Annotated in this window: 56 protein-coding genes, 1 tRNA gene and 2 pseudogenes (2 of these 59 cut by a window edge); 22 read left to right on the forward strand and 37 right to left on the reverse strand. The window is 58.8% G+C overall.

The features are described from left to right. From CARG_RS08370 to CARG_RS08380, 3 genes are all read right to left on the reverse strand, one after another. On the reverse strand, window positions 1–573 hold the 5' end (the start) of the coding sequence (locus tag CARG_RS08370) for a pyruvate dehydrogenase (protein WP_021012206.1). The gene continues 1164 nt to the left of window position 1, outside the view; 573 of the gene's 1737 nt are visible here — the first part of the coding sequence; it begins with the start codon at window positions 571–573; its stop codon lies off the left edge, out of view. Between the two features lie 77 nt (window positions 574–650). Next, window positions 651–1226, reverse strand: coding sequence for a nicotinamidase (locus CARG_RS08375; RefSeq protein ID WP_021012207.1), 576 nt, complete (start codon window positions 1224–1226; stop codon window positions 651–653). A 170-nt stretch (window positions 1227–1396) separates the two neighbouring features. Beyond that, window positions 1397–1469: transfer RNA gene (locus tag CARG_RS08380), tRNA-Thr, on the reverse strand. A gap of 171 nt (window positions 1470–1640) precedes the next feature. Here CARG_RS08380 and thrE point away from each other — a divergent pair. From thrE to CARG_RS10310, 6 genes are read left to right on the forward strand one after another with little or no spacing between them, the layout of a single operon-like run. Further along, the gene (thrE, locus tag CARG_RS08385; RefSeq protein WP_236620188.1) at window positions 1641–3071 is read left to right on the forward strand and encodes a threonine/serine exporter ThrE; all 1431 of its coding nucleotides are present in this window, start codon (window positions 1641–1643) and stop codon (window positions 3069–3071) included. Between the two features lie 42 nt (window positions 3072–3113). Next, window positions 3114–3488 carry a hypothetical protein gene (locus CARG_RS08390; RefSeq protein ID WP_021012209.1) on the forward strand — a complete coding sequence of 125 codons (375 nt, stop codon included), beginning with the start codon at window positions 3114–3116 and terminating at the stop codon, window positions 3486–3488. Between the two features lie 18 nt (window positions 3489–3506). After that, complete coding sequence (locus tag CARG_RS08395; protein WP_021012210.1) at window positions 3507–4904, forward strand: alpha,alpha-trehalose-phosphate synthase (UDP-forming); 1398 nt, start codon at window positions 3507–3509, stop codon at window positions 4902–4904. Further along, the gene (locus CARG_RS08400) at window positions 4901–5350 is read left to right on the forward strand and encodes an META domain-containing protein (protein WP_021012211.1); all 450 of its coding nucleotides are present in this window, start codon (window positions 4901–4903) and stop codon (window positions 5348–5350) included. Before CARG_RS08395 ends, CARG_RS08400 begins: the two co-directional genes overlap by 4 nt. Beyond that, window positions 5350–6156 carry a trehalose-phosphatase gene (gene otsB / locus CARG_RS08405; protein WP_021012212.1) on the forward strand — a complete coding sequence of 269 codons (807 nt, stop codon included), beginning with the start codon at window positions 5350–5352 and terminating at the stop codon, window positions 6154–6156. Before CARG_RS08400 ends, otsB begins: the two co-directional genes overlap by 1 nt. 44 nt (window positions 6157–6200) lie before the next feature. After that, window positions 6201–6344, forward strand: a complete 144-nt coding sequence (locus CARG_RS10310) for a lipoprotein (RefSeq protein WP_021012213.1) — start codon at window positions 6201–6203, stop codon at window positions 6342–6344. Here CARG_RS10310 and CARG_RS10615 read toward each other — a convergent pair. Continuing rightward, window positions 6341–6472, reverse strand: coding sequence for a hypothetical protein (locus CARG_RS10615; protein ID WP_268869934.1), 132 nt, complete (start codon window positions 6470–6472; stop codon window positions 6341–6343). The genes CARG_RS10310 and CARG_RS10615 overlap by 4 nt on opposite strands. Window positions 6473–6523: 51 nt before the next feature. Here CARG_RS10615 and CARG_RS10560 point away from each other — a divergent pair. Further along, a pseudogene (locus CARG_RS10560) lies at window positions 6524–6754 on the forward strand (metal ABC transporter permease); the annotation flags it as partial. On the opposite strand, the gene rlmB reads toward CARG_RS10560, so the two are convergent. The 5 genes from rlmB to CARG_RS08430 form a co-directional block, all read right to left on the reverse strand. After that, window positions 6684–7631 (reverse strand): 23S rRNA (guanosine(2251)-2'-O)-methyltransferase RlmB, encoded by a 948-nt coding sequence (gene rlmB, locus CARG_RS08410; protein WP_021012215.1) that lies wholly within the window; start codon window positions 7629–7631, stop codon window positions 6684–6686. The pseudogene CARG_RS10560 and the gene rlmB overlap by 71 nt on opposite strands. Then, window positions 7632–9011: a cysteine--tRNA ligase gene (gene cysS, locus CARG_RS08415; protein ID WP_041747787.1), complete on the reverse strand. Its 1380-nt coding sequence runs from the start codon at window positions 9009–9011 to the stop codon at window positions 7632–7634. A gap of 10 nt (window positions 9012–9021) precedes the next feature. Beyond that, complete coding sequence (gene ispF / locus CARG_RS08420) at window positions 9022–9522, reverse strand: 2-C-methyl-D-erythritol 2,4-cyclodiphosphate synthase (RefSeq protein WP_021012217.1); 501 nt, start codon at window positions 9520–9522, stop codon at window positions 9022–9024. A 28-nt stretch (window positions 9523–9550) separates the two neighbouring features. Continuing rightward, window positions 9551–10273, reverse strand: coding sequence for a 2-C-methyl-D-erythritol 4-phosphate cytidylyltransferase (gene ispD / locus CARG_RS08425; protein WP_021012218.1), 723 nt, complete (start codon window positions 10271–10273; stop codon window positions 9551–9553). Window positions 10274–10340: 67 nt separating this feature from the next. Then, window positions 10341–10913 carry a CarD family transcriptional regulator gene (locus CARG_RS08430; protein ID WP_021012219.1) on the reverse strand — a complete coding sequence of 191 codons (573 nt, stop codon included), beginning with the start codon at window positions 10911–10913 and terminating at the stop codon, window positions 10341–10343. A gap of 99 nt (window positions 10914–11012) precedes the next feature. Between CARG_RS08430 and CARG_RS08435 the strand changes: the two genes are divergently transcribed. Continuing rightward, on the forward strand, window positions 11013–11636 hold the full coding sequence (locus CARG_RS08435) for a hypothetical protein (RefSeq protein WP_021012220.1): 624 nt from the start codon (window positions 11013–11015) through the stop codon (window positions 11634–11636). A gap of 271 nt (window positions 11637–11907) precedes the next feature. Here the strand turns inward: CARG_RS08435 and CARG_RS08440 are convergent, their stop codons facing one another. After that, window positions 11908–20958, reverse strand: a complete 9051-nt coding sequence (locus CARG_RS08440) for a DUF7507 domain-containing protein (protein WP_169733219.1) — start codon at window positions 20956–20958, stop codon at window positions 11908–11910. A gap of 225 nt (window positions 20959–21183) precedes the next feature. Here CARG_RS08440 and radA point away from each other — a divergent pair, with 225 nt between their 5' ends. Next, entirely contained in the window at window positions 21184–22545 is a 1362-nt protein-coding gene (gene radA / locus CARG_RS08445) for a DNA repair protein RadA (RefSeq protein ID WP_041747124.1), read from the forward strand. 51 nt (window positions 22546–22596) lie between these two features. On the opposite strand, the gene CARG_RS08450 is transcribed toward radA, so the two are convergent. Continuing rightward, on the reverse strand, window positions 22597–23367 hold the full coding sequence (locus CARG_RS08450; RefSeq protein WP_021012223.1) for a hypothetical protein: 771 nt from the start codon (window positions 23365–23367) through the stop codon (window positions 22597–22599). Window positions 23368–23399: 32 nt separating this feature from the next. Next, entirely contained in the window at window positions 23400–24020 is a 621-nt protein-coding gene (locus tag CARG_RS08455) for a carbonic anhydrase (RefSeq protein ID WP_041747793.1), read from the reverse strand. A gap of 84 nt (window positions 24021–24104) precedes the next feature. Here CARG_RS08455 and CARG_RS08460 point away from each other — a divergent pair, with 84 nt between their 5' ends. Further along, window positions 24105–25049: an HhH-GPD family protein gene (locus CARG_RS08460; protein ID WP_052331919.1), complete on the forward strand. Its 945-nt coding sequence runs from the start codon at window positions 24105–24107 to the stop codon at window positions 25047–25049. A gap of 76 nt (window positions 25050–25125) precedes the next feature. Here the strand turns inward: CARG_RS08460 and CARG_RS08465 are convergent, their stop codons facing one another. From CARG_RS08465 to CARG_RS10120, 4 genes are all read right to left on the reverse strand, one after another. After that, the gene (locus CARG_RS08465) at window positions 25126–25323 is read right to left on the reverse strand and encodes a DUF4236 domain-containing protein (protein WP_021012226.1); all 198 of its coding nucleotides are present in this window, start codon (window positions 25321–25323) and stop codon (window positions 25126–25128) included. A gap of 51 nt (window positions 25324–25374) precedes the next feature. After that, the gene (locus CARG_RS08470; RefSeq protein WP_021012227.1) at window positions 25375–28068 is read right to left on the reverse strand and encodes an ATP-dependent Clp protease ATP-binding subunit; all 2694 of its coding nucleotides are present in this window, start codon (window positions 28066–28068) and stop codon (window positions 25375–25377) included. Window positions 28069–28343: 275 nt separating this feature from the next. Beyond that, complete coding sequence (locus CARG_RS10395; RefSeq protein ID WP_201769258.1) at window positions 28344–29744, reverse strand: LPXTG cell wall anchor domain-containing protein; 1401 nt, start codon at window positions 29742–29744, stop codon at window positions 28344–28346. Beyond that, window positions 29639–30151 (reverse strand): hypothetical protein, encoded by a 513-nt coding sequence (locus CARG_RS10120; RefSeq protein ID WP_144198623.1) that lies wholly within the window; start codon window positions 30149–30151, stop codon window positions 29639–29641. Before CARG_RS10120 ends, CARG_RS10395 begins: the two co-directional genes overlap by 106 nt. Window positions 30152–30291: 140 nt before the next feature. Here CARG_RS10120 and CARG_RS08480 point away from each other — a divergent pair, with 140 nt between their 5' ends. Then, window positions 30292–31002, forward strand: coding sequence for a Pr6Pr family membrane protein (locus tag CARG_RS08480; protein WP_021012230.1), 711 nt, complete (start codon window positions 30292–30294; stop codon window positions 31000–31002). An 11-nt stretch (window positions 31003–31013) separates the two neighbouring features. Here CARG_RS08480 and lysS read toward each other — a convergent pair whose 3' ends face one another. Continuing rightward, a complete protein-coding gene (lysS, locus tag CARG_RS08485) occupies window positions 31014–32600 on the reverse strand; it encodes a lysine--tRNA ligase (protein ID WP_021012231.1) in 1587 nt (528 codons plus the stop codon). A 236-nt stretch (window positions 32601–32836) separates the two neighbouring features. On the opposite strand from lysS, the gene CARG_RS08490 reads away from it, so the two are divergent. Genes CARG_RS08490 through CARG_RS08500 form a run of 3 tightly spaced genes read left to right on the forward strand, consistent with a single transcriptional unit; the run spans window position 32837 to window position 35133 of the window. Continuing rightward, the gene (locus CARG_RS08490) at window positions 32837–33724 is read left to right on the forward strand and encodes a DUF6779 domain-containing protein (protein WP_021012232.1); all 888 of its coding nucleotides are present in this window, start codon (window positions 32837–32839) and stop codon (window positions 33722–33724) included. A gap of 6 nt (window positions 33725–33730) precedes the next feature. Next, window positions 33731–34243 (forward strand): hypothetical protein, encoded by a 513-nt coding sequence (locus tag CARG_RS08495; RefSeq protein ID WP_021012233.1) that lies wholly within the window; start codon window positions 33731–33733, stop codon window positions 34241–34243. Next, on the forward strand, window positions 34240–35133 hold the full coding sequence (locus CARG_RS08500; protein WP_021012234.1) for a pantoate--beta-alanine ligase: 894 nt from the start codon (window positions 34240–34242) through the stop codon (window positions 35131–35133). Before CARG_RS08495 ends, CARG_RS08500 begins: the two co-directional genes overlap by 4 nt. Before the next feature lie 33 nt (window positions 35134–35166). On the opposite strand, the gene CARG_RS08505 is transcribed toward CARG_RS08500, so the two are convergent. The 9 genes from CARG_RS08505 to dacB all read right to left on the reverse strand — a co-directional run bounded on the left by CARG_RS08505 (window position 35167) and on the right by dacB (window position 44182). Next, window positions 35167–35631 carry a DUF3180 domain-containing protein gene (locus CARG_RS08505; protein ID WP_021012235.1) on the reverse strand — a complete coding sequence of 155 codons (465 nt, stop codon included), beginning with the start codon at window positions 35629–35631 and terminating at the stop codon, window positions 35167–35169. Next, window positions 35628–36149 (reverse strand): 2-amino-4-hydroxy-6-hydroxymethyldihydropteridine diphosphokinase, encoded by a 522-nt coding sequence (gene folK, locus CARG_RS08510; RefSeq protein WP_021012236.1) that lies wholly within the window; start codon window positions 36147–36149, stop codon window positions 35628–35630. The genes CARG_RS08505 and folK overlap by 4 nt, the downstream gene beginning before the upstream one ends. Continuing rightward, the gene (gene folB / locus CARG_RS08515; protein WP_021012237.1) at window positions 36146–36538 is read right to left on the reverse strand and encodes a dihydroneopterin aldolase; all 393 of its coding nucleotides are present in this window, start codon (window positions 36536–36538) and stop codon (window positions 36146–36148) included. Before folB ends, folK begins: the two co-directional genes overlap by 4 nt. After that, window positions 36531–37376, reverse strand: coding sequence for a dihydropteroate synthase (gene folP / locus CARG_RS08520; RefSeq protein WP_052331981.1), 846 nt, complete (start codon window positions 37374–37376; stop codon window positions 36531–36533). The genes folB and folP overlap by 8 nt, the downstream gene beginning before the upstream one ends. A 111-nt stretch (window positions 37377–37487) precedes the next feature. After that, on the reverse strand, window positions 37488–38051 hold the full coding sequence (folE, locus tag CARG_RS08525; RefSeq protein ID WP_021012239.1) for a GTP cyclohydrolase I FolE: 564 nt from the start codon (window positions 38049–38051) through the stop codon (window positions 37488–37490). A 3-nt stretch (window positions 38052–38054) separates the two neighbouring features. Further along, the gene (gene ftsH / locus CARG_RS08530) at window positions 38055–40640 is read right to left on the reverse strand and encodes an ATP-dependent zinc metalloprotease FtsH (protein WP_021012240.1); all 2586 of its coding nucleotides are present in this window, start codon (window positions 40638–40640) and stop codon (window positions 38055–38057) included. Window positions 40641–41084: 444 nt separating this feature from the next. Next, complete coding sequence (gene hpt / locus CARG_RS08535; RefSeq protein ID WP_021012241.1) at window positions 41085–41690, reverse strand: hypoxanthine phosphoribosyltransferase; 606 nt, start codon at window positions 41688–41690, stop codon at window positions 41085–41087. 15 nt (window positions 41691–41705) lie between these two features. Beyond that, a complete protein-coding gene (gene tilS / locus CARG_RS08540) occupies window positions 41706–42773 on the reverse strand; it encodes a tRNA lysidine(34) synthetase TilS (protein WP_041747128.1) in 1068 nt (355 codons plus the stop codon). Window positions 42774–42775: 2 nt separating this feature from the next. Then, on the reverse strand, window positions 42776–44182 hold the full coding sequence (gene dacB, locus CARG_RS08545; RefSeq protein ID WP_021012243.1) for a D-alanyl-D-alanine carboxypeptidase/D-alanyl-D-alanine endopeptidase: 1407 nt from the start codon (window positions 44180–44182) through the stop codon (window positions 42776–42778). A gap of 40 nt (window positions 44183–44222) precedes the next feature. Between dacB and CARG_RS08550 the strand changes: the two genes are divergently transcribed. Next, window positions 44223–44696 (forward strand): inorganic diphosphatase, encoded by a 474-nt coding sequence (locus CARG_RS08550; protein WP_021012244.1) that lies wholly within the window; start codon window positions 44223–44225, stop codon window positions 44694–44696. A gap of 133 nt (window positions 44697–44829) precedes the next feature. Here CARG_RS08550 and CARG_RS08555 read toward each other — a convergent pair whose 3' ends face one another. Beyond that, complete coding sequence (locus tag CARG_RS08555; RefSeq protein WP_021012245.1) at window positions 44830–45264, reverse strand: hypothetical protein; 435 nt, start codon at window positions 45262–45264, stop codon at window positions 44830–44832. Between the two features lie 225 nt (window positions 45265–45489). Here CARG_RS08555 and CARG_RS08560 point away from each other — a divergent pair, with 225 nt between their 5' ends. Together CARG_RS08560 and CARG_RS09925 are read left to right on the forward strand one after the other, a co-directional pair. Beyond that, complete coding sequence (locus tag CARG_RS08560; RefSeq protein ID WP_021012246.1) at window positions 45490–45933, forward strand: MarR family winged helix-turn-helix transcriptional regulator; 444 nt, start codon at window positions 45490–45492, stop codon at window positions 45931–45933. A 121-nt stretch (window positions 45934–46054) separates the two neighbouring features. After that, window positions 46055–46279 (forward strand): annotated as a pseudogene (locus tag CARG_RS09925) (AMP-binding protein); the annotation flags it as partial. Between the two features lie 227 nt (window positions 46280–46506). Here CARG_RS09925 and ppk2 read toward each other — a convergent pair. From ppk2 to CARG_RS10340, 7 genes are all read right to left on the reverse strand, one after another. Beyond that, window positions 46507–47403, reverse strand: coding sequence for a polyphosphate kinase 2 (gene ppk2, locus CARG_RS08565; RefSeq protein ID WP_021012247.1), 897 nt, complete (start codon window positions 47401–47403; stop codon window positions 46507–46509). Between the two features lie 144 nt (window positions 47404–47547). Then, complete coding sequence (locus tag CARG_RS10320) at window positions 47548–47709, reverse strand: hypothetical protein (RefSeq protein ID WP_021012248.1); 162 nt, start codon at window positions 47707–47709, stop codon at window positions 47548–47550. Between the two features lie 103 nt (window positions 47710–47812). After that, entirely contained in the window at window positions 47813–47947 is a 135-nt protein-coding gene (locus CARG_RS10325) for a PorH family porin (protein WP_021012249.1), read from the reverse strand. A 314-nt stretch (window positions 47948–48261) separates the two neighbouring features. Continuing rightward, on the reverse strand, window positions 48262–48423 hold the full coding sequence (locus tag CARG_RS10330) for a hypothetical protein (protein ID WP_021012248.1): 162 nt from the start codon (window positions 48421–48423) through the stop codon (window positions 48262–48264). 103 nt (window positions 48424–48526) lie between these two features. Continuing rightward, window positions 48527–48661 (reverse strand): PorH family porin, encoded by a 135-nt coding sequence (locus CARG_RS10335; RefSeq protein WP_021012250.1) that lies wholly within the window; start codon window positions 48659–48661, stop codon window positions 48527–48529. A gap of 200 nt (window positions 48662–48861) precedes the next feature. Beyond that, window positions 48862–50505 carry a chaperonin GroEL gene (gene groL / locus CARG_RS08570; protein WP_021012251.1) on the reverse strand — a complete coding sequence of 548 codons (1644 nt, stop codon included), beginning with the start codon at window positions 50503–50505 and terminating at the stop codon, window positions 48862–48864. Between the two features lie 295 nt (window positions 50506–50800). Continuing rightward, complete coding sequence (locus CARG_RS10340) at window positions 50801–50944, reverse strand: hypothetical protein (protein ID WP_021012252.1); 144 nt, start codon at window positions 50942–50944, stop codon at window positions 50801–50803. Window positions 50945–51129: 185 nt separating this feature from the next. Between CARG_RS10340 and CARG_RS08575 the strand changes: the two genes are divergently transcribed. The 3 genes from CARG_RS08575 to CARG_RS08580 all read left to right on the forward strand — a co-directional run bounded on the left by CARG_RS08575 (window position 51130) and on the right by CARG_RS08580 (window position 53469). Further along, window positions 51130–52497 carry a dipeptidase gene (locus CARG_RS08575; RefSeq protein WP_021012253.1) on the forward strand — a complete coding sequence of 456 codons (1368 nt, stop codon included), beginning with the start codon at window positions 51130–51132 and terminating at the stop codon, window positions 52495–52497. A 170-nt stretch (window positions 52498–52667) separates the two neighbouring features. Beyond that, window positions 52668–52838, forward strand: a complete 171-nt coding sequence (locus CARG_RS10345) for a hypothetical protein (protein ID WP_021012254.1) — start codon at window positions 52668–52670, stop codon at window positions 52836–52838. A 97-nt stretch (window positions 52839–52935) separates the two neighbouring features. Continuing rightward, a complete protein-coding gene (locus CARG_RS08580; RefSeq protein WP_021012255.1) occupies window positions 52936–53469 on the forward strand; it encodes a hypothetical protein in 534 nt (177 codons plus the stop codon). On the opposite strand, the gene CARG_RS08585 is transcribed toward CARG_RS08580, so the two are convergent. Genes CARG_RS08585 through CARG_RS08595 form a run of 3 tightly spaced genes read right to left on the reverse strand, consistent with a single transcriptional unit; the run spans window position 53466 to window position 55466 of the window. After that, entirely contained in the window at window positions 53466–54608 is a 1143-nt protein-coding gene (locus CARG_RS08585; RefSeq protein ID WP_021012256.1) for a glutamate--cysteine ligase, read from the reverse strand. The genes CARG_RS08580 and CARG_RS08585 overlap by 4 nt on opposite strands. A gap of 2 nt (window positions 54609–54610) precedes the next feature. Continuing rightward, window positions 54611–55231: a LytR C-terminal domain-containing protein gene (locus tag CARG_RS08590; RefSeq protein ID WP_021012257.1), complete on the reverse strand. Its 621-nt coding sequence runs from the start codon at window positions 55229–55231 to the stop codon at window positions 54611–54613. Beyond that, complete coding sequence (locus CARG_RS08595; RefSeq protein ID WP_021012258.1) at window positions 55224–55466, reverse strand: DUF3263 domain-containing protein; 243 nt, start codon at window positions 55464–55466, stop codon at window positions 55224–55226. Before CARG_RS08595 ends, CARG_RS08590 begins: the two co-directional genes overlap by 8 nt. A 29-nt stretch (window positions 55467–55495) precedes the next feature. Here CARG_RS08595 and CARG_RS08600 point away from each other — a divergent pair, with 29 nt between their 5' ends. Next, entirely contained in the window at window positions 55496–56068 is a 573-nt protein-coding gene (locus CARG_RS08600) for a peptide deformylase (protein ID WP_021012259.1), read from the forward strand. 21 nt (window positions 56069–56089) lie between these two features. After that, window positions 56090–56770, forward strand: the 5' portion of a protein-coding gene (locus tag CARG_RS08605; RefSeq protein WP_021012260.1) for an N-acetylglutamate synthase, CG3035 family. The gene runs 315 nt beyond the window's last position; 681 of the gene's 996 nt are visible here — the first part of the coding sequence; the start codon lies at window positions 56090–56092; its stop codon lies off the right edge, out of view.

Raw genomic sequence — 56770 nt, forward strand, 5'->3', positions numbered from 1 at the left:
GGCCTCCTCCGGGTGGGGGAACACAACGGGGCGTTTGGTGGAAATAACGGAGTTGAGGGTGGTGTCCTCGTCGGCTTCCTGGGTGGTGATGTCGCCGGGAATGACCACAACGGAGACACCTTTACCCGCCATGGTGGACTGGATAGCGTGGTGCAGGATCGTGGCGCCCTGCTCGGCGGAGTTCACCATTTCGCAGTAACCAGAGCACTCTTTGAACAGAATCTCCGGGTGAGTTTCCTGGAAGAAGGTCGAACCAATCTGGTTGGAGGGAATGTGGCTGGCGATCGCTAACACCTTGGCGTGATCGCGGTGGGCGTTGAACAAGCCCTGGATTAAGTGAGTATTGCCCGGGCCGCAAGAACCGGCGCACACGGCTAGTTCGTCAGCAGCGAGGGAATCTGCACCTGCTGCGAAGGCTGCCGCTTCCTCATTGCGGACGTGAATCCACTCAATGCTAGAGGTTCGGATCGCATCAACAATCGGGTTAAGACTGTCGCCGACCAGCCCGTAAATACGCTTAACGCCCTGACGCTCGAGGGTTTCGACGATCTGTTTCGCAAAGTTTTTAGCCATGACCCGAGTATAGGCACCTGGAGAGGGGACACGCCGCAAATTATGGAAAAGTATTCACACTTACCCTTGGCGTGCCCTTACTCACTGGTAGAGGCAATGGCGGCACCGCTGCCTTCCAGTGCGCTGAGGGCCTGCTGGCCGGCATCCTCCGCGACGGCTGAACAGAGGTCCTGCAACACGCGGACATCGAAACCTTCCGCCAGCGCATCCGTGGCGGTCGCCCGAACGCAGTAGTCGGTAGCAATTCCACAGACGTCAACGTCGGTGATACCGCGGCCTTGTAGCCACTGCGCCAACGTAGTCTCGCTGCCGGCAAGGTGACCTTCGAAACCAGAGTACGCCGCCGAGTATTCACCTTTAAGAAAGTGCGCCTCAATACTGTCCACCACGGAATCTAAGCTGGGGTGCAGGGCGGCCCCGGATGTATCGGCGACGCAGTGGACCGGCCACGAATCCTTGAAATCGGGTGTCTCGGAGAAGTGGCTGCCTGGGTCAATGTGCCAATCCTGTGTGCTGACGATGGCATCGTAGCGTCCGGCATTGTTGCGGATGTACTGGGCGATGCCCGCGGCAACAGCGTCACCTTGTGATGTGGCCAAGGGGCCACCGGGGCAGAAATCGGGCTGGACGTCAACAACGATGAGTGCGCGCATGCAGCCTAGTGTAATACTTTTCAAACACTACCCAGTCGAGTGACGCACGGAAAACGTGCACAAATGTCGGCAGCGAGCGCGCAGTAGAACTGTTTCCCCCAGGTCGCCTGAAAAACGCGGCCGCCCCACCCGATATTTGTGCACACCCGCGCCCCAAGGGAAGAAAAAAGAGCTGAAGATGGGACTCGAACCCACAACCTACGGTTTACAAGACCGTTGCGCTACCAATTGCGCCACTCCAGCACAGCCAGCGTTTCACACCGGGCACAGCACTCGCAGCGCCACAATGGTGAATCCAAAAGCCAGTGTGGAATACTACCCTAACAACGACCATCGCCACCAAACCCCGTCCGCATCCGAGGGAAACACACTGTGCAGCTAGCCAAATTTCTAGATCCGCGGCGCGTCCGAGACTTGTTGTCGCGACGCGACACCTCTGAGGCCGTGCTTCACCCTGACGCCGCGACGATTGACCTCGTCAAGGCAGCTCCTCCGCCCTCCCCGCTGGCCCCGGTTGACCTCACCGACCCCGGCCAAGTCTCCGGTGTGATGGACATTGCCGCCCGGATCGGGGGCATCCTACTGAGTTCCGGCACGTCCAACAGCGATGCCAAGGAACAAATTCATGCGGTGGCCAGTGCCTACGGCCTGCACTACTGCCACGTGGACATCACCCTGAACACCATCACGGTGTTCACCATCGTCGGCACCTCAAACCGTGCGCCCATCAGTGTGTTTCGGGTGGTTCGAAAACTCACCATTGATTTTTCCAAGTTGAGCGAAGTCGACCGCCTGATTCGTTCCATCCAGGCTGGCGCCACGCCACCCGAAGTTGCGGAAAAAGCCTTGGATGAACTCATCGCAGCCCCACCCCCCTTCGGCCTGAAGATGAGTCTTTTCGGGTGGTCGCTCATGGCTGCGGCCGTCGCCGTGTTGCTCGGCGGTAACGCGCTTGTTGCGGCGATCTCCGCGGCGTCAGCATTGGTGATTATGGGTGGAAGCGCCTGGCTGGACAGCAAACGCCTGCCCGTGTTTTTCCAAAATATCTACGGTGGCTTCGTGGCGACGATGCCGGCCGCCGTGATGTACCACTTTGTGATTTCCCAGGGGTTCCAGCTGGCCCCGGGACAAATTATTGCCTCGGGAATCGTGGTGATGCTGGCGGGTCTGACGCTCGTGCAGGCGCTGCAAGACGGCATCACCGGGGCGCCCGTCACCGCGGGCGCACGATTCTTCGAAACGATGCTGCTCACGGGCGGAATCGTCGCCGGAGTCGGTATCGGCCTGGAGGTCTCGGCATACCTGGGCATCTCACTGCCGCTGTACGAAACCAGCCCCACCACCGGTTTTTCTAGCGCCACCGTCAAGGTCATTTCCGGCGCTATCGCCTCGGCGGGATTTACCATCGCCTGCTACTCGGAATGGTCCTCGGTGTTCATCTCCGGCCTCGCATCGGTCACTGGTTCCGGCATCTACTACCTAGTGTTGCTCCCGCAAGGCCTCGGCCCCGTCGTAGGCATTGGGATCGCGGCCACCATGATCGGCTTGTTCGGTGGCCTGCTGGCCCGCCGCTTCCGAGTACCACCGTTGATCACAGCGGTCGCTGGCATTACCCCACTGCTGCCAGGTTTGGCGATCTATCGAGGCATGTACGCCATCATGCACGACCAAATGGTGGTCGGATATTCTGCAATGACCTTAGCCCTGGCGATCGCAACATCCCTGGCTGCCGGCGTTGTTCTTGGCGAATGGGTTGCCCGAAAACTTCGCCGCCCGCCCATGTTCCGTCCCTACCAGACGATGCAACGCCTACGCAGCTCTCCTTTCAAGCGCCCAGTAGCGTAGAGTAGATGAGCACTAAAAAGATTCTTTTACGGAGGACATCCCTTGCCACCTAAGGTCACTGACACCCGCTCCAACGCCGCGGAATCTCTCCACGCTGTGGAGACAGCCACCGCAGATGCAGCCCGCCGTATCGTCGCAACATACTCGGAGAACTTCCTCGATTTCGCGACCCTAGCGTGCATGCTCGGTGTCGAACCTCAGGGTTTGTCCTACCGCAAGATCGCCGCGGAGTTCGCCGAGCCCGAACCCGCGCCTGCCAAGAAGAAGGCCTCTAAGAAAGCCACCAAGAAGGCTACGAAGAAAGCTACAAAGAAGGCCAGCAAGAATACGACCAATAAGGCGTCCAAGGCTACAAAGAAGACCACCAAGAAAACAACGAAGAAGACCACCAAGAAGACCACCAAAAAAGCCGAATAGCACCCAGGGGTCGTTGTCGTGAGCCGCACCAGTAGTTTCGTCGTAGCGTCCTTACGGCTGCCCATCGACATCTCTGTGGATGAGTGCGGCAATCAAGTGGTTTCATCTAGCCCGGGCGGCTTGGTCAGTGCACTTCGCCCGGTGCTAGCCCAACGCGATGGTGTGTGGGTGGGTTGGCCGGGGGCCATCGACCACGAGCTTGCCCCCATGAAGCTCGAAGGTTTGAGCCTGCACCCGGTGGCCCTGTCGCAAACAGACTTCGAGCAATTCTACGAGGGATTTTCCAACGCCACCCTGTGGCCGCTCTACCACGACCTGATCGTCACCCCCGAGTTCAACGAACAATGGTGGGAAACATACCGCCAGGTCAATGAACGTTTTGCGCAGGCTGTTGTCGAATGCGCCGAGCCCGGCGCGACCGTGTGGGTGCAGGACTACCAACTGCAGTTGCTGCCGCAGTTGCTGAAGCAAGCTCGGCCGGACCTGACCGTTGGCTTCTTTTTACACATCCCTTTCCCTTCGGTCGACTTGTTCCAGCAGTTGCCGTGGCGCCGCGAGTTGCTTGTGGGCATGGACGCAGCCGACGTCATTGGTTTTCAATTGTCCTCCGGGGCTGATAACTACCTACAGCTTCGTCAAAGCTTGCTGGAACCGGAGGAGCTCCAGCGCACGCCGGTGGTTCGGGACTTCCCCATTTCAATCGATTACGGCTCGATGGCTGCCCGCGCGAAGCAGGCCCGCGAGTCCGGGGCAGTGGAGGCGTTGCGTCGGCGCTTGGGTAACCCGCAGGCTGTGTTGTTGGGGGTTGATCGTCTGGATTACACCAAGGGCATCTCGCAGCGGCTGCAGGCGTTCCGGCAGTTGCTTGACCAACTCCCCAATCACGATCCAGGCTCGGTAGTGTTCGTGCAGGTTGCTACGCCTTCGCGGGAGCGCATTGACCATTATCGGGCGACTCGTGATTCGGTGGAGCAGTTGGTTGGCCGCATCAATGGTGAGTGCGCCGCGGTGGGTACCCCGGTGGTGCATTACCTCCACCGCTCTTTGTCTGCCGAAGAGCTGGCCGCCTTGTATGCTGCCGCGGACGTGATGGTGGTGACCCCGCTGAAGGATGGCATGAACTTGGTGTCTAAGGAGTACGTGGCCTGCCATGAGGATGGTTCGGGGGCTTTGGTGCTGTCGGAGTTTGCGGGTGCGGCGGCTCAGCTGAACGAGGCTCATCTGTGCAACCCGCATGATGTTCCTTCGATCACCGAGGCGATGCTGCAGGCGCTGCGTGGTGGCGGGGTTGTGAGAAATAGTGATGACGCCGTGTCGGATGCTCAGGCACGTATGTCGCTGATGGTGGACAATGTGCGCATGTTTGATGTGCACCGCTGGGCACAGGATTTTTTGGACTTGTTGGAGGTCAAATGATGCGCTCGAGGGCTGTTGCTGCGGTTGTGTGCTCGGGTTCGCTGCTGGCGGGCTGCGCTGAGCGCGCTCATGTGGATACCGTGACCTGGCAGATCACGGATGTGTATGTGTCTTCGGACACCCCCAGTGGCGTGCCTGATGATATTGCTGGCAAGGCGGTATTGGTGTTTGGTCGTTCGACGTTGGCGGGCAATACCGGTTGTGCGCCTTTGCATGGAAAGGTCAGTTACGACGGTGCGTCGCCGCAGGACGCGACGTCATTGACTATTAGTTCGCTGCGTGTGGATGATCCTTCCCCGGAGTGCTCTGGCCAGGCGATGTATGTGCATCAGGAGCTTGTGTCGATGCTCGAGGGGGGCTTTTATTTGCGGCATGAGGACCATGAGCTTGTGTTGCAGAAGCAGCCGAGTGGTCTGGATAGCCCGGCGATCCGCCTGGTGTACTGATGTCTGCGCTGATTCCCGCGCTCGAGCGGCTGCCGGCTTGCGAGTTTCTGCTGGTTGTTAGCGATTTCGACGGCACTCTGGCGGGTTTCAGCCCTAACCCTGATGACGTCGCGGTGCATGCACCCAGCATGGATGCCTTGCGCGCGTTGTCTGCTTTGCCAAACACGTCGGTGGCTTTATTGTCGGGGCGTTCGGTGGAGAGTTTGCGTGCGGTATCTGGGGTGGGCAGGGATTCGGCGATTGCGTTGGTGGGGTCTCATGGTGCGCAGCGCGAGGAGGGCGCCTGTGTGTCACCCGAGGTGCAGCGTTGTTTGGATGAGGTAGCGCAGGCCTGGGAGCGCTTGATTGCCAGCTCTGGTTGCTCTGGGGCGTTTGTGGAGCACAAGCCGTATCACCGTGTGTTCCACGTGCGGGGGGTTGCTGACGCCGCGGTGGCTGAGGCGTTGCTGCGTCGTGCTGCTGGGGTGGGGTGCAGCCGGGGTGGTTTTAGTGAGGGCAAGTGCGTGGTGGAGTACTCCCCCATTGCGGTGACGAAGGGCGATTGGCTGCGGGAGCAGGTTGAGGGTTTGCCGGCCGGGGCTGGGGTGGTGTTTATCGGTGATGATGTGACGGATGAGCATGGTTTTTCTGCGCTGCGGGCGTTGGAGTCTGCGGGGCATAATGGGGTGCTGCGGGGCGTGAAGGTTGGGGATGGTGTGACTGAGGCCCATGCCACGATGGCGGGCATCCGCGAGGTTGGGGAAATGCTATCTGAGCTGGCTAAAGCCCGCCAGATTTTCATTAAAGAGCACCCCCGTTTTCAATAATTTTCAGTTAACAACTGTTTTCAAACGTAGTTGGTTGGAAAAACATGAAAAAGCTTCTTCTCGCTATCCCTCTAGCCGCAACCCTAGCTGCCTGCAGCTCCACCGCCACCGACCCGGCGGCTGAGTCTTCCACGATGAAAGACGAGGGCACCACCATGACCACGGTGACCAAGATGGTGATGGGCTAGTCAACGGGCACATTTGGTACGACACCCACGCCGTCCAGCACATTGGCGAAGACCTCGCAGAGGCCGCCAAGAAGCTCGGCGCCGAGGCAAGCACCGAGACCTTGGACGAGCAGATGCACACCCTGCACGAAAAGATCGATCACCTTCCTGCCGTGCGCGTCGCACAAACCGAACCCATCGCGGTCTACATCACCAACAACCCCGTGGCGGCAACCATCTGGTCAGTAATCTTCGCGGAAATAGCAGCAGCCGGGGGCTTCGTGCTTTCACTAGCCCCCGGCCTGCCGGTCAGCGTATTCGTAACCGGAATATCCTTTGGGATCTACCTGATCTGCCGAGCTATCGGGTTTGTGCGCGACGCTGGCGTGCAAACTCCGACAGCACAACTCCAGCAGCAACCGAAGCATTGAGGGATTCCACCCAACCCACCATCGGGATACTCATCACAGAATCACAGGTCTCCCGCACCAAGCGGGACATGCCCTTGCCCTCAGAACCAACAACGATAACCACCGGGCCGGTGCCGTCATAAGTGTCCAAGGTGTGGTCCCCGCCCGCATCCAAACCAACCACCTGGTAGCCGGCTTGCTGGAAACGCTTCAACGTACGCGTCATATTCGTCGCCTTCGCAACAGGCAGACGCGCAGCCGTACCAGCGGACGTACGCCACGCAACAGCAGTCACCGATGCAGAACGACGCTCCGGAACAACCACACCATGGCCACCAAACGCCGCCACAGAACGAATCACCGCACCCAGGTTCCGCGGATCCGTAATGTTGTCGAGGCAGACAATCAAACCGTCTTCGCCACGCGACGCGACGTCATCAATCAAATCTTCAACATCGGCGTACTCAAACGGCGGGATCAACAAACCAATGCCCTGGTGCATGCCATTGCCGGTCATGCGATCCATCTCGTGCTTCGGCACCTCAACCGTCGGGATGGAACGCGCGCGGCACAACTGCACAGCCTCGCTCAAACGATCATCGTTCTGGGTGCCCTCCACCACATACAACGTCTGGGCGGGAACCTTCGCCTTCAAGCACTCCACCACAGGGTTACGGCCGACAACCAACTCGTTGCCATCATCTTTTTGATGACGCCCCTGCGCGCGACGCTCGCGCTCAATCTTGCGCTTATACGCTGCGTGATAGGTGCGATCCTCCGCCTTAGGCGTCGGACCCTTACCCTTCAAACCACGGCGGCGCTGACCACCAGAACCAACAACCTGGCCCTTCTTGTTCGTCTTGCGCATCGCGCCCCGACGCTGAGAGTTGCCTGCCATCTACTTACCTGCCTTCAATTGCCACTGGGCGCCATCCGCCGTGTCAATAACCTCGACACCAGCAGCCGCGAGGGTGTCACGCACCTCATCAGCAACCGCCCAATCCTTGTTTGCTCGTGCCTGCGCCCGGCGAACAAGCTGCGCCTCCACGAGGGCATCCAGTGCGCCCATCGCAGCAGAATTATCCTGCCCACTGTGCCAGGTTTCCGCCAGCGGGTCAACGCCAAGCACAGCAGCCATCGCGCGAACCGACTGAGCCAAGGCACTAGCCTGCTCCCGATCGCCCTCAGCCAGCGCAGTATTACCCTTGCGGACAGCGCCGTGGATCACCGCCAAAGCCTTCGGCACGGCGAAGTCCTCGTCCATCGCCTCGGCGAACTCCGGGGCGACCTCGCCAGGCTCGGCATCGGGGAACTTCGAGACAAAATCCTCAATGCGACGGTAGCCCGCAGCAGCCTCCAACAAAGCGCCCTCGGAGTACTCAATCATCGAGCGATAATGAGCGCTACCCAGGTAGTAGCGCAGCTCCACAGGCCGCACAATCTTGGTGATGTTCTCGACACTCAACACGTTGCCCAAGGACTTACTCATTTTCTCACCGGCCATCGTCACCCAACCGTTGTGCATCCAATAGCGGGCAAAACCGTCACCAGCAGCATGAGCCTGAGCGATCTCATTTTCGTGATGGGGGAACTTCAAATCCAGACCACCACCATGGATGTCGAACTCCGCACCCAAATACTTGGTAGCCATCGCCGTGCACTCAATATGCCAACCAGGGCGGCCGTCACCCCACGGGGTAGGCCACGAAGGCTCACCCGGCTTAGCCGCCTTCCACATAGTGAAATCACGAGGATCACGCTTACCAGTGCCGGCAGACTCCCCCTGATCCATCTCATCAAGCTTCTGGCCAGACAACTGGCCATAGCCCTCGATAGTGGCCGGGCTGCAATACACATTGCCATCCGAGGCATAGCCATGGCCGGCATCAATAATGCGCTGCATGTACTCCACCATCTCAGTAATGTGGCCCGTCGCCCGAGGCTCCAACGACGGCGGACGCACACCCAACTGGCTATAAGCCCAGTTAAAAGCACGCTCATGAGTAGCCGCCCACTCCCACCACGGGCGACCATTGTCCGCGGCCTTCGTCAGGATCTTGTCATCAATGTTGGTGACATTGCGCACGAACGCGACGTCAAAACCCTTGTACTCAAGCCAATTACGCACAATATCGAACGCCACGCCACTACGCAGATGCCCAATATGCGGCACCGACTGCACCGTCGCACCACACAGATACACCGACGCATGGCCGGGGCGCAAAGGTTCGAAATCGCGGAGCTGTCTAGTCGCCGAATCATAAATGCGTAAAGTCACGGTATCAAGTCTATACACCCCGATACACCAAAGCAGTCGCGATGGCAGCCCGCCCACGGCCCTCGCCCGTAAAGCCCATATGATCAGTCGTTGTCGCAGACACCGACACAGGCGCACCCAACAACTCCGACAAACGCTCCTCCGCCTCCACACGGCGCGCAGACATCTTCGGACTATTCGCAATCAACTGCGCCGACACATTGCCCACAACAACCGACTCCCGATCCAACAACTCGCGAAGCTCCCGCAACAACTGCTCCCCCGACACCCCGTCATACTCCGGCCGACCCACCCCAACAAAACTGCCCAAATCCCCCAAACCCGACGCAGCCAGCACAGCATCGATCACAGCATGCGTCACGACGTCTCCATCCGAATGCCCCTCGCAACCATCAACCCCCTCAAACAACAAACCAGCAATCCAACAAGGCTTACCGGCCTCAACCTGATGCGCATCAAACGCAGTACCCACCCGAGGCAACCCAGCAGCAGTATTCATATTCACGCTCATAGGCCCCGATGATACTTGCCCACCCCGCCTAGCCACGCGACAAATAAAACTCCGCGACCACCATATCGATAGGGTTCGTAATCTTCAGGGCCTCAGCAGCCCCCTCAACCACCTGAACCGGCACACCAATCAACTCCAACAAAGAAGCATCATCAGTCACCACAGCAGCATCCCCCGCCCCCTGAGACTGCTGCCACTGCCGATTCGCCCGCACCAAAGTCGCAGCATCAAACCCCTGAGGAGTCTGCGCCGCACGCAACATCGCACGCTGCGGCGCCCCCACAACCTGCTCCGCCCCATCAACAACCTTGATCGTATCCACCACCGGCAACGCAGGAATCACCCCACGCGCCCCCGCAGCCACAGCATCAATCACCCGCTCAATCATCGCGGGCGGAGTCAAACAACGTGCAGCATCATGCACCACAATCGTGGCCTCACCCTCACCCGGACACCCCAACAACTCATACGCGAGCTGCACGCCCCTCCAAGCACTATCCGCACGCTCAGCACCCCCCTCAATCACACACACCCCAGGCTGGCTTCCCAGCGCAACCACCGCGGCGTCATCACGCATATCCGCCGACACGGTGACAACCACATGATCCACCCCAGCAGCACGCACCCCCGCAAGGGCACGATCAAGCAAACACCTGCCCCCGAGCTCCACCAAAGCCTTCGGCTTATTTGCCCCCAAACGAGTACCCGAACCCGCCGCAACAATCACCGCAGCAACACGTCGAATACACACAAGAAAAACCCAACGCCACTAGTATCGCCGAACGCCGGCAGCCACCCCACGCCACCGGCACAAACGACTAGTCGTCAAAATCCAAGTCATCAAGATCAACATCGTCGGCAAGCTCGGGCTTAGGCTCCTCTGCCACACCCTCGCTCTTCTGACGCTCCAACGTCGCCAACATCTGAGCATCAAGCTCATCTGCCTTCTTCTCGTCAACGTTTTCAGCCAACGCCAACTCGCCCACCAACACCTGACGAGCCTTCGCCAACATGCGCTTCTCACCAGCAGACAAACCACGGTCCTGATCACGGCGCCACAAATCGCGCACAACCTCAGCGACCTTGTTAACATCACCAGAAGCCAAACGCTCCTGATTAGCCTTGTAGCGACGAGACCAGTTGCCGGCCTCCTCAACATCAATCTCACGCAGCACAGAGAAAACCTTCAACAGGCCTTCCTCCCCCACCACGTCGCGGACACCCACCAACTCCGCATTCTTCGCAGGCACACGAACCGTCAAATCCGATTGGTGGATCTGAAGGACCAGAAACTCCAGTGTCTCCCCTCCCATCTCGCGCTGCTCAATCGCCTCAACGACTGCGGCACCGTGGTGGGGGTAGACGACAACGTCCCCGACCTTAAAATCCATTGACTACTCCTATGGCCTTGAAGATTTCAGCTAGTCGATGCTACCACGTCCGGGGGCACAGAAATAGGCCAGGCCCCATCTAGCGACTAGACTAATACAGTGGATAACCGCACACTCGAGCCACACAACCCGAGTGCGCACAACAAGCAGCAAAAAGAAAAGGACGAACCTGTGATCTCCAAGAAGTTGACGGTGACCGTACTCGCCGGAGCAACCCTGACCTTGAGCGCTTGCGGTGCTGGCCAGATCTCCCAGACCGCCAACCAGGTAGCAGCAGTCGATGGCGCCTCTGCCACCGACGAGCACATTGCCGTCCGCGACGTCACCGTCCTGGTCGACGACGAAGGCGAAGCAGCCCTGAAGTTCACCGCAATCAACCTCAACCCGGTTGGTTCTGACGCCCACACCCTCAAAAAGGTGACCGTCGGCGACCAGACCGTGAAGTTCGACGACGAAGACCTCACCATCGAGCCGAACTGCAGCCTCGTCGCAGACAGCGAAGCAGGACTCGACAAGCTTGCCCAGGACAAGGAAGCCTGCATCACCTACGTCGCCAACACCGTCGACAACCCCGGCTTCGCACTCGGCGGTAACAAGGAAGTGACCTTCGAGTTCAACGATCTGAGCGTCACCACCGATGCCACCATCGCAGCCCCCGTTCTCGATGCCGGATCCGATCACCCCCGCGAGAACACCCCCGAGCACGCCGGCCACAGCCACTAAAGCTCATCGCTCTAGCCGGCCCCAACCGGGGGGGCTAGTTTCCTTCAAGGCACCGCACAGCCCTGCGGTGCCTTTTTTATATTTTTTACGGGCGGCGTGCCAAAATGTGCGCATTTAGCCCCCTTCCGATCACATTTCCCCACGTCGGCTCTCGCACGGCGGCCTAGATGCGCACATTTTGGCACCCGACAACAGCAAAAGAGCGGGCCGCGCACATCGTGCACGACCCGCCCTTGAACATGGTCTGCTAGCTTGCGCTAGCTATCACCGCTTATTTGCAGTGCTTGCCCTTGCTCTTGCGGCGGGAACCGATCAGGCCAGCGCCTGCGGCTGCCAGGGCAATACCTGCCACACCGAATCCGATGACATCTGCACCGGTCTGAGCCAGCGCGGTCGGGTTCTTAGCGATACCCTTGATGCCTTCATCGTTCTTGGCGATGCCTTTGCCCTCGACGGCAGGAGCCTCGGTAGCTGCGGGAGCTTCCGGTGCCGGCTGCGGATCGGAGGAGCCGATGTGGTGTCCGAGGAACGGAATCAGGCCAAGCAGCGGCCACCAGGGGACGCGGCTGCCCTTGTGCGAGTTGAACTCTGCGGTGTCCTCATCAGAGGTGACCTTTTCACCAGCAGGGGTGTTACCGGTCGCCATCGCGGTGTTGACCACGCGGCCGGCATCGGCGTCCTTGTCGGTGACAATGTAGTCCGCTGCTGCGCACTCGGTGCTCTCGTTCGGGGCGAGAGTCTTGGCCTCACAGCTGACCTCAACGCCAGCATCAACCAGCTTCTCGTCGTACACCGCGACATCACTGAGGGTGATATCACCGGTGTTGGTGACGGTGAAGACGTACTTCACCTTGTCGCCAGGGGTGTAGCTGTCCTGCTTGTCCGCGATCTCCTTGGTGATGTTCAGGCCAGTGACCTTAGAGACCTCAACCGTCTTGGTTGCGGTTGCTTTCAGCGGCGGCTGCTCGTGGTAGCTACCGGTTGCGGTTGCGGTGTTGACGATGCCTTCACCTGCATCTACGTCGGCCTGATCGATCGGCTTAGTGAAGGTACAGGTTACGGTTTCATCAGGCTGCAGGGTTGCGGTGCCTTCTGCCACTGCAGGATCTGCACACTTGAGCTGACCTTTGGCCGCCATCGGATCGTTGATACCAACATTGTTCAGCTCGGTGGAGCCTGTGTTGGCGACAGTGAGGGTGTAGGTGATGGTGTCACCAGCCTTCACTAGAACCTGGCTAGCGTCCTTGGTCAGGGTCAGTGCAGACTTGCCGGTACGGGCGGTTGTGCTGGATTCCTCAGACTCAACCGTGCTGGGCTTTTTGGGCTTCGGCTCGATCGGGTTGAGGGGCACAATGTTGCTGATCGCACGGATCGGCGTGGTGCCTGCAACGGTAGCCACATTGTTGACAGTGCCTGCTGCGACGTCAGCTTCGGTCACCGTGTAGTCAGAATCGGAGTGGCACATGGTTTCTGCACCAGCAGCCAAGTCGGTTGCTTCACAGGTGACGGTGATGCCGTTGTCTTCGAGCATCTTGTCCTTGATGACAAGTTTGCTGATCGAGGTCTCACCGACGTTTTCGACCTTGAAGGTGTAACGAATCTTGTCGCCAGCCACGTAGGGCTCCTGCAGGTTGTCGATCGTCTTGGTGAGCTTCAGCAGCGGGGTCTGCTCCTTGAAGGGCACCTTTGCCTCGGCCTGAACCGGGGTGACCTTCTTGTTGCCGTACTTGCCGGACACGCCAGCGATGTTGACAGACCAGTCGTAGGAGTCCACATCGGACTGCAGCACCTTGAAGGAGGCCTTACAGACGATGCTTCCGCCAGCCGGGAGGCTTGCGCCTGCGCCGCCCCACGCGGCGTCATCATCACAGGTGATGGTGGCTTCGCGCTCGGGGTCTTCCAGCATGCCGGCGATAACGTCGTCGGTGATGATCACGTTGTCGATGCGGGTGTTACCAGCATTCTTCGCGGTGATCGTGTAGTTGACGGTGTCGCCTGCCTCGCGTTCTGCGTCCGGGTTATCCGCGACCTTGTCGATGGTCAGTGCAGGGATGCCGGTGCGGAAGTTAGCGGTCGACGGATTGGACTTGACGTCCTGACCGCCAGGAGTCGATCCACCGGTGGTCTTGCCGCTGGCGGTTGCAGTGTTGGGCACGAGACCCATTTCTGCTTCCTCCGGGGTGACCTTGTGGGTCTTGGCGACGCAGGTGCGCTCGTCACCGGGTGCCAGTTCGCCACCGCCACAGTCGAAGGCTTCGCCGAACATCGGGTCAGAAACCTTGATGTCCTTTAGGGTGACGTCGCCGGCGTTGCGGACAACGAAGCCGTATTCGACGGTGTCACCTTCGACGAATTGTTCGCCTTCGGGCTTGTTGGTGATGGTCTTTTCCAGCTCCAACTTCTTGGCGTTGGCCACGGTGATGGTGGCGGAGTCGCTCTTCTTCGGTGCCTTCGCCTTATTGGTCTTGCCTTCGGCGGTGGCGGTGTTGGTGAGCGGCTTTTCGGCGTTGACGTCGTCTTGGGTGACGGTGATCGTAGCTTCGCAGGTTACGGAATCACCCTTGGCGATCTTGTCTGCACCTTCGGGGCAGTTGAGGTCGACGTCGTGACCGTCCATGTCATCGGTGATTTTCACGTCGGTCAGGTCGGTCGGGCCGTCGTTGGTGACCTTAATGGTGAAGGTTGCCTTCTCGCCAGCCTTGTAGGGGCCGGGGTTTGCGATTGCCTTGTCGATCGCCAAGCTGGGCTTGCCGATGTCGACGGTTGCGTCGTCTTCGTCCTTAACCGGGTCATTGTTGTGAACCTTGTTGTTCGGCTTTAGGCCGACAACGGTTGCCTTGTTGACCAGGGTGGGGCTGTCTGCCTCTTCTGCGGTGACGACGTGCTTGTCGGCGGTGCAGGTGGTCTTGGCGCCGGGCGCGAGCTCGGTTTGTTCACAGGTGACGCCGTTTTCGAACATCGGGTCGGTGACCTTGACGTCATGCAGGGTCACGTCACCGGTGTTTTCAACAACGAAGCTGTATTCGACTTCGTCGCCTTCGACGTAGATCGGCTTGGGGTCAACCACGGTCTTGGTCAGCTTGATGCCGGCCTTTGAGGAGACAGAAACCTTAGCTTCTGCCTGGGGTCCCTCGACCTTGTTTTCACCGAAGTTACCGGCGGTGGAGGCGGTGTTGACGATCTGTTCGCCAGCGTCGACCTCGTCTTGGGTAACGGTCGTGGTGCCGAAGCATTCAGCCTTCTGACCGATAGCAAGGGTGCCAATTTCAAGGCCATCGATGCGTCGGCCGTCGACCATGCAGTAGACGTCTTCCGCGTCGGCGAACATCGGGTCGTTGACGACAACGTTGTCTACCGGGGTGATGGCGTCAGCCGGGTTGGTGACGGTGACCTTCCAGGTGACCTTGTTGCCCTTGACCAGGTCAACCTGCTTTTCAGAGGTGACGGCCTTGGCGATCTCCAGCTTCGGGGTACCGGTATTGAAGGTCGCCTTGGATTCTTCCGACTTCACGCGCTCTGCGAGCGGGGTGTCGGCGTTCTGTCCGGGCTTGGTCGCGTTGGCGGTTGCCACGTTTTCGATCTTGCCGTTGGTTGCAGCGTCTTCTGCGCTGACTTTGTAGTCAACTGTGCATTCAACGCTGGCGTTGGGGGCGATGGGGCCTTCACCACAGGAGATTTCGTCTGCGCCAAGCTTGGAGTCCAGAACCTTCGGGTTGTCGAGGGTTTGGGTACCGGTGTTGGTGATGACGAACTTGTAGGTGACGGGCTCGCCCTGTGCGTACAGCGCCTTGGGTTCGACGATGGACTTCTCGAGCTTGATGGAGGTCTTAACGTTCAGCGGTGCGCTGGCTTCGTTGTTGGCCTTCTTCTGCTCTTCGGTCTCCACGACGTTGTCTGCGGTGCGGTACTTGGCGCTGACGTCGGCACGGTTGTCGATCTTGGTGAGGGTGTCTAGGTCTTCCTGGGTCACCTCGGTGGTGACGGTGCAGGTGACCTTGGTGCCCTGTGCAAGAATGCCAGCTGCCGGGTCGAAGCCGTCGGGGCAGACGATGTCTGCGCCTGGGCGTTCGTGGGTGAACACGTCGGTGATTACGACGTCATTGAGGTCCGTGGTGCCAGTGTTGGTCACGGTGATCTCGTAGACGATCTGATCGCCACGGTTGTAGCTGTCCTTCTTGTCCTTGATGGACTTGGCCAGATCAACCTTGGGGGTACCGACGACGACCTTGGCCTCGGAGGTTGCTTCTGCCTTTTCACCTTGGACGTTCTCGCCAGTCACTGTGGCGGTGTTGTCGTAGGTGTCGGCTTCTGCATCCTGCGGGGTGAGCACGTGGGTTGCGGTACACGTCATGTGCTCATCGGGTGCCAGTTCAGTCTTCGGGCACTTGAGGTCGCTGACCTTCTCGTCTGCCAAGGTGACGTTTCGCAGCGTGACCTTGGAGGTGTTGTGCACATCGAAGCTGTATTCGACGGTTTCGCCTGCCAGCGCCTTGCCTTCGATTGCCTGGTCGTCCTGCTTGACTTCAGCGGTCTTGGTCAGGGCGATGGAGGGCTTGTATACGGGCACCTCAATGGTTGCGGTCTTCTTCTCGGTCACGACGTCGCGGTTCTTCTCTGCGTTGTCGGGTCGAGTCTTGGCCCGCAGCACTGCGGTGTTGTCGATGTCCTTGCGGTTGTCGACGTCCTTCTGGTTGACGGTGTATTCGACGGTGCACTGGAAGCCTGCGCCGGGGGCGAGGGTGAGCTTGCCGTCAGTGACGTTGAGCTTCGGTGCTTCTTCAGCGCCAGCTTCAGCGTCGAGCGCTACACAGTTGTCAAGGGTGACGGGTGCTTCGTTGGAAAGCTTGCTGTCCTCCAGGGTGACATTGTGCAGGGTGACGTTACCGGTGTTACGGCCGGTGATGACGAAGGCTGCTGCCTCTTTGTTGTCGCGAACAACGCGGTCACTGAGTGCGTCTGTGCCCTGGTCGGCCGGGCGTACCTGCTTGGTGAGTTCCAGAGCGGGGCCGGGTTCGACGATGGGGACGATCACCGAGGAGGGATCCGGGGTGACGACCTTGCTCTTGTACTTACCGGTGATGGATGCGGTGTTCTTCAGGATCGCTTCGAGGTCGATGTCTTCCTGAGTGACCTTGCTCCAAGTGACGGTGCAGGAGTACTTGTCGCCGACTGCCAGGTTTGCGCCTTGCTCGGATAGCAGGTCGCCCTTGGCTTTAAGGTCTTCACCTACGTAGGCGGTGCCTTCGGAGTTGGTGATGACGCAGGTCAGTTGATTCTTGAGTTTTTCACTCTCGGTGTCCTTGACCCACTGGTCATCGAGCTTAACTTCGGTCAGCGGAACATCGCCGTCGTTTTCGCCTTCGATGGTGAAGGTTGCTTCGCCGTCAACGGTTCGCTTGTCCTCCGGATCATTGACAGACTTCGCCACAGTGACGCTTGGGCTAGCCACCCAGTAACCGAAGTTGATGTCACGGATTTGCTCTTCCTGACCACCATTTTGGGCGGGGGAAATTCCCTGGATTACTTGGGTACCGGATTCCCAGGTGCCGTTGTTTTCAGGGTTCTTGCCAGCCTCGGTGTTGATCTCTTGATCATCGAGAGGCTTCACGCGAACCTTGTAGGTACCTGCGGGCAGGTTGTCGAATTCGTAGTGACCGTTTTGGTTCAGCTTGCCTTCACCGAGGGTGATGGTCTGGTAAACCTCGTCACAGTTTTCGACCTCGCCAGCTTTGTTGGTGGTGCACTTAAGCAGCTCAACAATGCGACCGTTGGGCGAAGGCTCTTCTTCAGAACCGCGTGATGCATCCTTGTCAACGTCTTGGTAGATGTTGCCACTGATGCGACCTGCGTACACCTCGGTTTGAACGGCTGCCGGCTGAGGACCAGCGTTAGCACGGGAGTACATCTCTGTTTCGGTGACAACGTAGACGCCGATCTGGTTACGGTAACGATCGCCCGCACGGTTGTCCTTTGCATCGAAGTGCAGGTAGTAGGTCCGGTTAGACTCGGGCAGGAAAGTCTTTGAGCGGAATCGCAGTGCGGTGATCTTTTCGCCACCGGCCTTTGCGGATTCCTTGTACTTTTCCAACTCTTCTTGGGTGAGGTCGCGCCAAGCAGTGGTATTCGGCTTGGAGTCAAGATCGCCCACACCTGGGCGCTTGAACATCGCGCGGCACAGCTCGATATCCGAGGCGTTAGCCGTGGACGGACACATCGAGACCTTCTTGGGGTCATCGGTGGTGAACTGGACCGGGAGGTTCTGGTCGTCGCCGACGTATTTGGGCAGTTCGTCCAACCAGTACTGGCCGTGGAAGTCGGTGCCTTCGCCCTCTGCACCGGTGGACTCGGACTGGCCGTCAAGGTTACGCCCATCACCGTTGTAAGGGAGGACGTCGATGAACTCGCTCGCGCCGAATTGTCCGGTGCTGTAGTTGACGATGTTCACCGCATGGGTGAAATCGGTGCGCGTAGGCACCAAGGGGTCAATGACAGACTTGGACAGCTGAGCCACTGTAGCCTGCGGGATGACGATGGTGTCATACTTGGTGGCGCTCCTCAAAGGCGTGTAATTGCCGGGCACCGGCTGCGGCTTCATATCCCACGTGGGATTGTTTGTAGCGTTAGCATCAACCTTCGGCGATCGGCTGTTGACCAGACCTTGGTTGACGGTGAGCGTCTGTCCACCACTGGGATCTGTGATCGCAGGCGTGCCAGTCAGGCGCCATTCAGACAGCACGTTGAAGCGCTGGCCGGGGCCTGCCCACACTGGGGTATAGACGTGGAAGCTACGGCTATCGCCCTTGAAGTCACCATGGGTGATCATGCCAAAGTAGCTGTAGAACCAACTGCTCTTTTCCTGCTGAGCGTCAACTGTTTTCTGCATGAGGAAGGGCTGCATGAAGGGGTCGTCGCTGGGATCTGCGGACAGCGCCCAGGTTTGTTCGATGTAACGACCTGCGTCAAAACCACAGTCTTGGGGATTATTAGACTTGGGTGTGTCCTGAATGAAACGCGCATTCGGGGGCAGTTCGGCAGGAACAACATCGAGACACTTGGAGATGTACACACGGTGGATAACCTGCTCCGGGGGAAGGTTCTGCTCTTCGCGCTTCTTCAGGTAATCCGCGTAGCCTTCTTCACCCAAGCTTTCCTTCATGGTCTTGGAGCTCAGGTAGGCGCTGCCGTTGTTGAAGCCGAGGGACGGGACCCCACGGTATTCGTATTTTTGGCGTCCGAGCGACTTGATCGCGGGATCAGTCCGGCTGAGGTAGGAGTTGTTGACACCCGCAGAAGGGGTGGAGAAGTATATGCGGCTGCTGGCGACAGGTGAGGCCGGGCCACAAGCAGTCTTCACGCTAGCGAAGTTCGGGGTAGTGACGTACTTAGCACCTTCAAGGTTGATGACACCGGCCTCGTTGGGGCCGGGGTTAGTGTGGTCGTCCTTGATGGCGGTTGCGATGACTGCAGGGTCAGCACCTTCGACACGGTAGCGCAGGGTGGTGGGGCTAGTAACTGCCTTCTCACCGGGAAGAACGATGTAGAGGCCGGTGGCCTTCTTGTTCCATTCTTCGCTCATGTCACGGAAGTTGTTCACGCCGTTGGCGTAATCGGCTACGAGTGTCCAGTCTTTGATCTCGCCACAGTTGTTGCCGTCGACGGGCTGGTCAGTGATGTAGACCTTAGCGTTGGCAAAGACCTCGCCGAGGGGGCGGTTGTTTGCACCGATACCATAATAGAGGCTGATGCGCTGCTCGCCGCGCTTCCAGCCAACGCACACCGCAGCGTTGCTGGAGGCGTTAGCTGGCGACAGGCTGAGGTTAACCCAGCTATCGTTGAGCGGGGCCCTGGGGTTATCGGGAAGTTTCAGGCTGGAAGAAGCAACCGTGTCGTTCTTTGTGAAAGGAACACAGCCGGAGCTTCCGGGCTCGGCAGAACAGTCGTAAGTCACCTTTTCAACAACCTGCTTGGCGCAGTTATTGTTAGCCATCCCCTTGCCGGGACCAGTGTTGCTCTTGGGATCTGTGGTGCTATCGGTGCAAGTAAGAGTGTTGCCTGGGTCCTGATCCAACCACTTGGGTGCAACCTCAGGGAATTCAGCAGGGACACCGTTGTAGGATTTAACCGGGCCTAGCTTGCCGGTTTCTTTGTCCACAGTGTCCATGCGGGTAATGAATTCATTCTTACCCTCTTGGAACATGTCTTCGGGGATGAAGAATTTGAAAGGAGCACGCTCGCCGCGCGTACCCGGGCTGGTCGTGTAACGCTCCTGAATGTAGGGGTTTCCCTGGTCATCCAGCTTAACGGTGGTTTTCGTACCGTTGTAGTACCCGATAATTTCTCCCGCACGGCCTTTGAACTTCTCCGGCAACTGCAGGGTATAGCGGGTCAGGCTATCGGAGGATGGCGCATTGTAAAGGCCAAGTTCGGGTTTGTAGCTCTTGCCATTCGCGTTCTTCCGGGGGTAGGCATTGGCATCCATGATGTTCCACGAGTTGGTCAGGTTAGACCATGCGCTGATGCCACGGTAGGGCTTACCGGGGTCAATATCGTTGTTGCCATCTGCTTCACACAGTACGGAAGTATCGGCTCCAGGCCCAAGGTTCGCAGGAGTACCACCGAGGTATGTCGGGCTGGTGTCCTCGTAGGTCTGGTTGATCGTCTGGTCCATGCGGTTGGCTTCGACGATGCGCAGATCGCGGTCGGCCTTCAGCACACCGATGAGCTTGCCGTTAGCGCTTGGGCCTTCGTAGATATCTGCACCGAGGCTGAAATCACCAGCCTGGGTTTCCATCACGCGGTTGGGATTCTCAGTCATGGCGGAGCCGAACCAGCCAAGCACCTGGGTGTTGCCCTGGGTCGGCAGGAATCGGATGGTGTAGGTGCCATCTTTGTTGTCCGTCAGGGCAGCACCGGTGAGGTTTAGCACTTCGGACTTGTACACCGGGGTGCGAGTGGGCTCGGGGAAGCCTTCGCGGGCTTTTTGGCCAACCCAGCGGGGGCGAATAGTGACAACACGGTCTTCGCTACCGGAGTTCACACTCATACTGAACTGGTATTTCGCGCCACTACCTGCGCAGGCGACGTTGTCTTCGACGCTGTCGTCACCGATTGCGTAGCCCATGGACGAGTTGATGACACAGGAGCCATCCTTGTCCTGGCCGACGCCGGCCTCGAGCAGAGCAAGGCTGAATTGGATAACTCCATCGCCTTGCTCGTACTGCACCGAGCCAGAAGGTGCGACCGCAGGGGCCGCTGGTGGCGCAGTGTTTTCGCCGGCAGCTACTTGGGCGTGCGCCGCTGGCAGTGGTGCGTTCAATCCCATGGAACCAACCATGAGAATGGAAGCAGCCAATGCTAGAGCACGCCTAGAGAGCACTCTGATTGACATAGATTCTCCAAACCTGTGTGGGTGCGCTTGTACCAAAACTCAGCAGAAGCACATTAAGTAAAAAACTTTCCATTTTCTAACAGTACCCGTGATTCTCAGGTTCTCCTAATCAATTCTCAGTGGACTCTAAGCTTCGCGGGATGACCTAACCTTAGAAACATGGCTAAGAAAGTTCGTCCCGTCCACGTGTGTACCGATTGCGGTTACCAGGCCCCTAAGTGGCTTGGTCGTTGCCCAGAGTGCGGGGCCTGGGGAACCTTGAATGAACAGCTTCCTTCGCAGCCCTCCACACAGGCAGTTTCTGGGCAGTCGACTACTCCTCAACCGATCACATCGATCCCCGTAGACGCGACCACAGCTACGACGACGGGCATAGCTGAGCTAGATCGTGTTCTTGGTAACGGTTTGGTACCGGGTTCGGTTGTTCTGCTGTCCGGCGAACCCGGTGTGGGCAAGTCCACACTGCTTCTTGACGTCGCGGCGCATGCGGCGCGCGCGAACAATGGACAAAACAAGGTGCTGTACGCCACCGCCGAGGAGTCGACGGGCCAGGTACGTTTGCGCGCTGAACGCACCGGAGCTTTGGACGAGAACTTGCTGCTGGTTGCCGAATCCAACTTGGATACCATCTTCCACCATGTAGATAAGCTAAAACCAACGCTGATCGTGGTCGACTCTGTGCAGACTATGCATGCACCGGGTGTGGAAGGCGTGCCTGGCGGCGTCGCCCAGTCTCGTGCAGTGACCGCAGCGTTAACCACCCTGGCTAAAACCACCGGAGTCTCAGTGATTCTGGTGGGACATGTGACCAAGGATGGAAATGTCGCTGGTCCTCGAGTTCTGGAGCACCTGGTCGATGTGGTTTTGCACTTCGAGGGCGACAAGCACTCCCCACTCCGCATGCTTCGGGGTTTGAAGAATCGCTTCGGCGCTACCGATGAGGTCGGCTGTTTTGAACAAACTGCGAACGGCATCCGGGAAGTCAGCGATCCAAGTGGGTTGTTCCTTTCCTCTCGTGACGCCACCCCGGATGGGACAGCCATTACCGTAGCGATGGACGGGGTGCGGCCGATCCTGGCAGAGATTCAGGCACTCCTGATGGAGACACCGGCGAAGAACCCTCGGCGCGCAGTGACGGGTCTGGATTCCACCCGTGCGCCGATGGTGCTGGCGGTTCTAGCGGCGCGCGCCGGCCTGCAAACCGCCGACAAGGAGGTCTACATCGCTACCGTTGGCGGCATGAAGATCGGTGAGCCCGCGGCCGACTTGGCGGTAGCGATGGCCACCGCGTCAGCACTAACCCGCACTCCCCTGCCGCAGCGCACAATCGTGATCGGGGAAATTGGCCTCGCCGGCGAGCTCCGTCGGGTGCCCAGTTGTGACAAGAGGCTCACTGAGGCCGCCCGTCTGGGCTTTGAACGCGCAATCGTTCCGCGTGGAAGCGTGCAAGCAAAAGACACCCCGCTGGTTGTCAGCGAGGTGTCGACTGTGGCGCAGGCACTGGAGTTTCTTAAGAAATAATCTCTAGTGCCCGGGGCTGAAACTAAAAATTCTCAGCTTCTTTTCAGGCGGTTACAGCAGGTTGAATGGATGCGCCTCGGAAGGGTTGTTGCCAATGACGGTGTGCAGGAAGTAAGACCCTGCCGGCACCGGGTTGCGCTGGCCGCATTGTCCGGGCTCGGAATCGGTGCGCGACCACACTGCGCGGTAGTAGCGTTCGGAACCTGCGGGGAAGATCCTGGAGGTTCCGTCTACCGGCTGGTTGCAGTCTAGGTCGGACCAGACGCGACGGTTGGTGGACAGGTTATAGACTTCAAAACGCAGGGGGTTGTCGCGAAGGTCGATGGTGCAGTCCGCGGCGGTTGGGTTCTTCACCGTCATGTAGAACTCTGGCAACTGTCCTTCCTCGTAGGAGGGCTTATCACTCGTGGCGCTAATCTGCAGGTCGGACAGCTCACAGCTCTGCTTTTTGGGCTTTTCCGCTGAATCCTTGCCGTCCTTGCTGTCCTTGTCGTCTTTCGAGTCCTTGCCAGCCTTGTCAGCCTTGTCAGCTTTGTCGCCTGCGTCTTTGCTGTCCTTGTCAGCTTTGTCGGCATCTTTTTTATCCGATGACGCCGCCTTGTCGTCACTGTCTTTGCCTGCCGACGCCCCATCGGTCCCCTTTGCCGGGTATGGTGCATCGGATGTCACTGCTGCGGCCGATTGATCTGGCTGGTCGGCTGAACGGTTGGAAAACAGCTGCATCACCCCGAGCAGCAGCGCGACAACAGCAAGGAGTACGACGACCGCCGCGACGCGACGTCGTACGTAAATAACCTTGGGCAGACGATTGTGTTCAGTCACACTGCACACACTAGCCGGCGGATGCGCGAAGCTTAGGCTTCCACGCCGATTTCAACGACAGGCTCTGCCAGGCCATCGGACAGGCGGTAACGCACGCCGACGATACCCATGCGGCCTTTGGCAACTGCGGCTTTGATCTCTGGCGATCGGCTCATGATCTGGTCGACGGTCTCCGCCACGTGGTGGGCCTCAAATTCTTCTGTGGTGGTCTTGCCCATGGCGCGCGCTTCTAAAATGGAGGGGCTGACTTTTTCAATCAGCACGCGCTGGAAACCACCCGGGATTTCGTGGCCGTCCAAGGCAGCTTGCGTCGCAGCGACTGCGCCACAGGATTCGTGGCCGAGAACCACGATCAGGGGCACATGCAAACCTTGCACCGCGTATTCAAGCGAGCCAAGCACCGCCAAGTCGATGATTTCCCCGGCCGTGCGGATGACGAAGATGTCGCCCAAACCCTGGTCGAAGATCATCTCCACCGGCACCCGGGAATCTGAGCAGGCCAGAACAACTGCGTGGGGTTCCTGGCCTGCGGTCAGCTCCACGCGGCGACGGTGATCTTGGTTTGGCCGCGTTTCCTCGAAGTTCATAAAACGGCGGTTGCCCGCCTGCAAGGCTTCCCAAATCGCGTGGGGTGTCCGCTCAGCATCTCTCATGAGAAACATTGTGCCCCACGACACCCTCGCTAACTACTTAGCTTGGCTTCCGCTGCCCATTTCTGGAACACTGACACACTTAGAATGAACGCTCGAAACCACGCCCCCAGCCGACCAACACAGTTCGATTACCGCGCACTGTGCGATTGGTATGCAGCCAACGCTCGCCCCCTGCTATGGCGACGACCAGGCACAACAGCCTGGGGTGTTCTTGTTTCAGAGGTGATGAGCCAACAAACCCCCGTCGCCAGGGTGCAACCGATTTGGCAACAGTGGATGGATCGATGGCCCACCCCGCAAGACTTTGCAGCGGCATCGCGGGCTGACATTCTCCGCGCGTGGGGTTCTTTAGGTTACCCCCGCCGCGCCCTCCGGCTTCACGAATGCGCCCAGGAAATCACCGCCCGATACGGCGCCGAATCGAACGCAAGGGAAGGTTCCGAGCCCGTTCCAGAAGACTTGGCGGAGCTGCTGGCACTGCCAGGTATCGGGGACTACACGGCGCGAGCAGTGCTGTGCTTCCACTACGACCACAACGTCGCCGTCGTCGACACCAATGTGCGCAGAGTCTACGCCCGCGCCGTGTCCGGAAATTATCTTCAAAGCCCGGCAAGAGCCTCTGACTTAAGGAAGCAACAAGCACTTGTTGACGCCGCGCCCGACGACGTTCACGGGCCGACTTTCTCTGTCGCAATGATGGAGCTTGGGGCGTTGGTATGCACGGCGTCATCACCTGATTGCGGACACTGCCCCATTCAGGCGTCTTGTGCCTGGCAGCTGGCAGGAGCGCCCGCCCCCTCAGAGCAGGAGCTGGCACAGGCGAAAAAACGAGTGCAGAAATTTGCGGGAACTGACAGGCAGGTGCGCGGCATCATCATGAAGGCTCTGCGCGAATCCGACTCCCCCGTTACAAAAGGCACCATCGATCTGCTGTGGCCCGATGCTGCACAACGAGACCGCGCTCTGCTTGGTCTTCTAGAAGACGGCCTAGTTGAACAACTAGACATTGGTTTCGCTCTGCCAGCCTAAAACCTTCAGCAAGACACAAAGAAGCCGTGATTAGAGGTTCTAACCACGGCTTGTCTTTTGGCGCTACGTCAGCGGTTTACTTCTTCCAGCGTCCCCGGAAGGTGAAGCCACCAGGAAGTCGCACCCACAGGCCACCGCGACTGTTGACGGTAACCGGACCCAGCTTTGTGGAGCCGGACACACCAGAGCCGGATACGTTGATCCAGGAGTTCTTACCGACTTTTTTACGTTTGCGGAAGTTCAGTCCCGTTGGGGTGATGCTCTTGCGTGCCATGTTGTCCTCCTCGTGCTGGTTGTCTAGCCCACTGTATAAGGATTGTAGAGGCTAGTTGCTATCACCGTCGGATTCCTCATCAGCCAGCGCAATGGCATTGTCGATTTCCAACTGTTCAGCGGTGGAATCCTCCGGCACGGGCTGCTCCGACGCGTCCGACACCTGGCGGATCGCGTCAGCTACCTCGTGGCTAACATCCGACAGCTCTGGCAGGGGCTTCGGCTTCGCGGAGAACGTCAAGGTGGCCTTGGCAGAGGTTGGGTCTTCGCCCTCCACATCGACTACTACGATCTCGCCTGCACCGATCTCACCGAACAGGATCTTTTCGCTCAATGCGTCTTCGATCTCTCGTTGGATGGTGCGGCGCAGCGGGCGTGCACCAAGGACCGGGTCGAAGCCACGCTTTGCAAGCAGCTGCTTTGCCTGATCGCTAACCTCCAGGCCCATATCCTTTTCACCCAGAGCCTTAGACACGCGGCCCAGAAGCAGATCAACCATGTCGACAATCTGATCCTGCGTGAGCTGATGGAACACCACGACGTCATCAATGCGGTTCAAGAACTCGGGGCGGAAGTGCTTCTTCAGCTCGTCGTGCACCTTGTTCTTCATGCGTTCGTAGCGGCCGGTTTCGTCCTGCTCGCCGGTACCGGAGAAGCCCATGCCCACAGCCTTGGAAATGTCCTGCGTTCCAAGGTTGGAGGTAAAGATCATGACGGTATTTTTGAAGTCCACCACGCGACCCTGGCCGTCAGTGAGGCGGCCTTCCTCAAGCACCTGCAGGAGGGTGTTGTAGATCTCCTTGTGTGCCTTTTCGATCTCGTCGAAGAGAATGACAGAGAAGGGCTTGCGGCGCACCTTTTCGGTCAGCTGGCCGCCTTCGTCGTAGCCTACGTACCCGGGGGGTGCACCGAACAGGCGGGAGGCGGTGAACTTGTCGTGGAACTCACCCATGTCGATCTGGATGAGCGCTTCTTCGTCGCCGAAGAGGAACTCCGCTAGGGCCTTGGACAGCTCGGTTTTACCCACACCGGAGGGGCCGGCGAAGATAAAGGAACCGCTGGGACGCTTGGGGTCCTTCAGACCCGCGCGGGTGCGGCGGATGGCGCGGGAGACAGTCTTGACTGCGTCGTCCTGGCCAATGATGCGCTTGTGGAGTTCTTCTTCCATCTTGAGCAGACGTGAAGATTCTTCCTCCGTCAGCTGGACCACGGGGATGCCGGTCCAGTTGCCGAGGACTTCGGCGATCTGCTCTTCGCCCACCTCAAGGATTTCCTCAAGTTCGCCGTTGCGCCACGCCTTTTCCTTTTCAGCGCGCTCCTCATGCAGCTGGCGTTCGGTATCGCGCAGGCCGGCAGCCTTTTCGAAGTCTTGGGCGTCGATAGCTGCTTCTTTTTGGCGGCGCACGTCGGCGATCTTTTCGTCGACGTCGCGCAACGACTGCGGTGCGGTCAGGCGCTTAATGCGCATGCGTGCGCCGGCTTCGTCGATGAGATCGACGGCCTTGTCAGGCAAGAAGCGGTCATTGATGTAGCGGTGCGAAAGGTTCGCAGCAGCCGCCAGCGCAGAGTCGGTGATGGACACACGGTGATGCGCTTCGTAGCGGTCGCGCAGACCCTTGAGGATCTCAATGGTCAGGTCAACACTGGGCTCCGGGACGTTGACGGGCTGGAAGCGACGTTCCAACGCGGCGTCCTTTTCGATGTGCTTGCGGTATTCATCGAGGGTGGTTGCACCGATGGTCTGCAGTTCACCACGAGCCAGTTTGGGTTTCAGCAATGACGCCGCGTCGATTGCGCCTTCTGCGGCACCTGCGCCAACCAGGGTGTGAATCTCGTCGATAAACAGGATGATGTCACCGCGCTGGTTGATTTCCTTCAGAACTTTCTTGAGGCGTTCCTCGAAGTCACCGCGGTAACGGGACCCTGCAACAAGGGAGCCCAGGTCGAGGCTGTAAAGCTGCTTGTCGCGCAGGGTTTCGGGCACGCGGCCGTTAACGATGTCGAGTGCGAGGCCTTCGACTACGGCGGTCTTACCGACACCGGGTTCACCGATCAATACGGGGTTGTTCTTGGTTCGGCGAGACAGCACCTGCATGATGCGCTCAATTTCCTTTTCGCGACCCACCACTGGGTCGAGCTTGCCGTCCTTGGCTGCTTGGGTGAGGTTGCGGCCAAACTGGTCTAGAACCAAGGAGTTGGAGCGTTCGCCCACTCCACCGGAGGACGCGGGACCGCCCATGGTTCGGGAGCCGGAGCCTGCACCGACGGTATCGCCGGAGTCTTCTACCTCTGGGGAGCCGCCGTTCCCCTCGTAGCCCGACAGCAGTTGGATAACCTGCTGACGAACCCTGGGCAGGTCGGCGCCGAGCTTGACTAATACCTGGGCCGCTACGCCTTCGCCTTCGCGGATGAGGCCAAGGAGGAGGAATTCAGTACCGATGTACTTGTGCCCCATTTGCAGACCCTCGCGCAGCGAGAGCTCAAGGACCTTTTTAGCGCGGGGAGTAAACGGGATATGCCCCTTGGGAGGGGTGGTGCCGTGGCCGATAATTTCTTCAACCTCTTGGCGCACAGCAGCCAGGGAAATGCCGAGGGACTCTAGCGCCTTCGCGGCTACACCTTCACCCTCGTGGATCAAACCGAGGAGGATGTGCTCAGTACCGATGTAACTGTGGTTAAGCATCCGTGCTTCATTTTGAGCAAGGACGATTACTCGCCGCGCCCTGTCGGTGAACCGCTCAAACATACCAAAACCCCTTTAACCTAAACGTGTCGATATATGCACTCACTGTAACGCGGGATTCGGCCCGACATTGCAACAAAAAGGGCCTCCACAGCCAATCAGAGACAAACGATGCGTAAAATCGCTGTTCAATAGGCATTTTTCTACCTGTACGCCGGTAGCGAACACCATGAAAAATCGGTGGAAAATCGCAGGAAATAGCAAAACGGCACTCGGGATGGATAACCATCACCAGAGTGCCGTTGTTATTCAACGCGAAGGGCGAAAACCTTTAAGTTTTAAGCCTTCTTGCGTCGGATTAGAGCAACGCCAGCCAAGCCAAGCAACGCTGCTACAAACATCAAGCCTGCGGTGTTAGCACCGGTAGCGGCCAGCTGCTTGCGGGGAGCCTGAGCAGGCGCCTGAGTAGCAGCCGGAGCCGGATTGGACTTTTCGATGCCCTTCACCGGAGCGGCCGGAGCCTCGGTGGTGGTCTTAGGCAGACCCTTCACTGGGGTGGGCTGTGTCGGCTGAGCGGGCGTGCTGGGGCCAGCCTGCGGGGTGGAAGAACCGCCACCCATGATCAGCGGGATCAGCGGAACGAAGGGGATCAGGATGAGCCACCAAGGAATCTCGCTGCTGCTCGGGGGAGTGGGAGGCGGGGTCGGCTCAGACGGCTTCGTAGGAGGCGTGGACGGCTCAGACGGCTTAGACGGCTTCGTAGGAGGCGTGGACGGCTCAGACGGCTTAGACGGCTTCGTAGGAGGCGTGGACGGCTCAGACGGCTTCGTAGGAGGCGTGGACGGCTCAGACGGCTTCGTAGGAGGCGTGGACGGCTCAGACGGCTTCGTAGGAGGCGTGGACGGCTCAGACGGCTTAGACGGCTTCGTAGGAGGCGTGGACGGCTCAGACGGCTTCGTAGGAGGCGTGGACGGCTCAGACGGCTTCGTAGGAGGCGTGGACGGCTCAGACGGCTTCGTAGGAGGCGTGGACGGCTCAGACGGCTTCGTAGGAGGCGTGGACGGCTCAGACGGCTTCGTAGGAGGCGTGGACGGCTCAGACGGCTTCGTAGGAGGCGTGGTGGGGGTATCCGCATCGGCGGCACCTGCCGCGCGAACGTCCACGGAATCTTGGTTGGTGCTGATCGTCTTGATCTCGTCAGCGTCGCCGGTAGCGGTGTTGGTGTAAGTACCGTTTACCAGCTTGTCAGCTGCACCGATCATGTTGCCGAAAACGATGTTGCGATTTGCGGGAACGGTGGGCACCTTGATGGTGACCTTTTCCTTCTCGCATTCAAGGGTCCACGGGATGTCTTTAATCTCGGGACCACCAAGACCTTCGGTCATCTTCAGGTTTGCCTTGGTGGCATCACAGTTGAAGTACCACTTGGGATCGGCGGAATCGTCGGTGATGACCAGGTTGTGCAGCTCTTTGTCGTAGGCAGGCACGTTCAAGCGCCAAGACAACATCTTCTGCAAGCTGAAGAACTCGTGGTCCGTGGGCAAGGTCAACCAGCCATCCTTACGGAAGACCCAGTTTGCGGCACCGACGCTCGGCTTAATGTTGATATCAATGGACTTGACGTCCTTGAAGTTCACCTTGGAAGTCTTGCCAGTCTCGTTTTCCTTACCGCTGACGATTGCGCCAACGCTGACCCAACCGCGCGGGTTTTGTAAGCCTTCAACCTTTTCATTGAACACCACGGTGAGGGTGCCGTCGGATCCGTAGCTACCGCAGCCGATAACCTCGGAGCTGCCTTCCGCGTGAATGGGGAAGTTCGGGACGGCTTTTGTCCGGAGCCGAAGTATTCCTGAGGAACCTGGATGGTGAAGAAGCTTCCGGCCTTCAAAGTAGTTCCGGGGGAGTTCCAGTCGAACTTAATGTCGACGAACTGCCCCTTGGTGAAGGTGTCTGTTTCTTTGCCGTCGGCTAGGATATGAACGTTGGTGATTGCGCGCGGGATCTCGGTGGTCGTTGCAGCGCAGGTTTCCACCGCTACTGCGGACTGCGGTGCGATGACGCTGCCGAACGCGATGCCTGTGGCTGCGATTAGCGAGACCATCTTGCGGCGCGTATTCTTGGGCGAGTGCCCGAAAGTGCTGTGCATAGTTTTCCTTACATGATAAGCATAGAGGCTTCAGTCGACCAGGTTATCGTAATTCTCAGGAATTTTCAAGGTTTTACTCATATTGGGGGTATTTAGCCACACTTGCGCTATCCGTTTTTGTCACACTAAAGTTAGCCGCTGTGAATAATTTTGAGATTGCGGATCATGACGCCGCGACCGCCCAGCATCTCACCCACAACAGCACCGTTGTGCGGGTGTTGGGCCTCATCGCTTTTCTTCTCGCGACGGCTGCTGTAGTTGTCAGCGGTGTCCATAATGCGCGCAATCCTTTCGAAGAGTTCCCGGCGTTCGACACCCCGGGGCAAAAGCTGATTGCCACCTATTCCTACTTCACCCTGTGGTCGAACATTGTGGGCGCTGGTTTGGGCCTGGCCTATTTCCTAGGCAATCACGAGTCCCACTGGGCCGCAGCCGCCCGGATTGACGCGGCGATGATGCTGCTGGTGACTGGCCTGGTGTACAACTTCGTGTTGGCCGACGGCTCCCCCAGCGTCGGAACATATCGTTTCACCAACCCGGTGGAGCACATGATTATGCCGGTGTTGATGCCAGTGATCTGGATATTGTCAATGCCGCGAAGAAAACGCGCCGATATTACCCCCATCAATATCGGATTGGCGTTGATCCTTCCCATCATCTGGTGCGTGTGGACTTTTGTCCGGGGCGCCGAGACAGGTTGGTACCCCTATTTCTTCCTCGACGTCAACGATCTCGGATATGCAGCGGCGCTGAAAAACACCGCCGGCGTATTCCTGCTGTTCTTCGTGTTGATCGCGCTGCTCGCCGGGGTTGAGCAAATGCTGCGCCGCCTTGGAATGCGGCGCTACTAACTCGCCCGGGGCTATTTCGCTTCGGGTTTAACCATCGGGAACAGAATGGTTTCGCGAATACCCAAACCGGTCAAGGCCATGAGCAGACGATCGATGCCCATACCGCAGCCGGCAGTCGGCGGCATGCCCTGTTCCATTGCGGTGAGGAAGTCCTCATCCAACACCATTGCTTCTTCATCGCCACCAGCCGCTAGGCGGGCTTGGTCCTCGAAGCGTTCACGCTGGATCACAGGGTCAACAAGCTCCGAGTAACCGGTCGCCAACTCGAAACCGCGCACGTAGAGGTCCCACTTTTCGGTGACACCCGGCTTGGTGCGGTGCTGGCGGGTCAGCGGAGAGGTCTCCACCGGGAAGTCACGCACGAAGATCGGCCCATACAGCTGGTCTTCACACAAGTGCTCCCAGATTTCCTCGACGAGTTTTCCGTGTCCCCAACCGTCCTTGGCCGGCACATCCAAACCAATGACCTTTGCGATTTCTTTGAGCTCGTCGACGCTGGAGTCAATGGTGACCTCCGGCTGGCCGGGGAACTTCCTGGCCAGGGCCTCGTTGAGCGAGGGGTACATTTCGATGGACTTCCACTCGCCACCCAGGTCGTATTCGCTGCCATCAGCCAAGGTGACAGTAGTGGATCCGAAGACCTCGCGGGCAACAGACTGGATCAAGTTCTTGATCATCTCGGCACCATCGTCGTAGGTACCCCATGCCTGGTACGTCTCCAGCATCGCGAACTCAGGGCTATGGGAAGAGTCCACGCCCTCATTACGGAAGTTACGGTTAACCTCGAAGACACGCTCGATGCCGCCCACAACGCAACGCTTGAGGTACAATTCGGGCGCAATACGCAGGTACAAGTCAATATCCAGGGCGTTGGAACGGGTCTGGAATGGACGAGCGGCAGCACCACCGTGCAGCGTCTGCAGCATCGGGGTTTCAACCTCGACAAAGTCCTGGGACTCAAGGTAATTACGCAGCGCGCGCATCACCTTAATACGAGTCATGGCGTTGGTACGTGCCTGCTCGCGCATAATCAGGTCGGTGTAGCGATGACGAACACGGCTGTCTTCGCTCATATCCTTGTGTGCAACCGGCAACGGGCGCAAAGACTTGGCAGCCATGTGCCAGCTCTTAGCCATGACCGAAAGCTCACCACGCTTGGAGGAAATAACGCGGCCCCGAACAGAAACAAAGTCGCCCAAATCGACGTCCTGCTTCCACGCCGCCAAGGCTTCCTCCCCCACCTCAGCCAGCGATAGCATAGCCTGCACCTGAGTGCCATTGCCCTCTTGCACCGTGGCAAAGCACAACTTGCCGGTGTTACGGACAAAAATCACGCGGCCGGCAATAGCAACCTCAACATCAGTTTCCTCGCCAACTTCCAGCACACGCGCACCTTCCGGCACCTTCGACGCAGCAGACGCGGCGTCATCATCCGAAGGCTTGTTGACGACAAACTGCTTGCGCAAATCGCTAATAGAAATGGTGCGGTCAACTTCAACCGGGTAGGCCTCGACCCCAGACTCCAGCAGCTTAGCGCGCTTGTCGCGGCGAATCTTCAGCTGTTCCGGCAGGTCTAGGGTGTTATTGGCTTGAGTCATGCAGACAATGGTAACCCCCAGCCGGGTGCCAAACCAACAGGCGCCCAGCCAAGAGGCATCTGTTAAGGGTCCGGGGGTGTGAGCGCGGCGTCGGGAATTGGATCTTGATGCGCTGGGCCACTTGCGGCAACATGCTGGGGATGTCCTGGTGTGGACGTTGCCGCTGCTTGATCATGATGTCGACGCACCCAGCTTGCAGGCGCTGATGGAGCAATCACTGGGGTAGATTAGTGGGCATGGCTGAACAGAAAACCAACCTGCAACTCACCCCCGACCGTGGCCCGCTGCTTTTGAGCATCATTGTGGGCTTGTCGGTGATTTGCACCGTTGTCATGCTGTTTAGCGGCAGTACGGGGGCGATGAAAATCGCGGTGATCCTTGCGTTGTGGGCTGCGATTCTGGGCCTCATTTTGGTGGCTTCCTACCGTCGCCGTTTCGAGTTTGAGCGCGAGCGTCTGCGTAGCGAGAAGGCGCGTTTTGTTGCCGAGCTCGAAAAGGAGCAGATTGCTCACCGCGAGCAGGAATTACTTCTTGAGCAGCGTTATCTTGATAATCTTCGCGCATCCCAGGACGAAACTCTGGCTGCGATCCGTGCCCAGTTGGATGCGGTGCGCGGCCAGATCGAGGCGTTGACGGGCACTGTGATGAGTTTCGAGACCCCGGCTATTTCCGCGTTGTGGGCGCCACCGCAGGAGCTGGAGGCAACTCGAAATGCGGAGCAAGCGGAGGATTCCCAAGAGCCAGTGGAAGCTGAACCTGTCACGGGCGAGTTTGAGGCGACCGGCACGAAAAGCGATTCTGATCAGGGCGGCAGCCACTTTGACACCTCCTCCTTCGCGAAAGTCAGTTGGGTATCTCCAAAGGATGATTCCGCTGATCACACCACCGCTGTGCGGACGGAACCCAAGCCGGAACCGAAACCGGAGCCGAAGACCGAACCCAAGCCGGAACCGAAGCCGGAGCCCGAGGCTCCGGTGCAAGCTCGCACCGAGGTGAAGGCTGAAGCCCAGTCGGCACCGCACGCCCAGGAGGACAAGGCCCGCGGTGGACGCCGCCGTCGTGATGAGCATCAGGGCGGACTGTCCGTAGCTGAGCTGCTCAAGCGCAGCCAGGGCAACAGCTAGCCGGTTATGTCGACGCCTTCACATCCCGCGACTGGCCGGCGCACACTGCGCTTCGATGTACTCGACCTCACCGACAACACCCTTGCCATCGCCGAGCTGTTAAGGTCAGCTGGCCACATCGAATGCACCCCGTTGGACGATCCGCAGTTGCCGGCAGAGCTACAGATCGTTGCAACAACGACCACCACGACGTCAACACCCATTGTGATTGCGCCTCATGATGTTGCTTTGGGCGACATAGACGCGGACGTCCCGATCTTGTGCACCCCGGTGGGTGACGCTTTGGTCGTGACGGCCTTGGATTCCGTTGGCTACACCATTGCGGAGTTGCTCTTGTCCAGCGTCCGCCCCGGTCACATCGCATTGGATCCTTCGCGTAGGGCCCAGTTTGCGGATGCGTTGTATAACTATCAGCAGGCCCGCACCGCGCTACTGCTCGCTATGGCGCCGGGCGACGCTGCCGACCACCCTCACGCCGACCCACGCACGATTGATCCTTTCGCAGGAGGACACTTATGAGTTCTGGAGCAGCTCGCACGGTGACGGAGCCGCGTCTGCTTCGCGCAATTGGCAAGGCATATCGCGCTAAGGGCCAGCCGGTGGTGCTGGTTCCTGTGTGGTCCCAGTGGCATGCGGGGCATACTGCGGTTGTGGACGCTGCCGCCAGGATGAGCGGAGGGGTTGTTGTCGTTGCGTACGACGGCGAGATTCCGCAGGGGCTCGATGTGGATTTTGTCGTCCCTTTGGCCCCTGCCCCCGAGGTGTCTGTGTTGCCTGGTAATGACTTTTTGGCCGCTCGTGTGGCTTCACGCGGGGAGGAGGCTCTGCTTGCGCGATTGTTTGCTGTGACTGCGTTGGTTGGCGCCACGGATGTCTTTCTAGGCGATAAGGATTATCCTTTGCTCGTGGCTTTGCAGGGGTGTCTGCGCGGCCTGGGTATGGATGCGCGGGTCCATACGGTGCCGACGGTGCGGATGCCGGATGGGGTGCCGGTGTCGAACCGTAATGCCAGGTTGTCGGCTTCGAGTCGTGACGCCGCGGTGGTTGTTGCGGCGATCATGACTGCTGCGCACTCGGTGGCGGAGCGTGGGCCTGCGGCGGTCAAGGACACCGTGCATCGGTTGCTTGCCGACAATGGGGTGGAGCCGCTGTATGTGGATGTGACCACCCCGGATTATTCCCCAATCCCCGGGCACGGTGCTGAGGGTCCTGAGGGTGCTGTGCCGCAAGAGGGGCGCTTGTCTGTTGGCCTGATAGATCCCGCGTCGGACACACTCATTTCAGATACTGTTGCTTTGCAGTTTGTTGCCGCTTCTTCCCCTACTGGTGAGCTCGCGCCCGGTATCACCGTCGAGGACGTCAGGGCACACACGGAGTGCGACATCAAGGTGGCTCCCGGCGTCGCCTAGCACTCCCCCGCCGAAGGCGAAGGCGAGCACGGTTTAGGCTGCTGGCTCGCCGTCGATCGGGGGTACTTCGCAGGATCTCTCAAGCCACAGCCCTGCCGCCGACAATCCGATGCCTCCCGCCGCGCTCAGCAACACGGCCGGGAGGTCTTCGCCGGCCGAGGCCAGCTGCGCAGCCTTGGGCACCACATACAATCCGATGCCGATGTAAGCACCTGCGGCGATGGCACCGGTCCAGGCACTCGCCCGCCCGATAGCCAACCAGTTGGCGATCGCGATGGGCGACATTTGCGAACGATCGAAGCCCACTGTGCCCCCTTCAACGTTGCGGCGCACCACCCGCGCCATCACGGCGCACACAGCTGCAACGAGCCACAGCATCGCGGCAACACCTGCGGATAGTGGTGGCATATCGCTGTAGAAGCCGTAGGTGAGAATGGCTGCGGCGGCGGCAACAAATGCCCCACTTGCCACGAGTACTGTGATGTTGGTTTTCTTCACAGTGTTACTCCTTCCATCCTCGTTATAGCGTTGAGTTCCGCCGGAGGCAGTACCTCGAGCAGTTCTGTAATGCTGTGTCCCCCAAGGGTAGCCGTTGGCTCGATCTCTAGCCAGGGCACAAGCACAAATGCCCGTAGATGGGCGCGGGGGTGTGGGACGGACAGGCGGGGATCGTCGGAAGCGTAGCCCTCAATATCAACGATGTCGACGTCCAACGTCCGCGGCCCCCATCGCACTTCGCGCACCCGGTCGGCCTCTGCTTCGAGCTGCTGACATTGGCGCAACAATCCTTCTGCCCACTGGGCGCTTGTCGTCTGCTGCGGCCATGTGACGCGAAGTGTGGCGTTGTAGAAGTCTTCTTGTTCTACCCCTCCCCACGGCGGCGTGACGTACACACCGGAGCAGCGCACCTCAGCACCGCTATCGCGGAAATTATTAATGACGCCGCGGAGTCTACGCACGCACGTGTCTGCATCGCCTATGTTGGCGCCGATGGATAGTACTGCGGTGGCGCTCATGCCCGCGTCGACCTGGTTTTTCTGCTGCGGCGGGCGACCACCGCGACGTCATCGAATGTTAGGGGGATGGGGGCGCTCGGTTTATGGATGGTCACCTCGACTGCGTGGAGTATGGGGTAGGTGTCCATGATCGTGTCGGCGATGGTGCCGGCGACGGTTTCGATCAGGTCGAAGCTTGGCCCAGCGAGGATGCCGTGGGCGAGTTCGGCGAGTTCCCCGTAGTGGACGGTGCGTTCAAGCTGGTCGACTGGCTGCCCTTCGGCGTTGCGGGGGAAGTCCATCCAGCAGGTGATGTCGGCGATAAATTCTTGGCCTTCTGCTTTTTCGTGCTCGAACACCCCGTGGTAGCCGTAGGCCCGCAGACCTGTAAGTTCGATGCGATCAGCCATGGTGTGACGCCCCCAGTGAAAAGTCTGTGGTTGTGGTGGAGTGTGCGGTTGCGACGGCCTGTGCGACGTCGATGGCATCACGGGTGAAGGCGACATCATGGACGCGGACGGCCCACACATCCTTCGCAGCGCACAGTGCGCTTAATGCTGCGGTTGCGGGGTCGGCTGCGCGTGGGCCACTGTCCAGGCCGCGGTCTGCGCGGATGGCTTGGAGGAAGCGTTTGCGGGATGCGCCGATAAGCAAGGGGTAGCCGAGTGCGCTTAAGCTGTCGAGCCCTGCGAGGATCTCCCAGTTGTCGCGCGGTGTTTTGGCGAACCCTAGGCCAGGGTCCAAAATGATCTGTTCCTCTGCCACGCCGGCTGCCTTCACGTCGCTGACGAGTGCCTGGAGGTCGTCGTGGACTTCCTGCAGGGCGTTGCCCGGCGTGTGGGCGGCGCCTGCGGCGTCACCGTAGGCGTCGGTTCGCCACTGCATGAGGATGGCAGGCAGCCCGGTGTCGGCGATGGCAGCAAACATGTCCGCATCCGCGCGACCACCGGAGACGTCATTGATGTAGTTCACCCCGGCATCTGCGCAGGCCCGGGCGACGGACGCACGCATCGTATCCACGCTGGTTATGACGCCGCGGGATGCGAGCTCGCGCACAACCGGCACGACGCGCGCGAGTTCCTGTTCTTCGGACACGCGGGTTGCGCCGGGACGGGTGGATTCCCCGCCGACATCGATGATGTCCGCGCCGTCATTAATCATTTGTTCGGCGTGCGCCAGTGCACGGCTGGGGTCGAGGTAATTGCCGCCGTCGGAGAAGGAATCCTCGGTGACGTTGAGGATGCCCATCACGAGGGTGCGACCTAGCTGGTTGCCTTGGACTGCGCTGGAATCGTTCACGATGCTTCACCTTGGTTCAGACCCGGTTGAGGTCTAGTTAGGGCCTAGTTGGGGCCTTGTTTAGCCGCGGATGAGGGAGAGCACTTCGGCGCGTGATGCGGCGTTAGCTTTGAACCCTCCGCGAACAGCGGATGTGGTGGTTCGGGCACCCGGTTTGCGGATCCCGCGCATGGCCATGCACAGGTGCTCGCACTCGATGACGACGATGACTGACTGTGCACCCAGTTTCTCGACTATCGCATCTGCCACCTGGGTAGTGAGGCGTTCTTGCACCTGCGGGCGTTTGGCGAACAGGTCTACCAGTCGAGCAAGCTTCGATAGCCCGGTGACCTGGCCGTTTTTTCCAGGGATGTAGCCGATGTGGGCGTGGCCGAAAAAGGGCACCAGGTGGTGTTCGCAGGTGGAGTAAATCGGGATGTCCTTGACGAGCACGAGTTCCTGGTGGTCCTCGCTGAAGGTCTTATTCAGAACTTCTGTGGGGTCGACGTGCAGGCCGGCGAAGACTTCCTCGTAGGCACGTGCGACGCGCGCGGGGGTGTCTTGCAGGCCTTCGCGATCGGGGTCTTCGCCCACCGCGATAAGTAGTTCGCGGACTGCAGCTTCCGCGCGCTCACGATCAAACATCTTTTAGTCCTCGCGCTCCGGACTGTCGGGATTCTTGAGGTGCTTGGGCGCGGGAGTATCCCACGGGAAGCCCTTGTGTTCGTCGGCGGCAGGCTGCTCTTCGATCTCGGCGTCGGTAGCGGTGTCGTGGCCTTCTGCATCCGTCTCAGGCTTATCACTGACAGGTTCATCAGCGACGACCTCCGGGTGGTCGGGCTTTTCGTGTGCGGGTAGGGCGAAGCCGTATTCTTCTTGCTCCACAGGTGCTGCGCTGGACTGCTGGGCCTCGGGAATGCCGGTGTGGAAGCCAATTTCCTCCGCCGGCTGCTGGGCTTGCTGCGCCTGTGCTGGCAGACCAGACTGGCCGTCGGTACCGGGGGTGCCGTAGTTGCTCCAGCCCGGGTGCTGACGGTAATCGCCCGAGTCCTGCTGCTTGCCGCCTCCGGGCCAGCCAGGCACTGTCCATCCTGCAGGTGGTGGGGTGCCACCGTATTGCCGCGGCGATGCCGGCTGCTGCGAATCATGCTGTTCTGACTGTTCAGGCTGGGCAGGTTGCGCGGCGGCGCCAGGGTTATCGGGGAACATGCCCATCTTCTGCTGGCGCTCGAGCTCAGCCTGGCGGCGGGCACGCGCAGCACGGGACGCCTCAATAATATTGAAAGGCTTCGGGGGCTCTTCACCACGCTCAATCGCGAGCTCGGTGGGGGTCTTCACCGGCTCCAAGCCTTGGCTCGGGAAGTAATCAGACTCGCCCGGGAACACCTCGATGCGCTCCTCCTTAGGCATGTCCTCAAACAAAGCCTCAAGGTCAGGACGACGCAGTGTCTCCTTCTCCAACAGCTTGGTTGCGAGCTTGTCCAAGTACTCGCGGCGATCCTTCAAAATGTTGTAGGCGACCTCATGGGCCTTACCAACCAAGTAGCGGACCTGCTCGTCGATCTGGTTAGCAACCTCAGGACTGTATTCCAAGGTGCCGCCGCCACCGCGACCGGAGAAAGGATCACCCTGCTCCTCACCGTATTTCACGGTGCCCATCTGCGGGCTCATGCCATACTCAGTGATCATCGCGCGAGCAATCTTGGTCGCCTGCTCAATGTCGTTCGACGCACCGGTAGTGGGCTCGCCAAACACAACCTCTTCAGCAGAGCGGCCGCCCATTGCGAACACGATGCGGGCGAACAACTCGTTGCGGTTGTACATGCCCTTATCGTCCTCTTGGGCAGTCATCGCATGCCCACCGGTCTTGCCGCGGGCAAGGATCGTCACCTTATAGACGCGCTCGATGTCCTTCATCGCCCACGCAGCAATCGTGTGACCACCCTCGTGATAAGCGGTGACCTTCTTCTCCTTCTCAGAGATGATCTTGGAGGAACGACGCGGGCCACCAATCACACGGTCAGTGGCCTCTTCCAAAGCATCGCCAGTGATGACGTTACCGCCCACACGAGCGGTCAACAGTGCAGCCTCGTTGAGCACATTGGCCAAGTCCGCACCAGACATACCCGCGGTGCGCTTAGCCAACGCCTTCAAATCAGCGTCCTTGGCGAAAGGCTTACCCTTAGCGTGAACCTCCAGGATCTGCTCGCGGCCCTTCAAATCAGGGTTAGTCACCGGGATCTGACGGTCGAAACGCCCAGGACGCAGCAAAGCCTGGTCCAAAATATCCGGGCGGTTGGTGGCAGCAATAAGGATGACGCCCTCGCGGTCGCCGAAACCATCCATCTCCACCAACAACTGGTTCAATGTCTGCTCGCGCTCGTCATGGCCACCACCCATACCGGAGCCACGCTGACGACCCACGGCGTCAATCTCATCGACGAAAATAATGCAGGGGCTGTTTTCCTTCGCCTGCTTAAACAGGTCACGCACTCGGGAAGCACCCACGCCGACGAACATCTCAACGAAGTCCGAACCCGAAATAGAGAAGAAAGGCACCCCGGCCTCACCAGCGACAGCTCGCGCCAACAAGGTTTTACCCGTACCGGGCGGGCCATACAGCAACACACCGCGCGGAATCTTCGCGCCCAAAGCCTCGTAGCGGGAAGGATCCTGCAAGAAATCCTTGATCTCCTGCAGCTCATCAACTGCCTCATCGGCCCCCGCGACGTCATCAAAAGTGTTGGTCGGCATATCCTTGGTCAGTTCCTTCGCACGGGAACCACCAATGCCAAACATGCCCATTCCGCCACCCTGCATGCGGGTGATCATGAACGTGATCAAACCAAACAGGATCAACATCGGCAGCAGCATCTGCAACATCGAACCCAAGAAGGAATCGCGGGAAACCTTCGTGGTGTACTTCTCCGCGCCAGAAGCCTCAACCTTGCTGAAAACATCCGGAGTAACCCGCGCGGGGTATTCCGCAACGACCTGCTCGATGCCGTCCTTTTCGTCAACGCTAATCGGATCCTTGAGCTTCAGCAGAACCCGCTGCTCGCGATCAGCAATACGCGCTTCTTTAACGTTCTTATCGTCCAGCTGCTTCATCGCCACCGACGTGTCGACGGGCCGATAGCCGCGGCTAGTGTCACTAAAAACGGTGAACACGTACAGGGACATCAGCACAATGGCCGCAATGGCACTGATGCGCAGAAGCTTCTTATTGTCCATAGATAAACGCCCGCGCCCACCTCATGACGTCGCGACACTCACGGCCTGTTGGGGCGTGCGGGTCTGCACGTGGATGGAGGACGCAGGGACCCTTCCTTAGCTGCAGTTTGTTGGTTTCTACTACTGTAACGTGCCGGCGGCCGTCAATGTTCCCCGGGGTAGCGAAAACCGCAGGCACCCACAAGGAGCTCGAAGTGATTCATTTAACATTTATACACGGGATCGAAAAATTCACACTGCTCGATCATTACTTTTTCATCTGTTTAGCGGAATATCTAGACAGGAATTCTGACCCCCTAGACATCACTTATGGTTTTTACACCGTAGCTCTACTCGTAGCCTCCGGCGTATTTGCTTTTATATCTTCAGACAAACTTAAACTTCCGGAGAAAAAACATCACAGGATTGTCCGTGGGGGCTTTATGATCATTCACTACGCGCTATCTAATTGTCCGCGTAGACGCTCGGTTTCAGGCTCGCCACAAACGGCAAATCACGGCCACGCTCCGCATAATCCAAGCCATAGCCCACCACGAACTCATTGGGAATATCGAACCCCAAATCAAACAGCTCAACCTTAGCCTTCACCGCATCAGGCTTACGCAGCAACGCAACAACCTCAAGGCTCTTCGGCCGACGGTTCTTCAAATTCTTAATCAACCACGACAACGTCAAACCAGAGTCAATAATGTCCTCAACAATGATGACATTCTTGCCCTCAATATCGCGGTCCAAATCCTTCAAAATTCGCACCACACCAGAGCTCGACGAAGAATTACCGTACGAAGACACCGCCATGAACTCCAACTGGCAAGGGATAGTCATCGAACGAGCAAAATCTGTCATAAAGAACACAGCCCCCTTAAGCACCCCCACCAAAATCAGGTCCTCAGGCTCATCACGGTAAGCATCCGACACACGCTCAGCAAGCTCCCGCACCCGCGCCTGCAGCGTCTGCTCATCAATCAACACAGCCTGCAAATCATCCGCATAGCGGCCCTCAGGAATGTTGAAGTCCGGATTGTCGTACAGTTCGTACTCTTCGTACATAAGCAAAAAGTCCTTTTAACCAAGGTTGAGGCCAGTGCGATCCACCTCAAGCTTGCCACCTCTGCGCCGCACTTCCAACCTGCCGCCCCCAACCCCACCGTCAGCCCTGCGCACAGCCACCGCCCCCTGCCCACTCCACGCGACAATCAACTGCACCACAGCACGAATACTCCCACCCGTCGGATTCGCCCCCACCAGCCGCAACCAACGCGCCACCACACGCCTCACAATCGGCACAGGCTGCCCCTCCAACACCTTCACGCTCAATGACGCCGCCCCTCCCGCAACCACCGCGACGTCATCACGCAACACATCACACACCACAGCATCAAACACAGCATCAGCCAACTCATCCAACAACGCCGCATCCTCCGCAACATCATCAGCAGCCAACGCCACAGCCCCAACCTCAACAAACGGCATCACCCGCCGACGAACACGCACACGCTCAAAACGCTCATCCGAATTATGCGGATCCTCCCACACCGGCACACCAACCTCCACACACGCCCCACGCGTATCCGAACGCCGCACCGACAACAACGGCCGCACAACCTCCACACCCCCAACAACAGACACAGGACGCATAGGCGAACAAAAACCCCGCGACGCACTCAACACAAACGTCTCCGCCTGATCATCCGCCGTATGCCCAACCAACACCCGCCCAAACCCCGCGTCAGCAAAAGCCCCAAAACGCCCCGCACGCGCCGCAGCCTCCACACCAACACGAGCCACCGCGGCGTCATCAATCACAGCACGCAACACCACAGCACGCGCCCCCAACTGCTCACACACACCAGCCACCCGGCGCGCCACCCCACCACTACCCGGCTGCAAACCATGATCCACAACAACCGCATCCACCGGCACCCCACCAGCATCCGGACCAACCTCCGCCAACACCCCCAACAACAACGCCAACGAATCCGCACCACCCGACACACCCACCGCAACACTGCCCCGCCCACCAGCAACCCCCGCGGCGTCAGCACCCTCCCACCACGCACGCACAGCACGACGCACCGTCAACAAACACGGACTACGACGCGGCAACTCCCACACACCCACATGCGACGGCACAACTACCCCTCACGCAGCACAGACGCCAACTCATCCAACGCCGCACGCGCCGGCAACACCTCCGACTCATTCGACACAAAACCAAAGCTATACACGCGACCGCTATCCGCAGTCACCACACCAGCCAAACCACTCGTCGTCGTCAACGTACCCGTCTTTGCACGCACCCAACCAGCACCATCCAAACCATCAAAACGCGACGCCAACGTGCCCGAACCATGCGCCACCGGCAACAAATCCGGCAACAACCGCACACGCGCATCACTGCCCGCACCAGCCAACACCGACGACAACACGGACGCCGGAATACGATCATCGTCGCTCATACCCGAGCAGTCATCCAAGTGCACCCCCTGAACATCAAAACCAGCCTCAGACAACGTTGCCAATACCGCAGCACCAGCAGCCGCAGCATCAGGCGCCTCAACCCCGCGAGCAGCCGCAACCTGACGTCCCAACGACTCCGCCAACACATTGTCCGAATGCAACATCATTTCCCGCACGCGATCCACCAAACGCGCCGACTGCACCGACGCGACTTTACGCGCCACATCAACCTGCTGCGCATCCCCCTTGTCGCCCTTGCTGGTCTTGCTGGTCTTGCTGTCCTTGCTGGTCTGGCCAGTCTCGGCGGCAACTGTATCCCCCTGCGCGGCCGACAACACAGCACCATCCCAATCCACATCAATCTCCCCCACACCCAAACGCGACGCAAACTCCCGCGCCACATCCATCGATGGCGAATCCGACCGCGGCACATCCCCCGTCGGCGCACCCACACGCGCCCCATACAGCATCGCAGGCTCAATCGGAGCAATAAAGCCCTCCGCAATATTCTCCTGCCCCCACTTCTCCAACCACGACTGCTGCGACCACACACTCGCATCCACAACAACACGCTCCGGCTGCACCCCAGTAGCCCTCACCTGACCAGCCAAATCATCCAACTGCTCCCCCGACAAACCCACATCACCCCCACCAACCAACACAACAGTCCGACCACCATCAACCACAAACACATCAGTCGACACACGATCATCCAAACCAAACGTCAACAACGCAGCCGCAGCCGTCAACACCTTCGTCGTCGACGCCGGACGAACCCCCACCGACGCATCCTTCTCCCACACCACATCCCCCGAAGACACATCACGAACACTGCCCACCAACTGACCCAAACGACGATCCCGCCCCAACACATCCAACTTCGCCCGCAACACTTCCACCTCCGAAGCAGACAACGGCGACGCCGACACCACAGCCGCAGGCAACGGCGGCGCAGAAACCACCGCGACGTCATCAACAATCAACGAATCCCCCGCATGAGCACGCAACACCGCAACACTCACAACACCCACAACCGCCGCACCAGTCACACCAGCCGACGCCAACCACCATTTTTTCGCCATGTACCAACCATAAACCAACCCCCGGGTACACTAATGAGCCATGAGCATCGAAGTAACCATCGAAATCCCCAAAGGCTCCCGCAACAAGTACGAAGTAGACCACGAAACCGGCAAGGTCTACCTCGACCGCTACCTGTTCACCCCCATGGCCTACCCACTCGACTACGGCTTCATCGACCACACCCTCGGCGAAGACGGCGACCCCCTCGACGCACTGGTCATCCTGCCCGAACCCGTATTCCCCGGTGTGATCGTCAAGGCCCGCCCGCTAGGTGTATTCAAGATGACCGACGAAGCCGGCGGCGACGACAAACTGCTGTGCGTCATCGACGACGTCCGCTACGAGCACTTCCAGGACATCAACGACGTGTCCGACTTTGTCAAGGACGAAATCGAGCACTTCTTCGTCCACTACAAGGACCTCGAGCCCAACAAGGAAGTCACCGGCTCCGGCTGGGGCGACAAGGCAGAAGCCGAAAAAATCCTGGCAGAAGCCATCGAACGCCACAAGTAAAACCCCGGGTGCCTGTAGCGTCCTCCCGATAGGTTGCTTGGGCCCCTTCCTCTGCCTGCTGGCCGGTTACCTTTACCGACCAGCAGGCCTTTTGCTTTTGAGCATGCACAAATTTCCAGCGCAACCCACCGCGCTAGTCGATGTAGCCGCGCGCTTGGAGGTACACCCTTGACACCCAAGTGAAGAAGCCAACGGTCAGCAACCATATGCCGCAAGCAAATAGAATGATCGCCCAGGCTATGGCTTCGTAAGCAATCACGCAGCCCACACCAGCAATGGCAGCTGCTCCTCCAACCCAGGACATCACTGCAGGGACTCTTTGAGCGGGCGTCCACCAACAGAGGAGGAGCACGAGGTCAATCGGTGCTGTGAGTGCGAAAAAGCACAAGCCTGCTATACCGATCGGCACAAACGCATCGTTATGGAGCACTCTTAGGAAGATCCAGGCGATCATCGCACTGCCCGCAACGACAAGCAGCAGGCGGAGCGCAAAGCTGTGCACTAAGGGCGGGCTGCTGGGGCTCTCAAGGTTGGGCTTGTGGTCGGGGGTATTGTTCGCTTTGTCCACTGTGCGTCCTATGGATCTTGTCGTGGGCTCTGGTCTTCTGAGGGGTTTATAGGCGTGATTGTTACTTTGTGCTGACTATCGGGAGTAGCGCCTTGGCGGTTGTTGCCCCCTTAAAGTAGTCAAGACGGTCCGAACGGGACTGTTAGGCGGTATTATAGAAGTCCAGCGTTGTTAACACCTGCGCCACGTCCAGCCCATTAATTATTGCACTGGAGTATCCCACCGATGCCGCACACGTCGATTCCCACTGATCTTCTCGAATCGCCCTCTTTCCAGCTTGAACGTTTGCGTCGGCGCACTCGTGATGAGGTCGAGGCATCGTTGGCTGAATACAAGACTTCAATCAGGGAGTACTGGGTGTTGACCAGTCTGGCTACGGGTAGTGCATCAAGCCAGACAGCGTTGAGCGCGATTTTGGGTGTGGATGCCTCCGATATGGTGCGACTGATTGACGGTTTAGAGACTAAAACGTGGGTAAAACGCGAGCGTGATCCCAAGGATCGTCGTCGGCAAATTGTTGCTTCAACGAAGAAGGGACGACAAGCGCAGAAAGAGCTAGCCGAGTTGGTGACTGCTGCGGAGGACCGAGCTCTAGACGAATCAACGTCGAAGCAATTGAAGCATTTGCGCAAGTTGGCTAAGGCGATTATTGCGGCTGAGGAAGACTAGGTGGTTATGGCCGGGTCAGCTGTGTTGGGGTCTGTTGATTCGGCACCTGAAGCTCGCACACTTATTGATATATTGTGTGCGACAGCCACTGATTTTCCTGAGGCAGCGGCCTTGGACGATGGGGATGCCGAAGGGCGTTGCTGTGACGCACCGCGCAGCCGCCGCGTTCGTGGATGCTGAGGCGCGTTGGTTTTTGGCAGATGATCCGCAGCCTTTGGGGCCAGATGATCGAGTTCTGGCGGGTTTGTCTGTGGCGTTTGATGCCTCATGCGAGGAGATGTGGTTGGCGTGGCGGCATGGTGGGTGTTTGGTGCCTGCGCCGCGGTCGTTGGTGTGGTCGGGGATTTCTCCGGTGCATTCTGTGCAGGCGTGGCGTGTGTGGTGTGTGGAGCGAGTGATGGATGATGCGCGGCGTCATTTGTTTCCGCCGTCCTCGGCTATGGTGCCTTCGAAGTTGTGGACGGCGGTTAGCTTCTGGACGCGCTCGACTGTGACAGCGAGCGCAGGGTCAAGGGTGTTGGAAGGTATACGTTTTCCGCATCGTGTAGTTCGGATAAGGTGCTTCCAGTGTAGCTAGTCTGCGATTTGCTTGAGACCGCGGATCACGATTTTCGGGTCCGGCTGGCCGACGAGCTCGTGGTCTTTGCCGGTGTATTCGAACTTGGACAGCACATAGCGCATGGCGTTGATGCGTGCGCGCTTTTTGTCGTTGGACTTGATGGTCACCCAAGGGGACTCATCGGTGTCGGTGTAGCGGAACTGTTCTTCCTTGGCGCGGGTGTAGTCGTCCCACTTGTCGAGGGAGGCCAGGTCCATGGGGGAAAGCTTCCACTGGCGCACTGGGTCGACCTGGCGGATCGCGAAGCGGGTGCGTTGTTCTTTTCGTGTCACCGAGAACCAGAACTTGGTGAGGCTGATGTCTGAACCCATGATCATGTTTTCAAGCATCGGTACTTCGCGGAGGAATTCTGCGTGCTGGGATTCGGTGCAGAAACCCATGACGCGTTCCACACCAGAGCGGTTGTACCAGGAGCGGTCGAAGAAGACGATTTCGCCGGCTGCTGGGAAATGCTCGATGTAACGCTGGAAGTACCAAGAGGTGGATTCGCGCGGGGAGGGCTTTTCGAGCGCTACGGTGCGGGCACCACGGGGGTTGAGGTGCTCGTTGAAGCGCTTGATGGTGCCACCCTTGCCTGCTGCGTCACGGCCTTCGAAGAGGATGATGTGGCGCTGGCCGGTGTCTTTGGTCCAGTTTTGCCATTTGAGGAGCTCGATCTGCAGGGCGCGCTTGGTTTTTTCGTATTCTTCGCGGCTCATGCGTTCCTGGTAGGGATAGTTTTCCCGCCAGGTCTCGACTGGTTTTCCGGAGGGGGTGATGAGGACCGGATCGTCCTCGTCGGAATCGTCTACGATGTAGCCCTCGGTAGCGGCGAGGTCAACAACTGGGAGCTCCTCATGCGTATCAGCCATGCCTATAATTTTAGACCTCCGGCCCCCTAATGTCTCTTGTTTTCCCATACGGGGGTAAACAAGAAAACCCCGCGAGGTGTGCGTGAAGCACACAGCGCGGGGTTTCAGTTTTCCAAGGATTAGAAGCCTCGGAAGGGCGTCAAATTACTTGACCAGACCGAGGAGGTCCTTGGAGCCCTCAGCAACCTTGCCGAAGGGAGCCAGGAAGTGAGCGATGTCAGCGAAGTTGACGGTCTTGAAGAAGTCGGTGCCACCCTCAACAGAGTAAGAGGTGAGCTTGGTGAGGAAGTCGATGACTGCGTTCATGTGAAATCTCCTTTAAGAGAAAATAGAAAAGATTTGGGAGGCGATCCCCAGACCAATACTGTCAGGGATCAACAAGCGGCCAGCTGGGCCGCAGACTTAACTCTTACTTGGAAGAGAAGGTCTTGACAGCCATGCCAAGAGCCTTAACAGCCATGGGCAGGTTATCGACGACCTTGCCGAAGCCCTTGACGAAGGTAGCGAAGTCGCCGAGCTGGTCCTTGATGACAGAAAGATCCATGAGTATCTCCTTGGATAGTTGCGACACGCAGTGCCGGTGTCGCAGTGTGTACACACGCTTCATCCGAAGCGACGGTGAAAATGTTACAACATTGCCGAAATTCTTTCACCACAAATCGTTAATTACAGCGGCGCAACTTACACCCCCGTTGTCACCTTCCGGACTATTAGGCCAGTTCAAGACCTATAGCGCACCTACCCCCGTAGCCGGCCTTCATGACGAAGAACCCAACAAAAAACCCGCGAGGTGTGCGTGAAGCACACAGCGCGGGGTTTCAGTTTTCCAAGGATTAGAAGCCTCGGAAGGGCGTCAAATTACTTGACCAGACCGAGGAGGTCCTTGGAGCCCTCAGCAACCTTGCCGAAGGGAGCCAGGAAGTGAGCGATGTCAGCGAAGTTGACGGTCTTGAAGAAGTCGGTGCCACCCTCAACAGAGTAAGAGGTGAGCTTGGTGAGGAAGTCGATGACTGCGTTCATGTGAAATCTCCTTTAAGAGAAAATAGAAAAGATTTGGGAGGCGATCCCCAGACCAATACTGTCAGGGATCAACAAGCGGCCAGCTGGGCCGCAGACTTAACTCTTACTTGGAAGAGAAGGTCTTGACAGCCATGCCAAGAGCCTTAACAGCCATGGGCAGGTTATCGACGATGTCGCCGAAGCCCTTGACGAAGGTAGCGAAGTTGCCGAGCTGTTCCTTGATAACGGAAAGATCCATGTAAGTCTCCTAAAGACGGTGCCAGCCATTGCCGGCGCAAATGTGAAAATGCTGGCGCCTCTTAACGCCACCCTTATTAAAACACCCGAGGGGCGCAAATGCCAGCGCATTCCATTTAGTCCCCTATTCGGGGTAAACCCCCGCCACCGAGGGAAATAAATCCCAAGGTGACGGGGGCTCTGAGTTAGCAGTAATGCAGCTTAGAAGCCGCCCATGCCGCCCATCTCGTCAGCACCAGGCATAGCAGCGCCGGCAGGCTGAGGCTTGTCAGCAACAACAGCCTCGGTGGTCAGGAACAGAGCCGCGATGGAGGCAGCGTTCTGCAGAGCAGAGCGGGTGACCTTCACCGGGTCATTGATACCTGCAGCCATCAGGTCAACGTACTCACCGGTGGCGGCGTTCAGGCCCTCGCCGTTGGGCAGGGAAGCAACCTTGTCGGCAACCACACCGGGCTCGAGGCCCGCGTTGAAGGCGATCTGCTTCAGCGGTGCAGACAGTGCCTCACGGACGATCTTCACACCGGTTGCTTCGTCACCAACAAGGTCCAGGTCGGAGTCGAGGACGTGGGAAGCCTGCAGCAGGGCGACGCCACCGCCGGCGACGATACCCTCTTCCACGGCAGCCTTAGCGTTGCGCACGGCGTCCTCAATACGGTGCTTGCGCTCCTTGAGCTCGACCTCGGTAGCGGCACCAACCTTGATCACTGCAACGCCGCCAGCGAGCTTTGCCAGGCGCTCCTGAAGCTTCTCGCGGTCGTACTCGGAGTCAGAGTTGTCGATCTCCGCACGGATCTGGTTAACGCGGCCCTGGATCTGCTCTGCGGAACCTGCACCCTCGACGATGGTGGTGTCGTCTTTGGTGACAACAACCTTGCGTGCACGGCCGAGAAGCGGAATGTCGGCGGTCTCGAGGGAGAGGCCGACCTCTTCGCTGATGACCTGCCCACCGGTGAGGATAGCCATGTCCTGCAGCTGAGCCTTGCGGCGGTCACCGAAGCCCGGTGCCTTCACAGCAACAGACTTGAAGGTGCCACGGATCTTGTTGACCACCAGGGTGGACAGGGCTTCGCCCTCAACATCCTCAGCAATGATCAGCAGCGGCTTGCCGGTCTGCATGACCTTCTCCAGCAGGGGGAGCAGGTCCTTGATATTGGAGATCTTGGAGCTGACCAGAAGGATGTAGGGATCCTCCAAAACAGCTTCCTGACGCTCCATGTCAGTGGCGAAGTAGCCGGAGATGTAGCCCTTGTCGAAGCGCATACCCTCGGTCACATCGAGCTCGACACCAAAGGTGTTGGACTCTTCAACGGTGATGACGGACTCTTTGTTCAGCTTGCCGCCGCCGACCGCGTACATAGCCTGAGCGATCTTGGCACCGATAGCGGGGTCAGCAGCAGAGATACCAGCGGTAGCTGCGATCTCTTCCTCAGTCTCAATCTCCTTAGCGGAGCTCAGGAGCTGCTCGGTCACCTTGGCAACGGCCTGCTCGATGCCGCGCTTGATACCCATCGGGTTGGAACCAGCAGCAACGTTGCGCAGACCCTCGCGGACGAGAGCCTGGGCCAGAACGGTCGCGGTCGTGGTGCCGTCACCTGCGACGTCATCAGTCTTCTTGGCGACTTCCTTAACCAGCTCGGCGCCGATCTTTTCGTAAGGATCCTCGAGCTCGATCTCGCGAGCGATGGAGACACCGTCGTTGGTGATGGTCGGGGCGCCCCAGGACTTCTCCAGGACGACATTGCGGCCCTTGGGGCCGAGGGTGACCTTGACGGCGTCTGCGAGGATGTTCAGGCCCTTTTCTAGGCCACGGCGTGCTTCCTCATCAAAGGCAATAATCTTAGCCATAAGTGGTGTTTCTCCTCGATTTTTATCGGAAATTGTTCAGCCACTGGACACCTCAGCGATAAGCCCGCGACGGCCACGACACCCCATCTATAGGGCGCCGAACCCACCGAAGTTTCCAAGCCACCCGCAGCGCCCGACCTCTCCCGGTATCACCCTGGAAAAATCTGGCACTTGAAGTAGCTAAGTGCTAAAGCCATTTCTAGCACTCGATACCACCGAGTGCAATAAAACCCGCCACCGTGGGCACGATGTTCGCCCACAGCCGACGAGTCATACAACCAGCAGGGAAAGCCGGCTAATTCGCAGCAGGTTGCGCAGGTGCTTCAGCCAGAGCTTCCGCAGGCATTCTTTCACTGAGGGACACCTTCAACTGATCCATCATGCAGGCAACGGTTTTGGTGCCTGAACGCCCGTAACCGATGATCAACGCCCTACGCATGTTGCCCTCCTGCAGTCATCACTATCACCAGCGCCTGTAGACAGCGGCCTGCTGCTTTCACTTTTCACCCTCACTTTAAAACGCAAATCTGCAGCACGTTCTGAAAACTACCCCTTTCAACCCCAATCATGCCTGCTAGCAGCACCCCTGCGGTTCCCCGTCGGGCCTCACTACACTGGGATGGCATGAGCGAAACCACCATCAATCCTGAACTCAACGATCAAGCAGCACGCATCCGCGACGTCATCAATGGACAGCGGGACCACATCAAACAACAACTCACCGAACTGGTCTCCTACAACTCCGTCCACAACGAGCCCAGTTGCGAACAAGACTGCGCAGCAGCAGGCGCGTGGGTGAAGTCCGCGATGACTGAAGTCGGGCTCGACGTCCGCGAAGAAAAAACCGCTGACGGATCCCTGGCATACATCGGCACCAAGCATGTCAGCGACACTGCCCCCACGGTCCTGCTGTACTGCCACTACGACGTGGTTCCCGCCGGCAACCCCGACCTGTGGGTCTCCGGTGCTTTCGAGCTGACCGAACGCGACGGCCGCTGGTACGGCCGCGGCACCGCCGATTGCAAGGGCAACGTGGTCATGCACTTCGCTGCTCTGCGTGCGGCGGAGGAGCTCGGCGGGGCGAAGTGCAACATCACCATGCTGGTGGAGGGCTCCGAGGAGCGGGGCGGCGAAGGCCTCGATGATCTGATCAAGCGCCACCCCGAGCTGTTCGAGGCAGACACCATCATCATCGCCGATACTGGCAACGTTGCGGTGGGCGTCCCAACAATTACGACGTCGCTTCGTGGCGGTGCGCAGGTTGTCGTCACGGTGGACACGCTGCGCACCCAGGTTCACTCCGGTGGTTTCGGCGGCCCCGCACCCGACGCAACCTTTGCACTGATGCGCATTATTAATAGCCTTCGTGATGAGTCAGGGGCGGTCACCATCGACGGAGTGGACTGCACCCGCCAGTGGGAGGGCGTGGGTTATGACGCCGAGACCTTCCGCAGCGACGCAGGCATCCTCGACGGTGTCGACATCCTCGGTGACAGCACCCAGATTGCCTCGCAGTTGTGGGCACGGCCGGCCATCAGCGTCACTGGTTTCAGCTCCACCCCGGTGGCTCATGCTGTTAATGCTGTTCCGAACACCGCCCAAGCAAAGTTGAACCTGCGCATCCCTGCCGGGCTGGACTCCCACGACGTTGTCGCCAAGCTTGAGGCGCATCTGCGTGCGCATGCTCCTTGGGGTGTGAAGGTCGACATCGAGGTAAGTGACGTCAATCAACCCTTCCAGGGCAACACGGGCCGGACGCTAGTCAGCGATTGCCTCGGCGCTGCCTATGGCAAGGATGTTGAGTTCTGTGGCACCGGTGGGTCGATCCCGCTGTGCACCGCTTTACAGGAGGCTTACCCGGATGCGGAGATCGTGCTCTACGGCGTGGAGGAACCATTGTGCACCATCCACTCACCCAATGAGTCCGTTGATCCGACCGAGATCGAGGCGATCGCTACAGCGGAGGCTCTGTACTTGCTCAACCGCTCTTAAGGCTACAGCCACACAGCGTATTAAGCAATTCTAAAGCTAATTAACACCCCCTTCATTATTGTTGAACAACCCTGGCGTGCTGCAGAAATGCGGCAGCGGGGGTCTTCTTTTACCCCCATGTGCCGGTGCACTACTTGCACATATTAGTGAGCACCATTACATTGGTCGTCATGACTTTCGCACTGAACGCTTCCGGCATTGCAGCCCCCGCAGCGGGCTCCAATGCCGTTCAGGCCATTCAGTGCCCCCTTAAAGCGATTAAGGCCCCTGTAGCCCTAGCCGCCCTAGCCGCAGTAGCGGAGCTACGAGTGCTCAAGGCCATGTGCCCCGGTGAGGTTTAAAGACTGACTCCTCACACGGGGAATGGCCGTTAATCACCCAGGCAGCCCGAGTCAGTCACACTCACCAAAACCAAGACTCGCTTTAAGGACACTCCCCGTGAATACCTCAACCATCACCCGCACCCACACCACCCACACCACCTTCACCTCCACCCTGGGCACCACTACTCAGCCCACCCACTCACCCCAACCCTGCACCCGCAGCGAAGAATCCGACCCCTTCTTTGAACGCTTCGGCCAACAACTGCCCCGCGGTCTGCGCGAAGAAGCACAGGGCATGAGCTGGCAGGAGTTCATCGGCACCTACGGCCGCATCGACACCCACCACATCCGACACCTCTCCCAAGAAAAGATCGGCCTGGGCACCTTCCGCTTTGAAGCTGACATCGACGGCACCCACCGCGAAATCGTCGCCACCGGCCCGATCAACGCATGCACCAACCTGCTGTCCGACATGGGTCGACGCATCGAGATCCTGAACTTCCACCAGTACCGCGTCTTCGAAGGCACCGTCACCTTCATCCGCGCAACCAACAATCGCGAAACCTGCTGGGCTGTCGGTTTTGGCCCAAGCCAGGAACTGTCTGCAGCATCCGTCATGAGCGCTGCTAGCTGCCGACTCTACGGCTAGCAGCTGGCGCGCAGCACCTGGGAGGTGTCCAGGACGGCAGCCTTCCAGGAATCAGCACGACGTTGAGCAACATAGCCGGGCTCAATAGACAACACGCGTTCTAAAGCCTGCGCACACCCGAGCTCATTGGCTACTGGCCGCAGCATCTCAACGAGCGCGGTGAGATCCTCGCGCACATCGACCTCACGCACGTCACGGTCCGCAATCACGAGTGCATCCAAACCATAGCGAGCAGCACGCCACTTGTTTTCTGCATTATGCCAATGGGGCAGGCTGGGCAGCACACCAAAAAGTTCCTCATCGCTGACATCCGGCCCGTGGGCGTCGATGTACTCACCCAGCCGCTTGTCGTAAAACACAACCAGAGCGTGAATGAGTGCCGCAATCGACTCGACGTCATCAAGCGACGCAGGAGCATCACACACACGGACCTCGACCGTGCCATATTCCACCGCGGGACGAATATCGAAATGCATCGACCCCGTATGACTAGTCACGCCAGAGCGCCCCTGCTGCTCCATATAGTCCTCGTACTCCGCCCAGGAGCGAAAGGTATAGGGTATATCGGCGGTCGGCAACTGCTGGTACAACATCGTACGATTCGACGCATAGCCAGTATCCACACCATTCCATGCCGGACTACTAGCGGACAGCGCCAGAAGGTGCGGAAACTTCACCATCAGCGCGTTAATAATCGGCCACACCCGGCGCTGCTCACTCACACCCACATGGACGTGCAGGCCCCAAATAAGCATCTGCCGGCCCCAAAACTGCGTGCGCTCAATGATCTCCGAATACGTGCCCTTGTCGGAGACTTCTTGGTCCTCCCACTGGGCAAAAGGATGGCTACCAGCACTCCACACGGCAAGGCCCTCGCCCTCAGCGGCCTCAGCCACCGCGCGAACACCGCCACGGATCTGCTTCATAGCCTGCGGGATCGTGTCGCACACACCGGTGACGACCTCAACGGTGTTGGCCAAAAACTCGCGTTCCAGGCGGGGCACTTCTGCTTCACATTTAGCCAACATCGGTGACGCCGCGTCAATCACCGCCTGCGCACGATTGACTAACTGTCCCTCGGAGTCAATCAACGCAAGTTCGTATTCAATACCCACAGTGGGACCCGAGCCAGGAAACATTTTTAGCCTAAGTCTTGAGTGACGATCACCAGCACACCAGGCAACTCAAGCATGGGGCCGGTCTTTTCCTGCACACCAACGTGCAGTTGCTGGGCCAAAGCCCTAGCGTTGACCTCTTCAGTGGTGTTACCGGGGGTGTAGAACACAGCAGATTGGGGCAGGATCTCGTCAGCAAAATTGCCAACGTTCGCCACGTTCCACTCGCCCAAACCCTCGCTCACGCGGGCAGCCAAACCGGGCACATCTGAGTTGTTGAGGACCTGCACCTCGACCTTCTTATCGGCCACTGCAGCAGGTGCGGACGCACCAGGCTTGTCCTTGTCTTTGTCCTTATCTTTATCAGCAGGCTGCGCCCCATCAGAGGAAGAAGGTTTCGCACCGCTTTCAACCTGCGGCTTATCCGCCTCATCCGATGTAGCGCCGGCATCCTTGGAGGCCGACTGTGAGGACTGTGCCGCAGTCCCCGCGGCGTCATCATGAGAAGAATTGAACTTCGCGAAAAACGCCCAACAACCCAGCAGCACCGCCACTGCCAGCAAAATCATCACGATTCCGCGAATAGGCGCACGATCAGGTTCGTCTTGCGCTACCGACTGCGCTGCTGCGGGGATCTCATTACTCATGGGCACTATCGTAGCGGTCGCGGGCCCGCCGATCACGAATGCGCGCGAGCCTACCCATCAACAATGGGTGCGCCTCCCATGCATCTGGGCAATCAACCAGCTGGTTGAGCCGCTGATAATAACGCACCGGGCTGATACCGAACCTGCGCACAATGAGCTCTTCCTTCGCACCCGGGTTGCGTACACCCGCCTGCTGTTCAAAGGCCAATAGTTCGGCATCGCGTTCGCTGAGCATGCAATGAATACTATGGAATACTTATCCGCATGACTATTCGCGCGATCGTTATCAATGGTGACCCGGTGCTCCACACCCCTACTGCCCCGGTGGAGCGTTTCGATGACGAACTACGCCAACTGGTCGACGACATGTTCGACACCATGGATCGCGCCCACGGCGTGGGTTTGGCGGCCAACCAGATTGGCGTCGGTCTGCGGGTGTTCGTCTTCGACTGCCCCACGGACCTGGACGATCCTTCAGCACCTAACCTCCGCGGCGTCGTTATTAATCCCAAGCTGGAGGTCAATGGTGAACCCGAAAAGGATGAAGAAGGCTGTTTGTCGCTGCCCGGCGCGTCCTTCCCCACCGAGCGTATGTCGTGGGCTCGCGTCACGGGTGTTGACGTCGCGGGGGAACCTGTGGCCTATGAGGGTTCCGGTTTTTTCGCCCGCTGTTTGCAGCATGAGTGTGGGCACTTGGATGGTTTTGTCTACACCGATGTGTTGAAGGGTCGGTGGAAGAAGGCTGCGGCGAAGGCAATTCGTCGCGAGGGGTGGACGGATGCTGGCCTGACGTGGATGCCTGGGGTGGATCCGGATCCCTTTGGTCACGAAGACTAGACGAGGGATAAGACAAACACCGTGCGCCAGTATGTTGTGCAAACCCCGAGTGTTGGGGATCGCGTTATTGTTCGACGTCAGTTGGGGGATGCGCAGGGCTATTTGACGGATGTCATTGGCCATGTGTTGAGTGTGGAGCCGTTGGTTGTGCGCCCGCAGTCGGTGGGTGGTTTGGAGTCGTCGGCTGAGGCTGTTGCTATTGATGAGGACAGTGTTGTGGCGTTGCGGGTGTTGCCTGCGCGTAGGGTGCGGAATTCTGACATCCGTGCTGTTGAGGTAGCGACGGCGAAAGCTTTCCCTGGTTTGGAGCATGTGTGGTGTGGGGGTTGGTTGCTGCGTGCTGGGGATGGGATTACGGAGCGGAGTAACTCCGCAGCCCCCTTGGGGCATTCTGCGGGTTTCGAACCGGTACCCGTGGAAGAGATCGTTGATTTTTATGCGCGCCATTCGATGACGCCGCGGATCATGCTGCCGGATCGTATTGGTCGGCCTGCGGAGTCTTTGTGTGTGCCTCCGCGGTGGCGGCGGGGGTCGGAGATCAGCGTGATGGTGAAGGACCTCGAGGCTGCTCAGCCACCTCAGCTGGAGGGTGTGGAGTTTCGTTGTGATGAGCAGCCGGATGAGGAGTGGATGGGTTTGTACCACTTCCGGGGTAAGCCTTTGCCTGCGCATGCGTTGGAGTTGTTGCGTCATCAGATTGAT

Origin of the sequence: Corynebacterium argentoratense DSM 44202 (genome assembly GCF_000590555.1) — a bacterium.
Lineage (GTDB): Bacteria > Actinomycetota > Actinomycetes > Mycobacteriales > Mycobacteriaceae > Corynebacterium > Corynebacterium argentoratense.

Coding starts and splice junctions, on each gene's coding strand:
- CARG_RS08375 (WP_021012207.1), bottom strand. CDS start 1,226: ATGCGCGCACTCATCGTTGTTGACGTCCAGCCCGATTTCTGCCCCGGT.
- CARG_RS08400 (WP_021012211.1), top strand. CDS start 4,901: ATGATGCGCTCGAGGGCTGTTGCTGCGGTTGTGTGCTCGGGTTCGCTG.
- otsB (WP_021012212.1), top strand. CDS start 5,350: ATGTCTGCGCTGATTCCCGCGCTCGAGCGGCTGCCGGCTTGCGAGTTT.
- CARG_RS10310 (WP_021012213.1), top strand. CDS start 6,201: ATGAAAAAGCTTCTTCTCGCTATCCCTCTAGCCGCAACCCTAGCTGCC.
- rlmB (WP_021012215.1), bottom strand. CDS start 7,631: ATGGCAGGCAACTCTCAGCGTCGGGGCGCGATGCGCAAGACGAACAAG.
- ispF (WP_021012217.1), bottom strand. CDS start 9,522: ATGAGCGTGAATATGAATACTGCTGCTGGGTTGCCTCGGGTGGGTACT.
- CARG_RS08430 (WP_021012219.1), bottom strand. CDS start 10,913: ATGGATTTTAAGGTCGGGGACGTTGTCGTCTACCCCCACCACGGTGCC.
- CARG_RS08440 (WP_169733219.1), bottom strand. CDS start 20,958: ATGGGATTGAACGCACCACTGCCAGCGGCGCACGCCCAAGTAGCTGCC.
- radA (WP_041747124.1), top strand. CDS start 21,184: ATGGCTAAGAAAGTTCGTCCCGTCCACGTGTGTACCGATTGCGGTTAC.
- CARG_RS08455 (WP_041747793.1), bottom strand. CDS start 24,020: ATGAGAGATGCTGAGCGGACACCCCACGCGATTTGGGAAGCCTTGCAG.
- CARG_RS08460 (WP_052331919.1), top strand. CDS start 24,105: ATGAACGCTCGAAACCACGCCCCCAGCCGACCAACACAGTTCGATTAC.
- CARG_RS08465 (WP_021012226.1), bottom strand. CDS start 25,323: ATGGCACGCAAGAGCATCACCCCAACGGGACTGAACTTCCGCAAACGT.
- CARG_RS08470 (WP_021012227.1), bottom strand. CDS start 28,068: ATGTTTGAGCGGTTCACCGACAGGGCGCGGCGAGTAATCGTCCTTGCT.
- CARG_RS10120 (WP_144198623.1), bottom strand. CDS start 30,151: ATGCACAGCACTTTCGGGCACTCGCCCAAGAATACGCGCCGCAAGATG.
- lysS (WP_021012231.1), bottom strand. CDS start 32,600: ATGACTCAAGCCAATAACACCCTAGACCTGCCGGAACAGCTGAAGATT.
- CARG_RS08490 (WP_021012232.1), top strand. CDS start 32,837: ATGGCTGAACAGAAAACCAACCTGCAACTCACCCCCGACCGTGGCCCG.
- CARG_RS08495 (WP_021012233.1), top strand. CDS start 33,731: ATGTCGACGCCTTCACATCCCGCGACTGGCCGGCGCACACTGCGCTTC.
- CARG_RS08500 (WP_021012234.1), top strand. CDS start 34,240: ATGAGTTCTGGAGCAGCTCGCACGGTGACGGAGCCGCGTCTGCTTCGC.
- folK (WP_021012236.1), bottom strand. CDS start 36,149: ATGAGCGCCACCGCAGTACTATCCATCGGCGCCAACATAGGCGATGCA.
- folB (WP_021012237.1), bottom strand. CDS start 36,538: ATGGCTGATCGCATCGAACTTACAGGTCTGCGGGCCTACGGCTACCAC.
- folP (WP_052331981.1), bottom strand. CDS start 37,376: ATGGGCATCCTCAACGTCACCGAGGATTCCTTCTCCGACGGCGGCAAT.
- folE (WP_021012239.1), bottom strand. CDS start 38,051: ATGTTTGATCGTGAGCGCGCGGAAGCTGCAGTCCGCGAACTACTTATC.
- ftsH (WP_021012240.1), bottom strand. CDS start 40,640: ATGGACAATAAGAAGCTTCTGCGCATCAGTGCCATTGCGGCCATTGTG.
- hpt (WP_021012241.1), bottom strand. CDS start 41,690: ATGTACGAAGAGTACGAACTGTACGACAATCCGGACTTCAACATTCCT.
- dacB (WP_021012243.1), bottom strand. CDS start 44,182: ATGGCGAAAAAATGGTGGTTGGCGTCGGCTGGTGTGACTGGTGCGGCG.
- CARG_RS08550 (WP_021012244.1), top strand. CDS start 44,223: ATGAGCATCGAAGTAACCATCGAAATCCCCAAAGGCTCCCGCAACAAG.
- CARG_RS08560 (WP_021012246.1), top strand. CDS start 45,490: ATGCCGCACACGTCGATTCCCACTGATCTTCTCGAATCGCCCTCTTTC.
- ppk2 (WP_021012247.1), bottom strand. CDS start 47,403: ATGGCTGATACGCATGAGGAGCTCCCAGTTGTTGACCTCGCCGCTACC.
- CARG_RS10320 (WP_021012248.1), bottom strand. CDS start 47,709: ATGAACGCAGTCATCGACTTCCTCACCAAGCTCACCTCTTACTCTGTT.
- CARG_RS10325 (WP_021012249.1), bottom strand. CDS start 47,947: ATGGATCTTTCTGTCATCAAGGACCAGCTCGGCGACTTCGCTACCTTC.
- CARG_RS10330 (WP_021012248.1), bottom strand. CDS start 48,423: ATGAACGCAGTCATCGACTTCCTCACCAAGCTCACCTCTTACTCTGTT.
- CARG_RS10335 (WP_021012250.1), bottom strand. CDS start 48,661: ATGGATCTTTCCGTTATCAAGGAACAGCTCGGCAACTTCGCTACCTTC.
- groL (WP_021012251.1), bottom strand. CDS start 50,505: ATGGCTAAGATTATTGCCTTTGATGAGGAAGCACGCCGTGGCCTAGAA.
- CARG_RS10340 (WP_021012252.1), bottom strand. CDS start 50,944: ATGCGTAGGGCGTTGATCATCGGTTACGGGCGTTCAGGCACCAAAACC.
- CARG_RS08575 (WP_021012253.1), top strand. CDS start 51,130: ATGAGCGAAACCACCATCAATCCTGAACTCAACGATCAAGCAGCACGC.
- CARG_RS10345 (WP_021012254.1), top strand. CDS start 52,668: ATGACTTTCGCACTGAACGCTTCCGGCATTGCAGCCCCCGCAGCGGGC.
- CARG_RS08585 (WP_021012256.1), bottom strand. CDS start 54,608: ATGTTTCCTGGCTCGGGTCCCACTGTGGGTATTGAATACGAACTTGCG.
- CARG_RS08590 (WP_021012257.1), bottom strand. CDS start 55,231: ATGAGTAATGAGATCCCCGCAGCAGCGCAGTCGGTAGCGCAAGACGAA.
- CARG_RS08595 (WP_021012258.1), bottom strand. CDS start 55,466: ATGCTCAGCGAACGCGATGCCGAACTATTGGCCTTTGAACAGCAGGCG.
- CARG_RS08600 (WP_021012259.1), top strand. CDS start 55,496: ATGACTATTCGCGCGATCGTTATCAATGGTGACCCGGTGCTCCACACC.